This window comes from Clostridium sp. UMB9555A (genome assembly GCF_030222355.1).
Classification (GTDB): domain Bacteria; phylum Bacillota; class Clostridia; order Clostridiales; family Clostridiaceae; genus Sarcina; species Sarcina perfringens.
Map to the genome: position 1 here is coordinate 288,358 of NZ_JASORQ010000001.1, position 57,671 is coordinate 346,028.

Sequence of the window (57,671 nt, forward strand, 5' to 3'; positions counted from 1 at the left end):
TGTAAATGAAGATGAAGAGAGAGACTACGATGTCTTTATATCTGAAAATATGGTTAAGATTTCAGAGGGAGACAATAGTTTTTCTTATGAGTTCAAAGAAGGATACGGATTTAAAACAGAACTTAAAAAGGGAATATTCAAATTTTTATCTGAAACTCTTAAGGATGAATATCCTTGGGGAACATTAGTTGGAATAAGACCAAGTAAAATAGCTTTATCTCTAATAAGAGAAGGAAAATCTGATGAAGAGATAATAAAATATTTTGAAGATAATTATATGGCTAGTTGCGAAAAAGCTAAGCTTTGCATAGAGGTTGCAGAAAGAGAAGAAAGCTTTGTAAATAAAGAGGAAAAAAACATAAGTATATATGTTGGTATGCCTTTTTGCCCTACAAGATGCCTTTATTGTTCCTTTGCAGCAAATCCTATTGCTGGATGTAAGAAAGATGTTAATCCTTATTTAGAAGCTTTAAGCAAAGAAATTTCAGCTATAAGTGATTATGTATCAAAGAAAGACTTAAAGATAGAAACTGTTTATTTTGGTGGAGGTACTCCAACCTCAGTAAATAATGAACAGTTTGAAGTATTAATGAAACATATATATGATAGTTTCGTTAATAATAAAGGAATAAAGGAGTTCACTGTTGAATGTGGAAGACCTGATTCTATAACTGAAGAAAAATTAAAAACTATGAAGAGATATGAAGTATCTAGAATATCTATAAATCCTCAAAGTATGAACGATAAAACCTTGAAATCAATAGGTAGAGGGCATTTAACAGAGGATGTAGTGGATAAATTCAATTTGGCAAGAAGCTTAGACTTTGATAACATAAATATGGATATTATAATAGGTCTTCCAAATGAAGATATTTCAGAAGTTTCTAAAACATGTAAAATGATAAAGGATCTTAATCCAGATAGTTTAACTATTCATGGGATGTCTATTAAAAGAGCATCAAGACTTCATGAAAATTTAGTTTTACATAACACTATAACTATTGCAGAGCAAAAAAATCTTAATAAGATGTATGAGATGAGTAAAGTTTTAGGTAGAGAACTAAATATGCATCCATATTATATGTATAGACAAAAAAATATGGTTGGTAACATGGAGAATGTAGGATATTCAAAAGATAACAAGGAATGTATCTACAATATTCAAATGATTGAAGATAAGCAGACTATAATTGCATTAGGAGCAGATGCAGTTTCTAAGGTAGTATTTTTAGAAGAAGATAAAAATCGTATAGAAAGATTTGCAAATGTTAAAGATGTAAAGGAATATGTAAAAAGAATAGAGGAAATGGTTGAAGGTAAGATAGAATTACTTGATACTTTATATAAATAAAAAATTTAATATTATGTAGGAGGAGTTGTTTATGGCGATACAAGCTCAAAAGGGTACAAAGGATATGTTACCTAATGACGCTTATAAATGGCATTATATAGAAGAAAAGTTAAGAAAAATATCAGCTGAATATGGAATTAGAGAGATCAGAACTCCTATGTTTGAGGCAACTGAACTTTTCAAAAGAGGAGTTGGAGAAACTACTGACGTGGTTCAAAAGGAAATGTATACTTTTGAAGACAAAGGTGGAAGAAGTATAACTCTTAAACCAGAGGGGACAGCTCCAGCTGTTAGAGCATTTATTGAAAATAGTTTATATGCTGATGCTCAGCCAACAAAAATGTTCTATTTTACTCCATGCTTTAGATATGAAAAAATGCAAAAAGGAAGATTAAGAGAATTCCATCAATATGGAATAGAAGTTTTTGGTTCACAAGAAGCTTCTATTGATGCAGAAATCTTATCTTTAGTTATGAGAGCATTAACAGAGGATTTTGGAATAAAAGGATTAAGCTTAAATATAAACAGTTTAGGATGTCCAAAATGTAGAGCAAAATTCAATGAAGCTTTAAAACAATACTTAAAAGAGAACTATGATAATCTTTGTGAAACTTGTAAAACAAGATTTGAAAAGAATCCTATGAGAATCATAGACTGTAAAGAAAAGAGATGTAAGGAAATAGTTAAGGAAGCTCCTTCAATACTAGATTACATCTGCGAAGAGTGTAGTGATCACTTTAGCAAGTTAAAAGCTTACTTAGATGTTATGGGAATAGAATATAACATAGATCCACAAATAGTAAGAGGATTAGATTACTATAGCAAAACTGTTTTTGAAGTTATAAAAAATGGATTAACAGTTTGTGGTGGAGGAAGATATGATTATCTAGTAGAAGAAATAGATGGACCTAAAACTCCAGCTATGGGATTTGCATTAGGTTTAGAAAGACTTCTTTTAGTTCTAGATGAAGAAGGAATAGAAATTCCTGAACCTGTTAGATGTGAGGTTTATATTGGCTCAATGGGAGACAATGCTAAGCTTGAAGCTATGAAATTAGCATTTAATCTTAGAAAAGCTGGTATTAATGCTGAAATAGATCACTTAGGAAAGAGTGTTAAAGCTCAAATGAAGTATGCTAATAAAATAGGAGCTAAATATACTTTTGTTATAGGTGATTCTGAAATAGAAGAAAATAAAATTAAAATTAAGAGAATGAGCGATGGAGAACAATTCGAAGTCAGCTTAGATATAAATGAAATAGTAAATATAGTTAAGTAGTAGACAGGAGGAGAATTAAAATGGGTGAAGCTTTAAATGGATTAAAGCGTAACATAATGTGTGGCGACGCTAGAGAAAGTCACATTGGACAAAAAGTAACCGTAATGGGTTGGGTTCAAAGAAATAGAAATCTTGGAGGTCTTCAATTTATAGACTTAAGAGATAGAGAAGGAATTTTACAGGTTGTATTTAATGATGATTTAGGAGAAGAAATCCTAGAAAAAGCAAAATCAATAAGACCTGAATATTGTATTGCTGTAACAGGTGAAATAGTTAAGAGAGAATCAGTAAATCCAAACATGCCAACAGGTATGGTTGAGTTAAAAGCTGAGGAATTAAAGATTTTATCTGAATCAGATACTCCTCCAATATATATAAAAGAAGATTTAGATGCTGCTGAAAGTATTAGATTAAAGTATAGATACTTAGATTTAAGAAGACCAGATATGCAAAATATCTTCAAAATAAGACATAAGACAACTAAAGCAATAAGAGATTATCTAGATCAAAATGGTTTCTTAGAAATGGAAACACCAATACTTACAAAGTCAACTCCAGAAGGAGCTAGAGATTATCTTGTTCCATCAAGAAACTATCCAGGAATGTTCTATGCATTACCTCAATCACCACAATTATTTAAACAATTATTAATGGTATCAGGTTTTGATAGATACTTCCAAATAGTTAAGTGTTTCAGAGATGAAGACTTAAGAGCTAATAGACAACCAGAGTTTACTCAAGTTGACTTAGAAATGTCATTTGTTGAGCAAGATGACGTTATGGCTTTAAATGAAGGTTTAATAAAGCATGTATTTAAAGAAGTTTTAGGAGTAGATGTAAAAACTCCAATAAAGAGAATGACATTTAAAGATGCTATGGAAAAATACGGTTCAGATAAACCTGACTTAAGATTTGGAATGGAAATCACAAACTTAAGCGATGTTGTTAAAGAATGTGGATTTAAAGTATTTACAGATGCTGTAGCTAATGGAGGTTCTGTTAGAGGTTTATGCTTAGAAGGCGGAGCTTCTATGGGAAGAAAAGATATTGATAGATTAGGAGAATTCGTTAAAACTTTCAAAGCTAAAGGATTAGCATGGATTCAATTAAAAGAAGAAGGTGTTAAATCACCAATAGCTAAATTCTTCCAAGAAGAGGAATTAAACAAAATAATTGAAACTATGGGAGCTAAAACAGGAGATTTAATCCTTATAGTTGCTGATAAAAACTCAGTAGTTTTAAAAGCTTTAGGAGAATTAAGATTAGAGCTTTCAAGAAAATTTGATTTAGTTAAAGATAAGAGTGAGTTCAACTTCACATGGATAACAGAGTTTGATCTTCTTGAGTACGATGAAGAAGAAGGAAGATACTTTGCAGCTCACCATCCATTTACAATGCCAATGGATGAGGATATACAGTATTTAGATACTGATCCAGGAAGAGTTAGAGCTAAGGCTTATGACTTAGTATTAAATGGAGAAGAGTTAGGTGGAGGATCTATCAGAATACATGACACTAAACTTCAAGAAAAAATGTTTGAAGTATTAGGATTTACTCAAGAGTCAGCTTGGGAAAGATTTGGATTCTTATTAGAAGCATTTAAATTTGGACCACCACCACACGGTGGATTAGCTTTCGGTTTAGATAGAATGATAATGTTCTTAGCAGGAACTGAAAATATCAAGGACGTTATAACATTCCCTAAAAACCAAAATGCATTCTGTTATTTAACTGAGGCACCTAATATAGTAGATGAAGAGCAATTAAAAGAATTAGGAATTGAAACAATAAAGAAAGAAGATACGGCAGAATAATTTTTGAGCAATCTAAATTGAGATACTAAAGTAAACTTAATTAGCGTGGGTTTTGTACTCACGCTAATTTTAGTCAGTTTATATAGGTGGTAAGTAAAAAAATCTTATACTTTAAAAAATAAGAGTTTTTATTACTTTACCATTTAAAAAGTAAATCTTAATTATAGATTGCTATTTTATTGACTTTCAATGAGGAATTAAGGTATATTAAGTAATTAATATGAAATAATAATATCAATTAAAAATATTATATATTAGATTACAATGATGGTATGAGGTGTAAATTTTGAATGATAATGAAGCTTTAAGAAAAGATATACTTGTAAGATTAAGAAAAATAGAGGGGCAAGTAAAAGGAATTCAAGGAATGGTAGATAAAGATGTTTGTTGCAGGGATGTATTAACTCAAATATCTGCTATAAGAGCTGCTATAAATAAAGTTGGAGTACTTCTTATAGAAAACTATGCTAGAAACTGTATGGGTATAGGAGAAGAAGATAAAGAGGAATTAGAAGGTTTAGAACAATTAATAAAAACATTAAATAGTTTTGTAAAATAATAGACCACAAAAGTGGTCTATTTTTTTGTATGAAAATCTATATTACTTTTATTTTTTAATTTTTTAAATAATAATATGTTTTTAGGATTTAATGATCCATGAGTATATTGTTTTTTCTTATTGTTTATTAAACGAGTAATTGTAGATACAAATAAAACTCCTAAAGCTAATGCTCCTGAAGATGAAATTGTCATTATGGCTTGGTTCCAAGTTGACATAGCATCACCTTGAATAGCTTCATACATAGTATTATACATACCACCTCCAGGAACTAAAGGTATTAAGGCACAAACCACTATTGTTGTTACTGGAGTTTTTAAAATTCTTGCATATATTTCAGAATATGCGCTAAAGGCAATTGCTGAGAAGAACATTGATAATATAACACTTAATCCACAATATAATCCTATCTTATAAACTAGCCACCCTAAGGCTCCACCTATTCCGGCAAAGAATAAATTCTTTCCATGAATATTAAATAATACTCCAAAAGCTATAGTAGCTATGAAGGTAGCTAGTACTTCTTTAATTAAAACCAATTATATACCACCTCCAAAGTAAATCCAAATACTCATAACCATACCAGTTCCAACAGCTATGGATATAGCCACTAAGAAGGCCTCAGCTGCCCTTATTAGACCTGATATTAAATCTCCAGCAATTGTATCTCTAATAGCATTTGTAATAGATAAACCAGGAACTAATAGCATTATACTACCTATTATCATTGTATCTAGATTACTTCCAACACCTAAACTATAGGCTATTAAGGATAAGAGAGCAGCGATTGCTCCCCCTAAAGTATTTATAAAAAAGGCGTTTATTCCTAATTCACCAGCTTTAAAAGTAGCTAGTTTTACAAACATTCCAACGAAAAATGATACTACGCAATCTTCTATATTACCTCCTAATATAGTGGTAAATCCAGCAGCACCTATAGCTGAAAAGATTAGATTTGTTTTAAAATCATATTTAGGACAATTTTCATTTATATCTATTAATTTTTCTAAAACCTCATCAAGAGAATATTTTTCAGTATAAAGTTTTCTTGAAAGTTCATTAACCAAGTGGATTTTCTGTAAATCAACAGTTCTATTAGTAACTCTTTTTACTAAAGTTGTTGTATAATTATTCTCATCATATACAGAAACCATAATTCCAGTTGGGGTAACAAAACTTTCAGCATATCTAATACCGTAAGCAGCGCAGATTCTACATATAGTTTCCTCAACTCTATAAGTTTCTCCACCACTTTCTAGGATTATTCTACCTGCAAAAGTTGCAATGTGTAATACTTTGTCAAAATCCATATTATTCGCCCCTATGTAAATTTATAACCAATATAGTAATTATAACATATGAAAAGTTAAAATAAGCTACACAAACTCATATTAGTTTAATCAAAATATAAACAAATTATTTTCTGTTGCTAAAAATAATTAATAAATTTATAATAAGTAATATACATTTTACGTTTGGGGTGAATAAAATGAATTTTGACAACTTAAAAAGAGAAGATGAGCAAATTGCACATCTTGTTCAAAAGGAAAAGGAAAGACAAGAAAATAGCATAGAGCTTATAGCTTCAGAAAACTTTGTTAGCAAAGCTGTTATGGAAGCTATGGGGTCATATTTAACGAATAAATATGCCGAGGGTTATCCTTCAAAAAGATATTATGGTGGATGTCACGTAGTAGATGAGGTTGAAGATTTAGCAAGAGAAAGAGTAAAAAAATTATTTGGGGCTGAGCATGCTAATGTACAACCACATTCAGGATCACAAGCTAATATGGCTGTTTATTTTTCAATATTAGAGCCTGGTGATACTGTATTAGGAATGGATTTAAGCCATGGAGGACACTTAACTCATGGTTCACCAGTTAACTTCTCAGGTAGATTATTTAATTTCGTATCATATGGTGTAGATAAAGAGACAGAAACAATAAATTATGAAACTGTAAGAGAATTAGCTCTTAAACATAAACCTAAGTTAATAGTTGCAGGAGCTAGTGCATATTCAAGAATTATAGATTTTAAAACTTTAAGAGATATAGCAGATGAGGTAGGAGCATACTTAATGGTTGATATAGCTCATATTGCAGGGCTTGTAGCTACAGGCTTACATCCATCACCAGTTCCTTATGCTGACTTTGTTACATCAACAACTCATAAAACTTTAAGAGGACCAAGAGGAGGATTAATACTTTGTAAAGAAAAATTTGCAAAAGCATTAGATAAGAATATCTTCCCAGGGATACAAGGTGGTCCTTTAATGCATATAATAGCTGCAAAGGCTGTTTGTTTTAAAGAAGCATTAGAACCAAGTTTTAAAACATATATGGAGCAAGTAGTTAAGAATGCACAGGTTTTAGCAGAAGCTTTAGAATCTTATGGATTTAAATTAGTTTCAAATGGAACTGATAACCACTTAATACTTGTTGATTTAACTAATAAAGATATAACTGGTAAAGATGCAGAAATTCTTTTAGATAGTATAGGAATAACTTTAAACAAGAATACTGTACCAAATGAAACAAGAAGCCCATTTGTTACTAGTGGTGTTAGAATAGGAACTCCTGCTATAACAACTAGAGGATTTAAAGAAGAAGAAATGAAAGAAATAGCTTCTATAATAAATGATGCTATTAAAGAAAAAGATGGAGATTTAGAACCATTAAAAGCAAGAGTTAAAGCTTTATGTGCTAAATATCCTTTATATTAATAATTAAAAAATAGTTTTTAAAGGGAGTATTAAAATTTTGCTTTGGTGAATTTAGTATTCTCTTTAAGAAATACTGAATAAAGAATTAAAGTCATGTTGCAATTTAAATTTGTAACATGGCTTTAATTTTTTAATAATAATAGTATTACAAGAGAATAATTTAAAAAGAGAAAAAATTTTGATATAGTTTATATTGTGAAAATATTCATATTACTAGATGAAAGAGGTGAACTTTCATAGGAATTTACCTATGAAGATTTTTATGAAATTTATAGATTTTCATTGTGATACAGCATCACGTATGCTTCAAGAAAATAAAAAGCTTTTTAAAAATGATTTGAAAGTTGATATAAATAAATTAAGAGAAGGAGAGGCTTTAGCTCAATTTTTTGCTTTGTTTATAAATAAAGAATGTAATTCTGATACTTATTCTTATTGCAAAGAAATGTTACAGAATTTTAAAAGAGAAATAAATGAGAATTCAAGAGATATAGTCTTATGTAGAAATATAAGTGATTTAGAAAAGGCAGAGAAAGAGGGTAAAATAGGAGCCTTTATAACTATTGAAGAAGGTGATGCCATTAAGGGTGATATTGAAAAGTTAAGGGAGTTTAAAGAAGAGGGAGTTTCTTTAATAACTTTAACTTGGAATTATATAAATGACTTGGGATATCCAAATTATGAGTTTAAATATAAGGATAAGGGACTTACTAAAAAAGGTATAGAAGTTGTGGAAGAAATGAATAGTCTAGGAATGTTAATAGATGTTTCTCATCTTTCTGATGGAGGATTCTATGATGTAATAAAATATTCAAAGAGTCCAATTATAGCATCTCATTCTAATAGTAGAATACAGACTAATCATAGTAGAAATTTAACTGACCATATGATTAAAGAGCTAGCTAATAATGGTGGAGTAACAGGAATAAATTTTTGCAATGCTTTCTTAAAAGAAGAGTTGGAAGAGGATTTAAATTTAGCTTCCATAAGAAATATGGTTAGACATATAAAACACATAAGAAATATTGGGGGAATAGATGTTATTTCCTTAGGATCTGATTTTGATGGTATAGAAAATGAGGTTGAAATTAAAGATTCAAGTAATATGGGCTTATTATTAAATGCTTTGGAAAGGGAAGGCTTTAAAGAGGATGAAATAGAGAAAATATATTACAAGAATGCAAAGAGAATAATAAGAGATGTTCTAATATAGTCTTATAACTTAGTTATATAATGATTTATGAAAATAACCTTTAATAAAACTTATAAATATATTGCGAGAATTACTGGATTTCACTAAGAATTTATAGCTATTACTCCAAAGATTTTACTAAAGCTCAGAACTCCCTTCGGTCAAACAGCTTCGCTTATAAACGTAAAATCTTCTACGTAATAGCTTAAATTCTAAAGCTTACCTAGATATTCTCTTCATACTATTTATAAGTTTTAATAAGTTATTTTGATAAAACTTTTAAGAATTTTAATATTGTGCAGAAAAGGATGAAGGATTAATGGAGAAAAAATTATTAGGAAAGATAGTATATATAACAGGAGCTTCAAAGGGAATTGGAAGAGGAATAGCAAAGGAATTTGGAAAGGCTGGAGCTTTTGTTTTAGTTGGATATAATAAGGATTTAGAAGGGGCCAATGAAACCTTAAATATGATTAAGGAACTAGGTGGTTCAGGAGAAATTTTAGGTGGAAATGTGGCCAATAAGGATGAGAGAAATAATATAATAAATTCTATTAAGAATAAATTTGGAAAACTTGATGTATTGGTAAATAATGCTGGAATATCAAAAATAGGATTGTTTATGGATGCTAGTGATGAAGAGATAGATTCTATTATGAATATTAACTTAATAGGTGCTATGAAGCTTACAAGAGATTCTATGGACTTATTAAGAGAAGGAAATAATTCATCAATTATAAATATATCATCCATATGGGGGAATGTAGGGGCTTCTTGCGAAGTTTTATATTCAACTACTAAGGGAGGAATGAATTTATTTACTAAGGCCTTAGCAAAAGAAATAGCTCCTTGGGGAATAAGAGTAAATTGTATAGCTCCAGGTGTAATAAATACAGAGATGAATTCATGGCTTAGTAAGGAAGAAAAAGAAGGGTTAGAGGAAGAAATACCTATGAATAGATTTGGAGAAGTTGAAGAGATTGGAAGAGTGGCAAAATTTTTAGCTTCAGAGGAATCTTCATACCTAACAGGACAAATATTAACTGTAGATGGTGGAATGCTTTAAAAAAACTAAAAGGTTATGTATAAAAATATAATAAAGCTTACAAACAATATGAAGAGAATATCTAGATGAGCTTTAGAATTTAAATTATTATGTAGAAGATATCACGTTAAAAAGCTTAGACTGTTTGAAGCGCAGCAAGTTTCTAAGCTTTAGTGATATCTTCGGAGTAATAATTATAAATTCTTAGCGAAATCTAGTAATTCTCGGAATAGGTTTGTAAGATTTATTAAAAGTTACTTTTATACATGACCTTTAGATTTCTTCTACTTCATCTATTTCTTTAGATTTTTTTAGGGTAAAGTAGAATTTAACCCCATTTTCTGTGTTCATAACTCCGAATTCGCTTTCGTGAGCTTGAAGTAGATTTTTAACTATAGATAATCCAAGACCTGTACTTCTAGCACACCTATTTCTTGAAGTATCACCTCTATAGAATTGATTCCAAATTTTATTTATATCTGAATCAGGAATATGGGCACCGGTGTTTTCAATTGAGAAGTAGATTTTATCTTCCTCAACTGGTTTTATATCTATTATTATTTGGTTGTTAGGTTCAGAATATTTTATAGCATTAGTAACAAAATTAGTTAGTACTTGTTCTATTTTAAAGTCATCCCCTTGAACATATAAATCTTCAGTAAGAGAGTAATTTTTTATTACATTTAAATTATTTTTGTTGATATCAACGGAATTCTTTACTAAAACTTCCTCAGTAAGTTCGGTAAGGGAAAAATCTATTATATGTAAATCAATTTTTCCAGCTTCAAGCTTTGAAAGTTCAAGCATATCCATAACTAATTTGTTCATTTTTTCTGCTTCATCTATGATTATATCTAAGTAGACTCCTTGATCCTTATAATCCACTATGCCGTCTTTTATTCCTTCAGCATATCCAGATATTATACCAATAGGAGTTTTAAGTTCATGGGATGCTCCAGCAATAAAGTCTTTTCTAAGTTTTTCTAATTCTCTTTCCTTTTCTATATCTTCTTCTAACTTTTTATTTTTTATTTTTAAATCATCTAAGGCGTTAGATAGATTTTTAGATAGAAAGTTTAAAGTTTTAGCTAGATTTCCTATTTCATCTTCACGTTCTATATTACACTTTTCAGAGAAATCCATAGCACTCATTTTCTTTGCAGATTTATTTAATTTCACTAGAGGCTTAGAAATTAAGTTTGAAAATACATAAGATAAAATCAATCCAATTACTATGACTATAAGAATTATGTATTTATAAAAATCTTTTATCAATGCGCTTGCTTCTTCAATTGGTTGGAATGATGTTATTGCTATAATAATAGAGTCATTCTTAGAATTAAGAGAAAATGGAACCATATAAACAATATATTTTGTTGAGTATTTTCTGCTCTTAAATTCTGTAGTTACCCCAGAGTTTGAATTTAATAAGGTTTTTGCAAAATCTGGGTCACTATATAATTCATTAAAAATATCGTTTAATAAATCAACAGCTTCTGAGTTTTTATTAGCTGGATCAGGCACGTATTTTGGAGTACTATCTATAGAATAAATTCCTATTTTAGCGTTATTTTCAAGTTCAAAAAGACTTAAAGCTCTATATAAAGAGTCAGTATTTTTTATGTCATAAGAATATAGAGCTCTAAACTTTAAAACTGCATTGCTTAAATCATTACTTTTTCTTTTATAATAAAATTCTTGGAAAAATGTAATTTGGAATATCATTGTAAACAAGGTTAAGAATATTATTATGCCAAAAGTTATTATAAATAATCTTTTTGAAATACTTTTTTTCACTATTTCACCTCGAACTTATAGCCGCTTCCCCTAACAGTAGCTATATAATTAGCTTTATCTAGTAATTTCTCTCTAAGTCTTTTGATATTGGTATCAACTGTTCTTATATCTCCAAAGTAATCATATCCCCAAACATTATCTAGAATTCTATCTCTTGATAAAGCTATTCCTTCATTTGAAGAAAGGTAAATAAGTAAATCATATTCCTTAGGAGATAGCAATAGTTCTTCCCCATTTAGTTTTACTTCATGAGATAATTTATTTATTGTTAATCCATTAAAATCTAAAATATTTTTATCGTTTAATGTCCCTGTTCTTCTTAATAATGCTTTAGCCTTTGCTAATAAAACCTTAGGACTAAAAGGTTTAGTCATATAGTCATCAGCTCCAAGCTCATAACCTAAAAGTTTATCTTCCTCTTGGCTTTTAGCTGTTAATAATATTATAGGAGTATTGGAAACTTCCCTTATATTTCTACAAACAGCAAGTCCATCTAATTTTGGCATCATTATATCTAATATTGCTAAATCAACTATATTTTCAGAAAATATCCTAAGAGCTTCCTCACCATCAGAAGCTTCTAACACATTAAATCCCTCTTTTTTGAAGTAATCTCTTACAAGAAATCTTATGCGTATTTCATCTTCTACAATAAGTACCGTTTTATTCATATAACCACCAACCTTTAAAAAATATTGTTTTAACTTACTTAATATTATACAATGAAAACTAAGGTTTATATAAATAATTTTAGGGGAGTTTTTAATGAAAAGATGGACATTTGATGAAAATACCATAATTTTACCCAATGGGCTAAAAGTTATAACAATAAAAAAAGATACAAGATTAGCATCTATAAATATTGGTGTTAATATAGGATCTTTATATGAAGATGAAAAAGAATTAGGCATGAGCCACTTTGTTGAGCACATGCTTTTTAAAGGAACAAAAAATAGAAGTAATGAACAATTAAATAGAGAATTAGAATTTTTAGGTGGAGATTATAATGCATATACAGATTATATTTCAACAGTATATAGCATTACTTGTCTAGATGAGGAATTTGAAAAGGGAATAGAACTTTTAAGTGATATGGTTTTAAATTCTTCCTTTGATGAAAAAGAAATGAAAAAAGAAAAGGGCGTTGTTTTATCAGAAATAAAAAGTGATAAGGATGATATTGAAGATTTAAGTATTAGCAGAACCCATGAATATGCTTTTCATAAATCAGCACTTAGAAATTCTATTGCAGGAACTGAAGAACATGTTAAGGGATTTAAAAGAAAGCAGGTTTATGATTTTTATAAAAAATATTATACTCCTGACAATTGTGTTATTGTAACTGTAAGTGCCTTTAGTCATGAACAAATGCAAAAAATAATAACAGACTTATTTGGAAAGTGGGAAGGAAAATCTCATAAAAAGGCTAAAATAATAAAAGAAGAAAATAAAGACATAGTAAAAACAACTTACAAATCTCAAATAGAGCAAGGTACTGTTACTTATCTTTATGCCTTTAAAGAGGTTTGTGAAAAAGATAAGCTTCCATTAAAGATATTAAGTTATAAGCTAGCTGAAAGTTCAAACTCAATATTATTTAGAGAGCTTAGGGAAGAACGTGGATTAGCTTATGATGTATATAGTCAAATGGATTTAGACGAAAATGTAAATACAATGAATATTTTTACCTCAGTTAGAGAAGAATCCATAGATGAGGTAATAGAAGTAATAGACAAAGCCATATTAGACATAAAAAATAAGAATATAAACTTTGATGAAGATATGCTTTGTATGATGAAAAAGACTCATAAGACAGGAGTGGTTTCTACCTTAGAAGATTGTAGCAGTTTATGTAGTTATGTATTAGTTCAAAGCTTAGCAGGAAAAGATATAACTGAGTTTATAAATAGCATGGAAGAACTAGAAACTTTAACTGGTGAGGACATCTATAGGGTTTGTAATAAATATTTGAATAAGCCTACTATACACATATTAAAACCAATGGAGTAGATAAAATGGGAAAAATAACGAGTATAGAAGTTCAAAAGAGAAATGTAAATAGAGTAAATGTTTATGTAGATGAAGTTTTTACCTTTGCTTGTGATGCTGAACTTATATATAAGCAAGGAATACAAAAGGATTCTATAATAGATGTTGAAGCAATCAAGGAAATTGTAAAAGAAGATGAATTTATAAAATGTAAAAATTCTGCATTAAGAACAGTTGAGAAAACCTATAAAACAGAAAAGGAATTAAGAGATAAACTTGCTGAAAAAGGTTTTGAAGAGGATACAATTAAAAGAGCCATAGAATTTTTAAAGGAATACAATCTTTTAAATGATGAAAAATATGCAGAGATGTATATAAAGGATAGGCTTAGAAGTCAGGGAAGAAATAAAATAAAATATGCTCTTATAAGAAAGGGCGTTAGTGAAGATATACTTTTAGATAAATTATCTAATATTGACTCGGAAGATGAAAATGATACTGCTTTTAAATTAGCAGAAAAGAAATATAATATACTAAAGAAAAAAGAAAGTGATAAATATAAATTATCTCAAAAATTATTTAGATTTCTTTTATCTAAAGGATATGATTATGAATGCTGTAATAGCATAGTTAGAAGATTAACAAATAATGAATATATGGAGTAGATAAAATGAATTTTAACTTAGTAGATATAATTATAGTTTGTTCTTTTATACTACCATTAGTAGTTGCTTACAAAAGAAAGTTTAATATTATTAGAATAAAAAATAGCATAGAGGAGTTAGGAGGATATATATCATTTTTTCTTGCTTTATACTTAAGTTTTATAGCCATAAAAAAGATAGATATAATAGAGAGGATGTTTTCAATTGTAGTTGTTGAATTTAATAACATTATATCTAACTTTAATGTTTCACCACAGGTTATAATAATATTTATAGTATTAGCTCTTACACTTGTAATTTATTTTATAGTAAAAATTATACTTAAAATATTTAGTTTTATTATTATAAATCCCATACTTAGATGGTTAAAGAAAGCAGAGTCTAGAAGGGGCAAGGGATTTGGTAAAGTTGCAGCTTTAATAATAAATATACCAAAATCTCTTTTTTATATGGCAGTAATTGCTTTAGTCATAGTTATTCTAGGAAGCAATGGTTTCTTAGGAGAGAAGATGGAAGGAATGACTTTAGCTTCAAAGGCTTATGAGGTTATAAATAGTAATAAGTACTATGCTGCTTTAAATAAAGAATATGAAGCTTTTCACAATGAATATAAAGATGTTATTAGTAAAAACATAGATTCTGCAGTTGAAAGCAATAAAGAGCCAAAGAGTGAAAATGTGGTTGAAAGTAATAAAAATGTTATAAATCTTTATAATGGTGTAACTTTAGAACAAGGTATAAAATCAAATGAAGCTATTAATAAAAAAGCTAAGGAACTTACTAAAAATGCAAAAAGTAGTAGAGAAAAAGCTAAAAGAATATATACTTGGATAAGTGAAAATATTAATTATGATGATAATAAAGCTGAAAATATAAGCGAGAAAACTTCTGAGTATAAGTCTGGAGCTATTGAAGCCTTTGAAACTAGAAAAGGAATATGCTTTGATTATTCTTGTCTTTATGTTGCTATGGCAAGAGAAGCGGGGCTTAAAGTTAGAATTGTAACTGGAGAAGGATTCAATGGAAAGGAATGGGGACCACATTCTTGGAATGAGGTTTATTTACCAGAAAAAAATCAGTGGATAACTGTTGATCCTACCTTTGGTAAAGCTGGAAACTATTTTGATAGCAAAAAAAATAGTGAATCACACAGAGATGGAAAAATAGTTGGTGAATGGTAAGATAATAATTCATATGAAATACAATAAAACTTACAAATATATTTTGGAGAAAATAAAATTTCTTCTAATACTATTTGTAAGTTTTATTTTGGTTTTAGGGAAAATTAGTTTTTTATATATTTCTTTTAATGAAATTTTGATTGCGTAATTTTAATTATAAATTAGAGTAGGTATTGAGAGTTAAGTAGGGCTATATGTATTATGCTTTATTTTGAGATTTTTGATAAAATTAAACTTATAGCTTTTTCACAATCAATATCTGCATTATCTAATGCCCAAGCTAAGTTAAAATATCTCAAAGCCTTAGAATTATTATTTATCATTGAATAACAATAGGCTAAGTTAAAAAAATATTTTGAGTCTTGGTATAGCTCTAAAGCTTTAGTTATCATTTCAATAGCTTTTTCATATTGCTTTAGTTTTATGTAGCAAACACCAGCATTATAGTAACTGTGGCATTTACACTCATCATTATCTAAAGCCTTTTTATAGTAATTTATAGCATCAGAATAATTTCTAGTATTGTATAATTCATTACCTTTAGAAAAGTTACTCATTTTTGACCTCCTAAATAATATCTATTTTAATTATTAACTTATTTTGGGATTATATTCATAGGTTGAGAATATTATATAATTTGATTAAATCATAAATTATAGAATCATATTTAAAGACTAAAAATATTATAAATTTATATCATATTTGATTAGAGTTACTTGACATAGGTTAAAATAATGGTATAAGATATATCTATAATTTAAATGATGATACAAACAGTGATAAAGAGGAGTAAAGATAGGAAGAACTTTAAGAGAGGAAATCCTTGGGTGTAAGATTTCTAAGTTTGATATCTTGAAGGTAGCTTTTGAGTTTCTTTGGTGAAATTATTAAAGTAATCAAAGACGGCAATTTCAGTCGTTAATTTTAGAGAGCCCTTGTTATGAGGGAAAAAAGGTGGTACCGCGAGTTTTCGTCCTTTTATGGATGAGGGCTTTTTTTATTGCCTAAAATTACTTTTAAATAAAGAATGTTTTAAATCAGTCTTTGTTTTTATATAGAACATAAATATAAAGAGTTAGCTAAAATAAATATTCATTTAAAATATATAATAAATAAAAAAATAATTGTTAAAAGGCATTTCAAGATAGTTTTTGGAATGTTTTATATAAATACATAAAATTGTGTTTAAGTTTTAAGGAGGTAAGTCTAATGGATAATAAGAATATTTCTACAACGTATAATCCTAAAGAGTTTGAAGAAAGACTTTATAGCAATTGGCAAGAAAAGAAGTATTTTACTCCTGTAATAGATAAGAGTAAAAAACCTTACACTATAATAATGCCACCACCAAACATAACTGGTAAATTACACTTAGGTCATGCACTTGATAATACACTTCAAGATATGCTTATAAGATTTAAGAGAATGCAAGGATATTGCACTTTATGGTTACCAGGACAAGACCATGCTAGTATAGCAACTGAGGTTAAAGTTGAAAATGAACTTTTAAAAGAAGGTCTTTATAAGAAAGAAATGGGAAGAGAAGCTTTCTTAGAAAAAGTTTGGGAATGGACAGATGAATATAGAGAAAGAATAAGAGAGCAACTTAAGAAAATGGGATGCTCAGCTGACTTTACAAGAGAAGCTTTCACAATGGATGAAAACTTAAGTAAGGCAGTAAGACACGTATTCGTTAAATTATATAAAGAAGGTTTAATATACCAAGGAAACAGAATAACTAACTGGTGTCCTAAATGTCAAACTGCTTTATCAGATGCTGAGATAGAGTATGAAGAAAAAGAGGGAAACTTCTGGCACATTAAATACCCAGTAGTTGGTTCAGATGAATTCTTAGAAATAGCTACAACTAGACCTGAAACTTTACTTGGAGATAGTGCCGTAGCAGTTAACCCAAGTGATGAAAGATATGCTCACTTAGTAGGTAAAATGTTAAAATTACCTTTAACTGATAGAGAAATACCTGTAATCGCTGATGACTATGTTGACGTAGAATTTGGAACAGGAGCAGTTAAAATAACTCCAGCTCACGATCCTAATGACTTTGAAGTTGGTAAGAGACATAACTTACCACAAATAAGAGTTATGGATGATAGCGGTGTAATAAATCACTTAGGTGGAAAATATAAAGGCTTAGATAGATATGAGGCTAGAAAACAAATGGTTGCTGACTTAGAAGAGTTAGGATTATTAGTTAAAATAAAACCTCATACTCACAATGTTGGTACTCATGATAGATGTGGTACAGTTGTAGAGCCAATCATATCAAAACAATGGTATGTAAAAATGCAATCATTAGCAGATCCTGCTATAGAGGTTGTTAGAAACAAAGGAACTAAATTCGTTCCTGAAAGATTTGAAAAGACTTACTTCAACTGGATGGAAAACATTCAAGATTGGTGTATTTCAAGACAATTATGGTGGGGACACAGAATACCAGTATTCTACTGCCAAGATTGTGGAGAAATCATGGTTGAATTAGAGGATCCAACTAAGTGCTGTAAGTGTGGATCAGAGAACATAGAACAAGATAAAGACGTTCTAGATACTTGGTTTAGTTCAGCTCTATGGCCTTTCTCAACTTTAGGATGGCCAGATAGAACTGATGATTTAGAGTTCTTCTATCCAACATCAACATTAGTTACAGGATACGATATAATATTCTTCTGGGTTGCTAGAATGATATTCTCAGGTATCCACAACATGGGAGAAACTCCATTTGATACAGTATTAATTCACGGTATCATAAGAGATGCTCAAGGAAGAAAAATGAGTAAGTCTTTAGGAAATGGTGTTGATCCATTAGAAGTTATAGATGAATATGGTGCTGATGCATTAAGATTCATGTTAGTAACAGGAAATGCTCCAGGAAATGATATAAGATACATTCCTGAAAGAGTTGAAGCTGCAAGAAACTTTGCTAATAAGATTTGGAATGCTTCAAGATTCGTTATGATGAACTTAGATAGAGAGCTTATGGATAAATACAAAGACTGCAAAGAGTATAGCTTAGCAGATCAATGGATATTATCAAGAATGAACTCATTAATCAAAGAAGTTACAGAAAACATGGAAAAATATGAGTTAGGAATAGCCCTTCAAAAAGTACATGATTTCTTATGGACAGAGTTCTGTGATTACTATATAGAATTAGTTAAACCAGTATTGTATGGTGATGATGAAAAAGCTAAGGGAGTAGTATTTAACGTACTTTACACTGTATTAAATACAGGATTAAAATTATTACACCCAGTAATGCCTTTCATAACTGAGGAAATATATACTCACTTAAGCACAGAAACTGAGTCAATTACAATAGCTACTTGGCCAACATATGATGAAGCTTTAAATAACGAAAAAGCTGAGAAGGACATGACATTCATAATGGAAGCTATAAGATCATTAAGAAACTTAAGAGCTGAAATGAATGTACCACCTTCAAGAAAAGCTAAGGTTATGGCTTATGCTTCAGAGGAGGCTAAAGATGCATTCATAAATGGTGGAGCTTACTTAGAAAAGCTTGCATCTGCATCAGAAGTTACTTTCTTAGATAATAAGGATAACTTAGATAATAACTTAGTATCAGTAGTTGTTAAGGGTGGAGAATTATTCTTACCATTACTTGACTTAGTTGATAGAGAAAAAGAGTTAGAAAGATTAAATAAAGAGAAAACTAAACTTGAGGGAGAAATCTTAAGAGTTGAGAAGAAACTTTCTAATGAAAGATTCGTAAGCAAAGCACCAGAGGCTGTTGTTAATGAAGAAAGAGCAAAAGGTGTTAAATACAAAGAAATGTTAGAGGCTGTTCTAGAAAGAATAGAAGCTTTACAATAATATAACAAGAAAACTTTAGTGTATCTAAAGTGCTAAAAAACTTATAAATATATTCCGAGAATTACTGTGTTTCGCTAAGAATTTATAGCAGTCATTCCGAGAACTTTGCTAAGGATTGAAAACTAGCTTCGCGTCGGACATTCAATCTTCTTAACGCAAAGTTCTCTACATGATTGCTTAAATTCTAAAGCTTACACAGATATTCTCTTCATACTATTTATAAGTTTTATTATTTAAGCACTTTGTGATACACTTTCTTTATATATTTTAAGGAGGGCTATAGGAATGATGAATTATGATGAAGCTATGGAGTATATTGTTACTGCATCAAGGTTTGGAATGAATTTAGGATTAGATAGAATAGAAAAGGTTTTGGAGTTTTTAGGGAATCCGCATAAGGATACTAAGTTTATACATATTGGGGGAACAAATGGCAAGGGGTCAACTACTGCTATGATAAGTTCAGTTTTAAAGGAAGCTGGCTTTAAGGTTGGAATGTACACATCACCTTATTTAGAGGAATTTGAAGAGAGAATACAGATTAATGGGGAGAATATAGATAAAGATGATTTAGCAATTCTTATGGGAGATGTTAAAAAGGCTATAGATAAAGTTATGGAGCTTGGCTATGAAAGTCCAACTCAGTTTGAAATAATAACTGCTTTAATGTTTTATTATTTTTCAAAAAAGAAAGTTGATTATGCTGTCTTAGAAGTTGGTTTAGGGGGAAGATTAGATGCAACTAATGTGGTCATTCCTGAGATAGTTGTACTTACTTCAATAAGCCTAGATCATATGAATATTTTAGGAAATACCATAGAGGAAATTGCAAAGGAAAAGTGTGGAATAATAAAGGGTGGCGTACCTGTAATATCTTATCCACAAGAAGAAAAGGCCTTAGAAGTAATAAAAGAGAGATGTGATGAATTAGGTTGTAATTTAGAGGTTGTTAATACTGAAGACATAAGAAATATAATTATAGATAAAGAAAAACATGTTCAGAAAATAGAAGTTTCACTAGAAGATGAAATTTTAGAAATAGATTTAGGTTTACTTGGAGATCATCAAGTAAAGAATTTCTTAGTGGCATTAAAAACCTTAATTAAATTAAGAAATAATGGAGTAAATATAAGCAATGAATCTATTAAGGAAGGATTTAAAAAAGTAAGATGGATTGGAAGAATGGAAGTATTAAATGAAAATCCCTTAGTTGTTATAGATGGAGCTCACAATATTGATGGAATAAGAAATTTAAGAAATAGTATAGATAAATATTTTAATTTTAAAAATATAACATCAATATTAGGGGTTCTAGGTGATAAACAAGTAGATGAAATGGTGGAAGAAATAACTAGAGGTGTAGATAAGGTAGTTATAGTTGAACCTCATAGTGATAGAGCTGAGGATATTGAAGATTTATATATTAAAGTAAAAAAATATGTAAAAGAAGTTTTTAAATTTAAGGACTATAAAGAGGCCTATAATAAGGCATATTCTCTTACTAATGATGATGATTTATTATTAATTTGTGGTTCTCTATACATGGTTGGAGATATGAGAAAGGCCATAAGAAATAATGAGAATACATACTTAAGAAGTATAAAGTATTAGGCTTAAGTAGATAAATTGTATTTAACTGGATAAATGAGAAAATTAAAATTTGAACTATTGTTAACAAAAGGTATATAATTTATTCATAAAATATTATGGATGTGATTAATATGGATAAGGATAAAGAGATAAGTGGATTAAATAATTTAGAGTTTAAAATAATAGTACAAGGAATATTAGTAGGCATAATTGTTGGAATTGTAATAATGATTTATAAGACCATAATAGGATTTGGAATGGAAGGCTTTAACAAGGTATATTCATATACAAGAGAAAATCCAAAGCTTATAATTCCTTTATTTTTAGTTCTTATATTTTTAGGGTTTATAGTTGGCCTTATAGTTAAAAAGAATCCTATGATAGGTGGAAGTGGTATTCCACAGGTTGAAGGGGAGTTAAGTGGAAAAATAAGTGTAAACTGGCTAAGAGTATTTAGAGATAAGTTTATTGGCGGAATAATATGTATGGCATCTGGTCTTTCATTAGGTAAAGAAGGGCCTTCAGTTCAAATTGGAGCTTCAATAGGAGAAGGATTTGCTAAAATATTTAAAAGAAGTGACTTTGAAAAGAGATTATTAATAACAGGGGGAGCAAGTTCAGGTCTTGCTGTAATATTTAATGCCCCTTTATCAGGAGCTATATTTGCTCTTGAAGAAGTACATAGAAGTTTTTCACTGCCAGTTATGTTAGCTGCACTATCAGCTTCTCTTACAGGAGTTTTTGTGGATAATCTTATTTTAGGAAATGATTTTTGCATAAAAATACCACCTACAAATTCATTGCCAATACAATATTATTGGACATTATTAATATTAGGAGCCATATTAGGAGTAACAGGATGGATTTTTAATAAAGGCCTTTCAAAAACACAGGATTTTTATGTGAAGACTTTAAAAAAAATTCCTATTCAATTTAAAACAATAATACCTTTTGTTATGGTTGGAATTTTAGCATTAACAATTCCAGAAGCAATTGATGGGGGAGACTCTTTAATTGAAAGTGTAATAGGAAATAATGTTGCAATAAAACTTTTAATAGTAATTTTAGTAATAAAATTTATATTTACATTCTTTAGTTATTCCTCAGGAGTGCCAGGAGGAATATTCTTTCCTTTATTAGCTATAGGTGCTTTAGTAGGAGCAATATTTGGATTACTTTTAAATAAATATTTAGGAATAAGTGATTCCTTAATAGTCAACTTTATAGTGCTAGCTATGGCAGCACAATTTGCATCAATAGTTAAGGCTCCTATTACTGGATTAATGCTTATAACTGAGATGACAGGAACTTTTAAACACTTATTACCAGTGGCTATAACAGTTACTGTGGCATACTTAGTTTCTGATATGCTTAATAATAAGCCTATTTATGAAAGTTTATTAGAGAAATTATTAGAAAGAATGAATATTAAGTTTAATACTGGTATAAAGAAAAAAGAAATTTTTGATTTTGAAGTAAAGATTGGTTCTCAATTAGATGGAAAACTTATAAAAGATGTGAAATGGCCTGAGGGTAGTTTAATAATAACTATTTTTAGAGGTGCAGAGGAAATAATACCAAATGGAGAGGTTAAAATTCAATCTGGAGATGTGTTAGAAGTAATCTTTAACAAAGAAAAACAAGCTCAGTACTATGATGAAATATCAAAAAAAACATATTGTGAAATTTAATTAATAAAAACATATTAAATTAAAAGCTAATAAAAAACTTACAAACAATTCTTAAAGAAATAGAGTAACTCTTTAAGTAAATTTGTAAGTTTTTTATTTTTATAAAAGTTTTTTTATCTAGTTAATTTTTCTATTACTTCTTTGTACTTTGGATATTTTTCAAGCAAATCTTCTCTTTCAAATAACTCAAAATCTTTAAAGTCAAAGCCAGGTGCTACCATACAACCAACTAGAGAGAAGCCTTCATTATTCATAGCAGAACCAAATATATAATCCTTAGGAACTAAAACTTGAGGAGTTTCTCCTTTTTCTATATTTAATCCTAGTTGTTTTTCTATAAGTTCACCATCAGGGCTTATCATATAAATAGTTAAGGATTCTCCGGCATGGAAATACCACATTTCATCAGATTTTAATCTATGAAAATTTGAAACTTCTCCAGTTCTTAATAAGAAATATATGCTAGTCCAAAGTAAACGCTCTTCATTTATATGTAAAGTATTTGGAGCAAGCTTGCTAGGAGAAACAAAGGATTCTTTAAAATATCCACCTTCAGGATGTGCTGTCATATTTAATGATTTTATAAAATAGTCAGCTGAATTATTCATATTAAAAACCACCTTTCAAATAATTGTTCTAAACATGTTTAATCATAAATCATAAGTGTTATAATTACAAATATAAATTAAAAATATGCATATAATAACATGAGAAAGGGGGACGGTAATTGTGAGTGAAGAATTAAATTTTTATACTAGAGGAGAGGAAATTGCTAATGCCATAACCCACGGAATTGGAGTGGTGTTAGCTATAGCAGGAGCTGTTTTACTTATAGTTTTCGCATCTTTAAGTGGAGATGTTTATAAGATAATAAGTTTCACTATATTTGGAATAACTTTATTTTTACTATATTTAGGATCAACATTATACCATAGTATTCCTAATAAAAAAGTAAAGAGGTTTTTAAGGATAATTGACCACTCATCAATTTATCTTTTAATAGCAGGAACTTATACACCTTATGTATTAGTTTGTCTAAGAGATAATAAAAAAGCTATGGCAATATTTATTATGATTTGGGTATTAACTATCTTAGGAATAGTATTTAAATTTATTTGTATAAATAAGTTTGAAAATCTATCAACCTTATTATATATATTTATGGGGTGGGCGGTTATCTTTGTAGTTAAGGATGTATGGCAAAGAGTACCTCATATGGCTGTCTTTTGGCTTCTTATAGGTGGATTGTTTTATACATTAGGATGTATATTTTTTGTTTTAGATAGAATGCCATACAATCATGCTATTTGGCATTTATTTGTAATGGGAGGAAGCATAAGTCACTTTTTTTCTGTAATATTATATTTATAATAACAATTAATAAGCTATATAGAATCTAAGTTATTAGTTCTATATAGCTATTTATTAATTTCCTTCAGTATTATTTTGATTATTACTATTTTCAGAAGAAGCATTTCCATCAGTAGACGGAGTGTTAGAGGATTCTCCATTTCCACTAGAACCATTATTTTCAGATGGTTGCTCTGTTGGAGTTTCTTGAGGAGTATTTGGCTTATCTGAAGTATTAGGTTTTTCTGTAGAATTATTGTCAGTAGAATTACTTCCGTTAGTTGGTTTATTAGAAGGATTTTCATTGTTTCCTTGGCTAGAAGGTTTTTCTACTTTATTATTGCTAGAATTATTATTACTACTAGTACTATTATTACTAGAATTATTTTTAGGATTTTCAAAGTTTCCATTAGTATTTATACTAGGTACATATTCATAATCAGGATGAGTAGTATCATCTTTAATATCATAGTCATTAAAGTATTGTTCTATTATAGAGTCAAAATTACTAGTATCAGGCTCATAATTTTTATTGTCATTAAATATGAACTCTTGAAGAGCCTTTGAAGTTTCTACCTTATCTATAACAAATACCCAACCTTTATTATCAATAATTCCACCTTTTGAAATACTATCTATAGGGACTCTAAATTGTTCTATTTCAAAGTTACAATTTTTACCCACATTTAAAGCTGTAAATCCATAGTCCATAGCATTTCCTAAGGAAATATTAGTTTTTACATATGGGAATAATTCATTAAGCAGGGAAACAAGTTTAACTGTTGACATATCTTTAACTTTTTCTAAAGCAATTTGAAGAACAGCTCTCTGTCTTTCAGTTCTTTCATATTCACCATTACCAACTTTTCTAATTCTAGCATAAGATAATGCTTGATAACCATTAAGATTATAAGTTCCGGGTGCAGGAAGTAAATCTTTTTCAGAACCGCCACCATCTAAAATATATTTATTAAGTTCATCAAGTTCGTAGTCTTTAATTGTTACTTCAATTCCGTTTATAGCATCTATAACCTTAACAAAAGCATTAAAATCTACGATTACATAGTTATGTAATTTTATTCCAAAATTATTTTGGATAGTTTCAATTGTTTTAGTAGGGCCACCATAAGCAAAGGCATGGTTTAATTTTTCTTCTCCATGACCATCTATTTTTACTAACATATCTCTCATTAAGGAAGTTACTTTTAACTTTTTATTTATATTATCTATTGTTAAGATCATTATGGAATCTGATCTAGATACATCTTCTCCAGGTCTAGCATCGCTACTAAGCAAAAGAATATTTGTTATTCCTGGAACCTCTTTAAACTTAATATCTTCATCTACAGTATTAACTTTAGCAGGATTCGTATTTCCTTCGTAGGAGTGATTGTAAAATCTAAAAATAAAAAAGCCTACTACAGAAGCAATTAATATAAGGATAGCTAATAAAGAAAATATAGTTATTTTTTGTTTTTTACTAAAATTAAAGTGTTTCTTTTTATCCATAAGTACTCCTTTTTATGATTTATTTAAACGTTTTAATAGATATGTAAAAGTTAATTATCTAATAATAACATAATATTTATTCTAGAACATCATATTTAAATGATTATTAACAATTAGTTAAATAATAAATATAAAAAAATAAAGAGGATATTTTATAATATCCTCTTTATATTATTCACTCAAATTCTGTTTTTTATTTTCTAATCTGTATTCAATGAACTTTTCTGTATATATTTTTATTAAGGCTATTATAGGAACACTTAAGAACATTCCTAAAACACCAAATATTCCTCCGCCAACTGTAACAGCGAATATTATGAATAATGGAGAAACACCTACTTGATCTCCTAATATTTTTGGACCTAAGTACCAACCATCAAATTGTTGAAGGATAAATATGAATAAAAGAACCCATATTGCCATAGATGGTTGAACAATAAGTGTCAATAAAAATGCAGGAATCATTCCTATAAATGGACCGAAATATGGAATCATATTTGTTAATCCAACTATGAAAGAAATAAGCACCGCATATTGAGTACCCATTAATAATAAACCTATGTAACAAAGCACTCCTATTATAAGTGAATCTATAATTTTACCTATTATAAATCTACTAAAGATATTATGAGCTTCTGCCATGAAACTAATAAAAAGTTCTGAAGATTTTTCAGATGGCATAACTGCAATTATAATTTTTTTACACCCTTCAATTAAAGTTTCCTTATCCATTAACATGTATATGGAAATAATAAATCCAAATACAAATTTAACAACAGATGAAGTTATTTTTATAGTTTGAGTTAACAAGCTACCTACTATATTAGATAGTAAGGTTGATGTCTTAGAAATAAATTCCGTAGCAGAAGTATTTAAATGATTTAAATCTAAAGGAACATTCATGCTTGCTAAGGTGTTATTGATCCAACTTTCAGCAGAGGATGCATATTCACTAAGATTACTAAATAATTCTGACAAACTATCAAATATTGTAGGAACAATAATTGCAATTAATATGTAAACACATATTATAACTAAAATATAGCTTATCATTAAGGAAAAAGCTCTCTTAAGTTTAAACTTCTTTTCTATAAGCATCATGAGAGGATTTATTAAATAAGCTATACCAAAAGCCCAAAAAAATGGTGTTAAAACTGATAAAAATGGTCTAATACCTTCACTTAAAATACTCCTAATATTAAAAATTAACATGATTGAAACTGTTGATATCAATATTAGTGGAAGCCAATTAAAGTGAAAATTATGTTTTTTAAACAATTATGTTTTCCCCCTAAATTATATAAATTTTATAACGATTTTTGCTAATAATAATAGCAGGATTATTAATCTTCTATAAGAGCATGAATTATTTTGTTATATATATCGGAAGAATTGTTTTCCCATTTGTTGCAAATAGCTTTTGCTTCAGTTTTGGAAGGAACGCTTACATTTAAATCAATTAGAATAGTATTATTTTCTATTGCTTTAAGATTTACTATGAAAGAACTATCTTCTCCAACAGTATAATCAGCAGATATACTTAATTCTTTTTTTATTTTTTCTACATGCTTGCGTACATATTCATCTATAAGTTTTAATTTGTTTGGAGATATTCTATCTTTAAAGAAGAATAGTACCTTATCTCCCTTTTCCGTAAGTACTATGATTTCTTTATCATCATCTTGAGTTTTATATTCTAAGAACTCAGAAGAAATTAATTCAGATACATATTGTTGTAACATAAAATAATTTATAAAACTATTTTCTAAAACTATATCTGTTAATTGTGTGTTAGATATAGGATATTTTATTGACTTTATTATATATAAAAGAAGTAATTTATTCTCAGCTAATTCTAATGTGCTATCATACATTTATGTTTTCCTCCATAACTGTTTTGAAATAATAATCCTATTATACCATATATGTTTTAAGATAATAAAGTTATTTGATTAATATTAAATATTAAGGAGTGAATACTTTGAAAGAAAATAATAATTTTTTTATTTGTAAAAACTTTATTACTACCATTACTTTAGTTGTTATTATTGCCATATTTACATTGCCTATTAATGTTTTTGCAAAAGATAATAAGCCAATTCATTGTGTGGATAGAGAGGATAAAAAAATTTCTCTTACCTTTGATGTGAATTGGGCAGAAAATGATTATTTATATGAAATTTTGGATTTACTAGATGAAAATAATATAAAAGCTACATTTTTTATAATGGGTAAGTGGGTAATATATCCTGAAGGTAATAGAGAAAAGTTAGTAGAAATTCATAAGAGAGGACACGAAATAGGAAATCATAGTTATGTACATCCTGATTTTAAGAATATAGGAAAAGAGAGAATAATTGAAGAGGTTAAAAAGACAGAAGAAATAATAGAAAAGGAAGTTGGAGTAAAGACTAATTTATTTAGATTTCCTAGTGGTTCATATAGCCAAGAAAGTTTAAGTGTTATTCATGGATTACAATATAAAAGTATCCAATGGGATGTTGATAGTGTTGATTGGAAAGGAGAGAGCAAAGAGAGGGAATATAAAAAGGTAATTGACAATGTAAAGAGTGGTTCAATACTTTTATATCATAATAATGGTAAATATACTGTAGAGAATCTTAAGGAAATAATTCCAAAACTAAAATTAGAAGGATATGAATTTGTTAAAATAAGCGACATAATATATGAAAATAGTTACGAAATAGATGACAATGGAAAACAATTGTTAATTAAAACGAAACAAAATAATAGTTGAAATCGTTGAACAAAATGTATTATAATGGAAATAGTTATTGGATATACAGATAAATATAAAAAACATATTAAACTTATATGATTAAACACTAATGGGGAGAGGGGTTTAGGTTAAAATGGATAATTTAATGTTAAACAACAAAATTTATTTAGAAGGAACTGTAGTTTCAGAATTAGAGTTCAGTCACGAAATGTATGGAGAGGGTTTCTATACATTTAACTTAGAGGTTATGAGATTAAGTGATTCAAAGGACTTATTAAATATTACTGTATCAGAAAGATTAATAACGACTATGGATTTAAAAATTGGAACTGAAATAGTAGTTGAAGGACAACTAAGAAGTTACAACAAATTCATAGATGGAAATAATAAGCTTATCTTAACAGTTTTTGCAAGAAATATAGAATACTGTGAAGAAAGAAGTAAAAATCCTAATGAGATTTTCTTAGATGGATTTATTTGTAAGGAGCCAGTTTATAGAACAACTCCATTTGGAAGAGAAATTGCTGACTTATTATTAGCTGTAAATAGATCTTATAATAAATCAGATTATATCCCAACTATAGCATGGGGAAGAAACTCAAGATTCTGCAAAACATTAGAAGTAGGGGACAATATAAGAATTTGGGGAAGACTTCAAAGTAGAGAATATCAAAAGAAAATATCTGAAACTGAAGTTGTTAAGAAAATAGCATATGAGGTTTCAATTTCTAAAATGGAAAAAGTAGCTGTTGAATCAGAACAAAATGAATCAGGTGAAGAAATTTCTTAATAATCTTAATAAAAAAGGCCATGGGAATAAATTCTCATGGCTATTTTTATTATTTTCTTAAATCATCTAATATTTCTGTTTTATCTTTAGTCTTTTCATCAACAGATTTAATTATTTTAGCAGGAGTTCCAGCCACAACTACACCAGCTGGTACATCTTCAACTACAACTGATCCAGCAGCTACAACTGATCCCTTTCCTATTTTAACGCCTTCAAGGATAACTGCATTAGCTCCTATTAAAACATCGTCTTCTATTATACATGGAGTTTTGCTAGGTGGTTCTAAAACTCCAGCAACAACAGCTCCAGCACCTAAATGAACTCTTTTTCCAAGTTTTCCTCTAGCACCTATTACAGCGTTCATATCTACCATTGTACTTTCGCCTATTTCAGCTCCTATGTTTATGACAGCACCCATCATTATAACAGCGTTATCTCCGATTGATACTCTGTCTCTTATTATTGCGCCAGGTTCGATTCTAGCGTTTATGTTTAAAAGGTCTAACATTGGAATAGCTGAGTTTCTTCTATCATTTTCAAGTCTAAAGCTTACTATTTTATCTTTATTTTCTGTTAAGAAAGTAGCAACTTCATCACTTTCTCCAAATAATACATAGAAATCATTATTTCCATAACATTCTATTGAACCTAATTCTACACCTTCTAAGTTACCTTTAAGATAAACTTTAACAGGAGTTGATTTTTTTACTTCCTTTATGAATCTAGCAATTTCATATGGATCTGTAAAGTTATAACTCATATTAAATTACATCCTTTCTATTTATAATGCATTTTGTCTATATATTTATTAAAATATAACATACAATATAAATTATTATAAACAAAAATGATTATCAATAAAAGAGAAAAACGTAAAATTTATATTATTTAATAAATAGATTGTTTAAAAAATCAAATATATTATAAAATATAATTTAAAGGAGTGATAAAATATGGCAAGACTTAAAGAAGGATATGTTCAAGTATATACTGGAAATGGAAAAGGAAAAACTACAGCAGCAATGGGATTAGCCTTTAGAGCTGCAGGTGATGGAATGGAAGTAAAGGTGGTTCAATTCCTTAAATCATGGAAAACAGGTGAATTAGAATCTGCTAAGAGATTTGATAATTTAGAGATATTAAGATTTGAAAAAGTTAAAGGCTTTACTTGGGAATTAAATGAGGAGCAATTAGCTCAGTTAAAATCAGAGGTTAGAGTAGGCTTTGATTTTGTAAAAGGACTAGTTGAAACTAGAGGATGTGATATATTAATTTTAGATGAGGTAATGGCTTCAATTTCTGGAGGATTTATAGGCGAAGATGAAATTGTAGAATTAATTGAAAAGAAACCTAAAGATATGGAATTAATTCTTACTGGTAGAAATGTACCAGAAAAAATAATGGAAAAAGCTGATTTAATAACAGAGATGAGAGAAATTAAACATTATTATAAAAAAGGAGTTCCAGCTAGAGAGGGGATAGAATTTTAATGAATAAAAATGTTATTGGGGTAGAAATATCAGGAATAAGAAAATTCTATAATGAAGTAGTAAAATTCCCAGAAGCTATATCATTAACTTTAGGACAGCCAGATTTTCCTGTTCCAGAAAAGGTTAAAGAAGCTATGATAAGGGCTATTGAAGAAGGAAAAACAACATATACAGCCAATGCTGGTATAGTTGAATTAAGGGAAGAAATATCAAGTTTACTAAATAATAATTTTGACATTAATTTTAGTAAGGATGAAATAATTATAGCTGTAGGTGGAAGTGAAGGGCTATATGCAGCTATGACAGCTCTTTTAAATCCAGGAGAGAAGGTTTTAGTTCCATCAATTGCATATCCAGCTTATGAAAGCATAAGCAAAATAATAGGATGTGAAGTTATAAATTACGATTTAAATGAAGATTTTTCAGTTAACATAGAAAGTTTAAAAGAAGGAATAAAACAAGGAGGAAAACTTATAGTTCTTTCTTATCCATGTAATCCTACAGGGGCATTACTTAGTAAAAAAAGTAGAGATGAGTTAGTAGAGATTATAAAAGAAAATGATATATTAGTATTAACTGATGAAATTTATTCATCTCTTTGTTTTGAAGAGGAGTATTATTCTGTAGCTCAATGCAAGGATATAAAAGAAAAAATAATATATGTAAGTGGATTCTCTAAGATGTTTTCAATGACAGGGCTTAGAATTGGATATGTAGCTTGTCCTAAGAAAATATATGATCAAATTATAAAGGTTCATCAATATAATTCTTCATGTGCAACATCTATTTCTCAATGGGGAGCCTTAGAAGGATTAAAATCTTGTATGAATGATGTTGAAAATATGAAGGAATCTTTTAAAGAAAGAATGAATTTTACTTATAAAAGATTAATAGATATGGGATTAGAAGTGGAAAAACCTAAAGGAGCTTTTTATATTTACCCTAATATAAGTAAGTTTGGATTAACATCAGAAGAATTTTGTCATAGATTACTTAAAGAAGGCAAAGTTGCCTGTGTACCAGGAGATGCCTTTGGAAAAGGTGGAGAAGGGTATATTAGAATATCTTACTGTTATAGCAAAGATGAACTTGAAAGAGCTTTAGATAAATTAGAGGCTTTTGTAAAAACTTTAAAAAAGTAAACTATGTCTTAAATAAAAGATAATTTAAAAAGGCAAAAATAAAATAAGTTATATAAAATTAAAAATAAAACTTATAAATAGTATTAAGAGAAGAAAATAATTCTCAAAATATATTTATAAGTTTTATTATTTTACTTTGTTTTAAATATTTTTATTTCTTAGGAACAATTTAAATTGAAAGGTTCTAAAAGAGTATATAATCTTTTAAATCTTCTTTCAGATCTTTAAATTCATACATAGAAATTAATGATACTTTAAAACAAAGAGTGTTTCAGTATTTTATAAAGGTTTTATTAGAAGTTTAGTTGTAAAACATCATCCATTGAGTATTTTCCAGCTTTAGTTTTATCAGCCATGTATTCACATGCTTTTAAAGCACCTATAGCAAAAACATCTCTTGAAATAGCTTTGTGATTTATTTCTATAACTTCACCATCACCAGCAAAAATAACTTCGTGGTCTCCTATTATTCCGCCACCTCTTACTGTATTTACACAGATTTCATTTTTTTCTCTTTTAGCAATTCCTTCTCTTCCATAAAGTAATTTTGTTTCTTCCTTAAGAGAATCTTGAATAGTATGAGCTAATAAAAGGGCAGTTCCACTTGGAGCATCAACTTTTTGATTGTGATGTCTTTCTACAAGTTCTATATCAAAGTTCTCATAAAGAACAGGAGCTACTTTCTTTAATAAATTATTTACTAAATTAATACCTATGCTCATGTTAGCAGATCTAAATAGAGGGATTTCTTTTGAAGATTCTTCTATAAATTTTAAGTCTTCATCAGTGTATCCTGTTGAACATAGTATAAGTGGTTTTTTAGTTTTCTTTGAAAATTCTACTAAGCTTTTTAAAGCATCAGCTCTTGAAAAATCTAATAATACATCATAGGAAATATTGCAATCTTCTGGTTTTGCAAAGATTGGGTAAGATCTTTGAGCCTTAGTGTTATTATCTATACCAGCAACTATTTCAACATTAGGAAATTTTGTTTCAGCTAAGTTTGAAATTACGCTACCCATTTTTCCTGAACAACCATTTAATATAACTTTAACCATAATTGGTACCTCCGATATTAGTTTTAAATAAGCATAACCACCTAAAGGCGATTATGCTTATTATATAATAGATTATTTTATTAAACCATTAGCTTTTAAGTTTTCTTCTAATATTACTAAATTAGAATCTTCCATTTCACATAATGGTAATCTTAATGGTCCACAGTTAAAATTCATTAAATTCATAGCTGTTTTAACTGGGATTGGATTTGTTTCTATAAATAAAGAATTTGCTAATGAAAGATATTTAAGTTGAAGGTTACGTGATTCAATAACTTCTCCTAAGAAATATTTTTCACATATATTGTGAGTTTCTTCAGGAAGAATATTTGCTAAAACTGAAACCACACCAGCTCCACCTAAAGATAAAATTGGAACTATTTGATCATCATTACCTGAATAGATAGCAATTCTATCACCACATAATTCAGCCATTTTAGCTACTTGTGAAAGATCTCCGCTAGCTTCTTTTATAGCAACTACATTATTTAAATCTGCAAGTTTATCAAGCATTAATGGAGTTATATTCATTCCAGTTCTTGATGGAACATTATAAAGCATAATAGGAATATTTATTGCATCATTTATAGCACTAAAATGAGCATATAATCCTTTTTGAGAAGTTTTATTATAATATGGAGTTATTATTAATACCATATCAGCGCCAACCTCTTCAGCATATTTACTTAATTCTATTGAAGCCTTAGTATTATTTGTTCCAGTTCCAGCTATTACAGGAACTCTTTTATTTACAACTTCCACAGAGAATTTTATAACTTCTTTTTTTTCTTCTAAAGTCATAGTAGAACCTTCTCCTGTAGTTCCACAAACTAAAATAGCGTCAGTATGATTTTTAATATGCCATTCTAATAATTTTCTTAGCTCTTCATAATTAACGCCATCTTCAGTAAATGGTGTTATTAAAGCTACACAAGACCCTTTAAACATACGTATTACCTCCAAAAAAATAAATTATTTTTCGTTTATAAGTATTTCAGCAATTTGAATTGCATTAAGAGCTGCCCCTTTTCTTATATTATCAGCCACAACCCAAAGGTTAAGACCATTATCTAAGCTGAAATCACGTCTTATTCTTCCAACAAAGACATCATCTTTTCCACTAAGTTCAAGTGGAGTAGGGTATTTTAAGTTTTCTACATCATCATGAACTATTATTCCTTTAGAACTATTAAATAAATCTATAACATTTTCAAGTTGAAATTCAGAATTAAGCTCTACATTTATACTTTCACTATGAGCATTTAAAACTGGTACTCTAACTGTAGTAGCAGTTATTCTTAAATTATCATCATGAAGTATTTTCTTTGTTTCTTCAATCATTTTAATTTCTTCTTTTGTGTATCCATTATCTAAGAATACATCTATATGAGGAATTACATTACCTAATATAGGATATGGGAATTTCTTTGTAGTTCCTTCTTGTAAATCTAATATACCTTGAATTCCAGCTCCTGAAACTGCTTGGTAAGTTGAGTAAACTATTCTTTTTATACCATATTTATCATATAGTGGCTTTAAAGCTACCATAGCTTGAATTGTAGAACAGTTTGGATTAGCAATAATACCTTTATGCCATTTTACATCCTCTGGATTTACTTCTGGCACTACTAAAGGAACTTCTTTATCCATTCTCCAAGCACTACTGTTATCTATAACCACTGCTCCATGTTTTGCGAAAATAGGAGCAAATTCTAAGCTTACACTTCCGCCTGCTGAGAATAATGCAAAATCTATTTTCTTGTTTTCAATATTAGCTTCGCATAATTCTTCAACTAATACATCTTCACCTTTAAATTTTAAAGTTTTTCCTGCTGATCTTTTTGATGCAAATAAATATAATTCTTTAACGGGGAAATTTCTTTCTTCTAGGATTTCAAGGAATTTTCTTCCAACATTTCCTGTTGCCCCAACTATTGCTACATTGTACACAATATCCCTCCTAAATATAATCTTAATATATTCTATTTCTATATATTAAATATAGTTCAATGATAAACACTTTATCAAGTATATTTTATGATTAATTTGAAGGATTTGAGTAAGTTAACTTTCATATTTGACTAAATATGAATATTTAAGCTTATAGGGGGAATAATAGTTTTAAAAATAAATTTAAGGTAGGGGAAGAATATGAGCAAGACACCATTAAAAAAAATTATAAAAGGAAAAATTAAATCTAATAAGGAATTAACACCAGCAGAAAAATTAAGAGAAAAGATGAAATATGAAATAGCTGGGGAATTAGGATTAAGTGATAAGGTTGATAAATTTGGATGGGGGGGATTAACTGCTGAGGAAACAGGAAGAATTGGTGGGTTAATGACTAAGAGAAAAAAAGAACTTAAATTACCTAGCAATGATGAAATATTAGGTAGGAAAAAACCTCACGTTGACGAAAAGTAAAAAAAGTATATAATTTTTAGGTAGAATAATATATGGGGGATTTAAATTATTATGAAGAGTTATAAGATGATGGCAAAAGTGTATGATGAACTTATATATGAAGATGTAAACTATGAGAACATAGCAGAATACGCCTTATCAAAATGTGATAAGTATAATATTAATAAAGAAATGTATTTAGATTTAGCATGTGGAACAGGAAATGTTGGTGTTCATGTAGGAAAATCCTTCAAAGAAAATTATTTTGTTGATCTTTCACAGGATATGCTTATAGAGGCAGATAAAAAGCTTAGAGAACATAGAGTTAGAGGTAAGATAGTTTGCCAAGACATGTGTGAGTTAGAGTTAAATAGAAAGTTTGATTTAATAACATGTGTTTTAGATTCAACAAATTATATTTTAGATGATGAAAGTGTAGAAAATTATTTAAGAGGGGTATATAATCATTTAAAAGAGGATGGTTTATTTGTATTTGATATAAATTCATACTATAAAATAGCAGAAGTATTAGGCAACAATGTTTACACATATGATAGTGAAGAATTATTTTATGCTTGGGAAAATATTTTTGAAGATGAAATAGTAGAGATGAATTTAAATTTCTTTGTGAAAGATGGAGAAAAGTATGAAAGATTCACAGAGGTTCATGAAGAAAGAGCTTATAAGGAAAGTGAAATAGAATATATTCTTGATGTAATAGGTTTTAAAATAGTAGAAAAGCATAATGGTTATACAGAGGATGAAGTAACACCAGATACTGAAAGAATAGTTTATATAGTAAAAAAATAACGGAGGGATTAAATTATGAGTGATAAATTAATAAGAGCCATAGCTAAAGATGGCATGATAAGAATATTTGCAACAGAAACTACAGAGTTAGTTAATGAGGCTTCAAAAATACATGATTGTACACCTACAGCAGCTGCTGCCTTAGGAAGAATGTTAACAGCAGGTACTATGATGGGAGCAATGCTAAAATCAGATAAAGAAGTTGTAACTTTACAAATCAATGGTGGAGGAATGGCTAAAGGGGTTACTGTAACTGCTTACTCAGACTGTAGTGTTAAAGGATACATAGGAAATCCACATGTTGATTTACCTTTAAACACAGAGAATGGTAAATTAAATGTTGGTGAAGCTATTGGTAAAAATGGTGGATTAACAGTAATTAAAGATTTAGGATTAAAAGATCCATATGTAGGACAAGTTCCTATATATAGTGGAGAAATAGCTGAGGATTTAGCATATTATTTTACAGCTTCAGAGCAAATACCTTCAGCAGTTGCCCTAGGAGTATTAGTAGATAGAGATCATTCAATAAAAAAAGCTGGTGGATTTATAATTCAATTATTACCAGGAGCTGATGAACTTTTAGGTGACTTACTAACATATAGATTAGATGAGATTCCTTCATTAACTACAATGTTATCAGAAGGAAAAACAATAGAAGAAGTTATAGAATTCATTTTTGATGGAATGGATTTAAAAATATTAGAAGAAGAAACTCCAAAATATAAATGTGATTGTTCAAGAGAAAAAGTAGAGAGAGCATTATTAAGCATAGGATATAAAGATTTAAAAGAACTATATGATGAAGGTAAAGAAGAGGAATTAAAATGTCACTTCTGTAATAAAGCATATAAGTTTACAAAAGAAGATATAGGAAAATTATTAGAAGAAAAAGAAAAATCTATTGCTGATGAAGTTTCAGAAGAAATGAAAAAAGCAGAAGAGAAAGAAAAAGAAGAAAAAAATAAAAAATAAGTTGACAAATTAATTTTAAGTTAATATAATAATAAATGTCTTGAAGAGCTCAAGACATTTGGCTCGATAGCTCAGTCGGTAGAGCAGAGGACTGAAAATCCTCGTGTCGCTGGTTCGATTCCTGCTCGAGCCACCATTATTGCGGGAGTGACTCAATGGTAGAGTGTCACCTTGCCAAGGTGAAAGTTGCGAGTTCGAGTCTCGTCTTCCGCTCCAAATGCGGGTGTAGTTCAATGGTAGAACACCAGCCTTCCAAGCTGGATACCCGGGTTCGATTCCCGGTACCCGCTCCATTATATGGCGCTATAGCCAAGTGGTAAGGCAGAGGTCTGCAAAACCTTTATTCCCCGGTTCAAATCCGGGTGGCGCCTCCATAAAAAACATCTATAAGATTTCTTATAGATGTTTTTTTATGCTCTTTTAAAATAGTGTTCATTTATTAATATATAGATATAAATATTATTTTAAAAATACAGTCTTTTTAAATTAAAGATTTTATTAGCTTTTCACCAAAGTTAGAGAAATTAATTTCTTTAAATACTTTTCTTAATGTAATATGGTAGAGTTCTTCATTAGCTACAGAAGAATCCTTTATGAAAAGTTTGATTATTTGAGTGTCTCTATATTTAAACCAAGTTAAAACGGCAATTACATCTTTATTTATAGGTTTTTCAGAAATATTAAGAGTATTATCCTCTTTATATATAATTAAATCTTTATGAGATACTGAAAAAAATTCATTAGAAGGACAAGTATATTGAATTAACTTTACATTATCAATAGCTATTAGCAAATCTAAATTTTCTTTATCTCCCAAATCAGTAGTAATTTCTTTTTGTAGTTTGACAACTTTTTTCATAATAAAAATACCCCCTACAGACAAAATTATAAATTAATAGTAAAGGTTTACAAAAGATGGAATAAAGTATCAATAAAGTGCCTCTAAAAGCATATAATATATTAAATTACAACTTACAATATAATATGTTTTATATTACAAGAAAAGTACATTAATATTTTGAGAATTTAGTATTAGGATAAATAATTATTTTAATACTAGAATAATTATTTTGCTGTATGTTAAAAATTGAAATACATAATGTATTAATTATATTTTAGGTAGATATAATATATAAATAAACTTAGTAGGGGGAGTAAGGATGTTTTTAGCTATTGTAATTGTTTTAGCTTTATTTTTAACTTATTTAATTTTAAAGAATAATAAAGAAAATAAGAAAAATAAATCAAAGATAAATAGAGGTTGGAAGGTAACTCCATATTTAAGTTTAAGAATAAGTTCCTTTGAAAGTAGAATTGATTTAGAAAAGATGAGGTTAAAGGAATTAATAAAAAACACTATAAGGTTAATAGATGAGAGAGTTATTTTTATAGATTGTAATAGTGAAGGATTTTATATAAAAAGTAAAAGTGAATTAATATATATAGAATTTTTAGTAGGGGACAAAAAGGTAGAAAAAAATAAAGAAAGTGTTTCTTTAAAAAATAATGAGATAATAAAGCTAGAATTATATAATACAATAAGAAAGACTATTGGAAAATATATATGTTTTTGGGAAGAAGAATTTATAAACCCACTAGAAAGTGAATTTAATATAAGATTTTCAAGTGGACATATAATTATGAGAATTAGCAAAGAAGATAAAATAATCTTTAATAAAGATGAGGAAAATAATACTTTAAAAAATGAATCTTAAGTTTAAAGAGAAATTAATTAGATTTTTAGGATAGATATAAAGGAAACTTTATATTTATCCTTTTTATGTGTAAAATTAAATTAGAATAGTTAAAAATATAGTTATATTTTAATTTGCATTAATTTAAAGCCTAATTAAAAGTTGAAATATGAGAGGAGTATTAAGATGAAAATAAAGGATATAAAAAAATTAACTGATTGCAAGTTTTTAAACTTATATAAATTAGATATTGAGAATAAGGTTGGAAATTCTAAGGAATACTTTATAGCAAGTAGAAGAACAGAAAAAGATTTAAGCTGCGTTGTAAATAAGCATGATAAGGCAGATGGAGTTATGATAATTCCAATAACAGAAAATGATGAGTTTGTTTTGCTAAAGCAATTTAGACCGGCTATAAATGATTATATATATGAATTCCCAGCTGGACTTATAGACAATGGAGAAGATGCAATAAAGGCTGCTACAAGAGAGCTTTTTGAAGAAACTGGACTTTTAGCTAGTGAAAGTGAATATTTAATAAAGCCTAGCTATACTTCAGTAGGTATGTCTGATGAGTCTGTAGCTGTGGTTAAAATGAAGGTTTATGGAAATATTTCAACAGAAAATTTAGAAGAAAATGAAGAAATAGAAGTTATTAAAGTGCCTAGAAAAGAGGCTAAAAACTTTGTTAAAGAAAATAATGTATCAATAAAAACTGCATTGGTTTTAAGCTTTATGTAGATTATAAATAAATTAAAGGAGCTTTATGAAACTTTGAGATAAAATTTATAAATGTATTAAGAGTTTTTCTTTATACTATTTATAAACTTTATTATTTATTTTCATAATGCTCCTTTTAAAATATATTATTATATTAAAATTTCTTTTGGTTCTTTAGCTAAGTTATGAACTACACTTTCTGGAATTTCTCCTTTGTGAAGTTTTAAGGCATTTAATGCAGCGCCTTTAATTGGTGGAAGTATAGGTGCTGTTAGATTAAAAGCAGTATAATTATCCTGAAGATAATTTCTTAGTGGGTCTAAGATAAATTCTTTTGAGTTAAATACACTACCAGAGTAAGAAATATTTAATACTCCTGTAAACTCAAGTTGATTAGTTAATCCATTTACCATTAGAAGACATTCTTTAGCAGCTTGTCTATATATATCTAAAGCATATTTATCTCCTTTAAGAGCAGCTTTGTAAACTAACATTGCAAGATTAGCAACTTTAGTTCTATCTTGTTTATATTCATCCTTTATAAGGAATATTAAATCAAAATCATTTTCTAGTTTTAATTCATTTTTAAATATATCATAAAGGGCAGTTCTTTCTAATCTATGATCAGATTGTTTTCCAAAGATTTCAACCCCTTTTTTAGCAATCCAATATCCAGAACCTTCATCACCACATATATATCCCCAGCCACTAGTTCTTGCTGTTTTTAAATCATTAGTTATACCAGATGCAATAGCTCCTGTTCCTAGAATTATACATATTCCAGGTTTACCAGCTAAGGAGCCAGCTAAGGCAACTTCTACATCGTTTCCACAAGAAAATTTATTTTCTCCTAAGATTTCAACTATTATAGAGTTCATTTTTAATTTTTCACTTTCATTTTCACCATAAGCAGGTAAACCTAAAAATGAGTAACTAAGATCATCTCTGCATATATTAATTTCACTACAAATCTTATCAATACCTTCTTGAATACCTTTTCTAAAACCATCAAAACCTACTTGATGTATATGACATGTACCACTAGTATAAGTTGATAAAACCTCTCCTAAATGGTTTATAAGCATAAATGATGTTTTTGTTCCACCTGCATCAATACCTAAATAAAACATACTTTTCCCCCTCTTAATACATAGTTGTAATTACCACTTGGTTTTATTTTACTATATTATTAAATGTATAATCAATGGGAATGGAAAAGTATGAATTAAATTAAATAATAATTCAGTAAATATTAAATTTATCCACTTATTATCTGAAAAATATATATTTAAGTTGTAACAATAAAGGTGATAAATATAAAAAATAATATTTATATGCTATTTTATCAACATTTATTACTATATTGAGTAAAATATAGTGATTGTTAAATAGTTAATATACTACCTCTATCTATTAATTTTCCATTAGAAAGATAAATTGGTTCAACATCATATTTTAATAAAAAGTTTTTAATATGATTTCCATAGGGATGATTTTCTAAGTTGCCAAAGAAAGCCATTTGATTTTTTGAAATTAATCCGCAGGTTCCACCTATAAATCCATAATCTAAACCAGGAAGAGAAATATCACCACTAGGAATTAATAATATATCAAAACCATGAGGCTTTAAGGCTTTATAAATTCCTTTATCAGAAGTTATTAAGGCTTTTTCAGAAACTACAGCAATAGAACACTTAGAATATCCTTGTTTTATGTTTATTAAGTTCTTTTCCTTTACTGATTCAATTAGCTTAGGATCAGTAAATTTTAGATTGTGTATAAAATCATTTTTTAAGTTTACAGCATTTAAAATTACATTTCCAGGATACTTATCTTCTAAGTTATAAGAGCTTTTTATAATATTTAATTCTTTTGGTATAGAGTTAAATAATTCTTCAGAGGAATCTTTAGCTAATAAAAGAGTATTTTCATTAATTATATTTATTTGTATATCTGGATGACCATCTATAGCATTATATAATTTAGTATGTTTTGGTACCTTAATTATATTAATATTTAAATCCTTTAGTTTTTTTTCTTCAAATTCTGAAATTCTATAATCAACAAAACAAGTTCTCATAATAATCTCCTCATTCAAAATTTTATAATTTCATTTTACTAAAAAATTAAAGAAATTGTCGATTAATGAATTTATATTTTTGAATATTACATGTGAATTAATACATACTAAAAGTAGAGAAAGGAGTGAGAAAAATGCTTCTAATGACATTATGTTGTGAGGACGAAAAAAAATTAATAGAGGACATACAGAGTATAAAAAGTGTTTTAAAGAGTAAAGGAATTGTAATTGGTGTGTCAGAAAGTATCTCATGTGGAACTCACTTCGTTAAAATATACTATGGAAATAGTGACTTTGATGAAAAGATAAGAGAGACCATAATGTTATATATAAGTAATGTTATTTATAATGTAATAATAGAACACTATAGAGAAAAAGAAATGCTTCATTATATGAATGAAAATTATTTCTTTTTAAAACATGATGAAATATTAGAAATTGATTTAACTATAAATAAAATATTAAAAGGGGAGCAAAAGATTTGTTCTGATAAAGATTTTTATTGTTTAAATAAGGTAAATGACATTATAGAGAATATAAAAGAATTCATATTAGAAAATGATTATATAAACATAGAAGGATTTATAACCTTTAGAATGAAACCTTTGTTAAAGGATATAGAATGTATTATAGATAAAGTAGTAGAAGATTATATGATTGAAAAGGAATATAATGAATTCATAAAACTATTAAAGTATTTTGTAGATATACAAGAGTGTAAATTGGAAGAAGTAAATATAGTAGTTCAAAGAAATGGATCATATGAGGTTAAAGATTCTAAGGGACTTGATATCTTTAAGGATTTTTTAAATGAAATTACTGATATTGCTGAAGAAGGAATAATAAATATAGAAGATATTATTATTAGTGGTTTAATAACCAATGCACCTAAAAAAATAAAAATATATAATGAAGAACATTGTATTAATAAAGAATTTATTCAAACTATAAAAAGTGTCTTTGGTGAAAGAGTAGAAGCCCATAGAAGTTACAATGATATTCTAAAGAAATAAGTTTTTAAAATTAAAAATATTTATCATAATAAATTTTAAATTTATAAGTTTTAAAGATATAAAACTATTATTTTATTTAAAAGAAATTGATGAATTGTGTTGACAATAAAAAAGAATAATGATAAGATAACTGATGTCAAGAAGAAACAGCCGTTTCTCACCTTACAGCTATTAATGCTAGTTTGGTCATGAATTTTATTACATTTGATTTTGGTAATAGAGGACGGCTTAAAACCGTCCTTTTTTATTTATATATTTGTGTTGGCTAAATTCTATCGGAGGTGAACAAGATTAGTAAAAATTTTGCAATCAATCAAGAAATAAGAGAAAAAGAGGTTAGATTAATTTCTAGCACAGGAGAGCAACTTGGTGTTGTATCTGGAAGAGATGCACAAAAAATGGCAGATGAGGCTGAGTTAGACTTAGTTATGATTTCGCCAAATGCTAAACCACCAGTTTGCAAAATAATGGATTACGGTAAATTTATTTACGAGCAATCTAAAAAAGAAAAAGAAGCAAAAAAGAAGCAAAAGGTTATCAGTGTTAAGGAGATAAGAGTTAGCCCAACTATAGAAAAGCATGACTTAGAAATAAAAGCTAAGAATGCTAAAAAATTCTTAGAAGCTGGAGATAAAGTCAAGATAACTGTAAGATTTAGAGGAAGAGAAGCTGAGCATTCACATGTTGGTGTTAAGATATTAGATAGTTTCTTAGCTCAATTAGAGGAAGTATGTTCAGTAGAAAAACCTGCTAAATTAGAAGGTAGAAACATGATAATGATTTTAGCTCCTAAAAAAGCGTAACTTGAGAGGAGGATACTTACAATGCCAAAAATGAAAACTCATAGAGGTGCAGCAAAAAGATTCAAAAAAACAGGAACTGGAAAGTTAAAGAGAGCTCACGCTTTCACTAGCCATATCTTAACAAAGAAAAGTGCTAAGAGAAAAAGAAATTTAAGAAAAACTGGTTATGTTTCAACTGCACAAGAAAAAGCAATGAAGAAATTATTACCATATCTATAAGATAAAACACGGAGTAGGAGGTCTAGAAAATGGCAAGAGTTAAGAGAGCGGTAAATGCTCGTAAAAATCATAAAAAAGTTTTAAAACTTGCAAAAGGATACTATGGTGGAAAAAGCAAGTTATTCAAAACTGCTAACGAATCAGTAATAAGAGCATTAAGAAATGCTTACGTTGGAAGAAGATTAAAGAAGAGAGACTACAGAAGATTATGGATAGCTAGAATAAACGCAGCTACAAGAATGAACGGTCTTTCATATTCAAGATTCATGAACGGAATGAAATTAGCTGGTGTTGATATAAACAGAAAAATGCTTTCAGAGATAGCTATAAATGATCCAAAAGCATTTGCTGATTTAGTTGAATTAGCTAAAAAGCACTTAAACGCTTAATATCAGATGCGAGTTTATCTCGCATTTTTTTTATATTTTATTTATATTTTATAAGTTTAATTTTATTCAGACTTTTATCTGAATAAAATTAAACTTATTTGCAATTACAATTAAATAAAATTACTTTTAAATTCTAAAAATAAGACAACTTTACATATATAAATTAAAAATAAGATATAATAAAATTAAAGGAAAAATATAATATTAGTTTAAGTTGGGGGTTTAATTATGTACATTAAACTGACAAAAAAGATAAAATTTAGTGCCGTTCAGATTTTAGCTTTAGGTTTTTCTATGGTTATTTTATTAGGTGCTATAATATTAAGTCTTCCAATATCATCTAAAAGTGGTGAGTTTACTCCTTTTTTAGATAGTTTATTTACTTCAACTTCAGCTGTATGTGTTACGGGACTTATAACATTAAATACAGCGGCACATTGGAACTATTTTGGGAAAACTGTCATAATAATCTTAATACAAATAGGTGGATTGGGATTCATGTCCTTTACAACTTTATTTGCCTTAATGGTTAAGAAAAAAATAACATTAAGGGAAAGACTTCTTATACAAGAAGCTATGAATACCTTTGGAATACAGGGGTTAGTTAGAATGATTAGATATATCTTAGCATTTACATTTTCAGTAGAAATGTTAGGTGCACTATTATTATCTACTCAATTTATACCCAAGTTTGGATTCTTAAAAGGAATATACTATAGTATTTGGCATTCTATATCAGCTTTTTGTAATGCAGGGTTTGATTTATTTGGAGATAATCTAGTTGGATATGCTAACAATAAAACCGTAATATTAACAATTGCAGCCTTAATAGTAATTGGTGGTTTAGGATTTACTGTTTGGTCAGAATTATATAATTATAAGGGGTATAAGAAATTATCTTTACACTCTAAAGTTGTAATAATGATAACAGCTATCCTTTTAATTGGAGGCGCTATCCTTATGTTCATATTTGAATATAATAATCCTAATACTCTTAAGTATATGAGTTTTGGAGATAAATTAACTAATGCATTCTTTGCTTCAGCAACCACAAGGACTGCTGGATTTAACTCTGTTTCTACTGCGGATATGACTTTAGCTGGAAAATTCTTAACTATATTATTAATGTTTGTAGGTGGATCACCAGGGTCAACAGCAGGGGGAATTAAAACTGCTACCTTTGGTATAGTAGTACTTACTCTGATCTCTATAATAAGAGGAAGAGAAGATACTGAAGTATTTAAAAAGAGAATTTCAAAAGAATTAGTGTATAAGGCTTTTGCTGTTTTATTTATAGGTTTTGGTATAGTGGTACTTGGAACATTAATTTTAGCAGTAACGGAACCTGGATTTTCATTAGAATATATTCTATATGAAGTTACATCAGCTTTTGCTACAGTTGGATTAACTCTTGGATTAACTCCATATCTTTCAGTAATAGGAAAAATAATAATAATAATAACTATGTATTTAGGAAGAGTGGGCCCTATGACTGTTGTTCTAGCTTTAGCTAATAGAAAGAAACCAAGTGCATACAAATACCCAGAAGATAAAATATTAATAGGATAAATAAGTTAGGAGTGTAAGGCTTATGTCAAGTAAACAATTCGTTATTATAGGATTAGGAAGATTTGGATCATCAGTAGCTAAAACTTTATATGCTTTAGGTCATGATGTTTTAGCAATTGATTCTAATGAGGATTTAGTTCAAGAAATATCAGATAGTGTAACTCATGCAGTTCAAATGGATGCAACAGATGAAAATGCTTTAAGAACTTTAGGATTAAGAAATTTTGATGTGGCTGTAGTTACAATAGGAGCTAACATACAAGCAAGTGTTATGGCAACATTACTTGTAAAAGATATGGGAATAAAATATATAATAGCTAAGGGAAATAGTGATTTACATGCTAAAGTTTTATATAAAATAGGAGCAGACAGAGTAATCTTACCTGAGAAGGATATGGGAGTTAGAGTAGCTCATAACTTAGTTTCTTCAAGCATCTTAGATTATATAGAATTATCACCAGATTATTCTATAATTGAAATAGAAAGTCCAAAAGAGTGGTATGGAAAGTCTATGAAAGAATTAAGCTTAAGAAGTAAATACGGAATAAACGTAATGGCTATTAAGAGAAACAATGAAGTTAATATATCTCCAGATGCAGATGATGTTATTAATAAGGATGACATAGTAGTTGCTATAGGTTCTGCAGAGGATTTAACAAAATTAGAAGGAAAGATATTTAGACATTAATATCTTCTAGAAAGGATTATTTGCTTTGTTAGAAATCGAAAGTAAAAATAACAACTTATTTAAAGAGATAAAAAAGTTGAAAGAAAAAAAGCATAGAATAAAGAGTAATAAGTATCTTATTGAAGGTTTAAGATTTGTAGAGGAAGCTATAAAAAGTAAGGTATCAATAGATTCAATAATTTTTACAGAAAGTTTTAAGGAGAAAAATCCTGACTTATTCTTAAAAATTAATGAAAATATAAAGCTTATACAAATGAATGAAGCTCTTTTAAAACAACTTTGTTCAACGGAAAATCCACAAGGAATTGTTGGGGTTATAAATATGCAAAACAAGGAATTAAAAAGTGGAGAGCTAGTTGTTTTAGTAGATAAGGTTCAAGATCCAGGAAATATGGGAACAATAATAAGAACAGCTCATGCAGCAGGTGCAGCAGGAATAGTAATGACTAAAGGTACTGTTGACATATATAACGATAAGACTCTAAGATCAACAATGGGTTCAATATTTTATATTCCAATTGTTGAGGATGATTCTTTAGATTTTGTAAAATCATTAAAGAAGGAAGGGTATAAACTTGTAGTAAGTTCTCTTCAAGGAAAAAATAATTTCTTTGAAGAAAATCTTCAAGGAAAAGTTATGATAGCTGTTGGTAATGAGGGAAATGGTGTCAGTGAGGAAGTATATGATATTGCAGACATAAAAGTTAAAATTCCTATGCCTGGTGAAGCTGAATCTTTAAATGTAGCTGTAGCTACTTCTATAATGATATATGAAAAGATAAGACAATCATTTAAATAAATCAGGAGGTTGTATCAAATAAAGTTTTATTATTAACTTTTGATACAATCTCTTGATTTTTTTAAAGTAAGATATTATTAAGGGGAAAAAATAATAAATACCTTGATTATAAATACTATTATATGTATAATATACTTTGAATTGAATAGATAAAAACATTGATAGAGAGAGTAGATATAGCAATTTCTTATCAGGGAAAAAATGCCATGGACTGAAAGCATTTTTAGAAACCTATATTGAAGTTCACTCTGGAGTTCTAACTGTGAAATATAAAGTAGTAGTTAGCGGCATAGTCGTTATTTGAAATTAAGTGAGTACTAATTTTTTTAGTACTAATTAGGGTGGTACCACGGATATGAATACCCCGTCCCTTGTTTTAGAGGGATGGGGTTTATTTTATTTTAATAGAAATGTGTCAATAATGAAAATATACCATTAAAATTAAATCTAAGATTAAATAATGACTAAAAAATAGATATTAGGGTTCTAAGAGCTTTAAGATAAAATCTAATATATTAATTATATATCAGGAAAGGAGAATGAAAATGCAAGATAAGTTAAATCAAATTAAAGAATTAGCTTTAGTAGAAATTAAAGAAGCTAAAGATAGTACTACTATTGATACAATAAGAGTTAAATATCTTGGTAAAAAGGGAGAGCTTACAACTATATTAAGAGGAATGGGATCTCTATCTAAAGAGGAGAGACCAATAGTTGGTAAGTTAGCTAATGAGGTAAGAGAGGTTTTAGAAGCTGAATTAGAGGCTATAACAAAGGCTGTTAAAGAAGCTGAAAAACAAGAAAAGCTTAAAAATGAAGTAATAGATATTTCAATGCCTGGTAAAAAACAAACAATAGGAAAGAAACATCCATTAGAGCAAACTTTAGATGAAATGAAAAAAATATTTGTTTCAATGGGATTTGCTATAGAAGATGGTCCAGAGGTTGAGAAAGATTACTATAACTTTGAAGCCTTAAATATTCCTAAGAACCATCCAGCTAGAAGTGAGCAAGATACATTCTACATAAATGATAATGTAGTTTTAAGAACTCAAACTTCTCCAGTTCAAGCTAGAGTAATGGAAAAACAACAACCACCAATAAAAATGATCTCACCTGGTAAGGTATTTAGATCAGATGCTGTTGATGCTACACATTCACCAATATTCTACCAAATGGAAGGTCTTGTTATAGATAAAGATATAACTTTTGCAGATCTTAAAGGAACTTTAGAATTATTTGCTAAGAAAATGTTTGGTGATAAAGTAAAAACTAAGTTTAGACCACATCATTTCCCATTCACTGAGCCATCAGCTGAAATGGATGCTACATGCTTTGTATGTAACGGAAAAGGATGTAAAGTATGTAAGGGAGAAGGTTGGATAGAAATACTAGGTTGTGGTATGGTTCACCCTCAAGTTTTAAGAAACTGTGGAATAGACCCAGAAGTTTATAGTGGATTTGCTTTCGGCTTTGGTGTAGACAGAATGGTTATGCTTAAGTATGGAATAGATGACATAAGATTATTATACGAAAGTGATATGAGATTCTTAAATCAATTCTAGTTTTAAAATAGGAGGTAAAAAAGATGAAAGTACCATTTAATTGGCTTAAAGATTACGTTGATATAGATATGACAGCAGAAGAGTTAGGTGATGCTTTAACTTTATCAGGATCAAAAGTAGAAGAGGTCGTAACTGCTGGTGCAGAAATAGAAAATATAGTTACTTGTCAAATAGATAAAATAGAACAACATCCTGATGCTGAAAAGCTTAAAATTTGTCAAGTAAACATAGGATCAGAAATGATTCAAATAGTAACAGCTGCAGATAATATGAAAGAACATGATAAAGTTCCAGTAGCTTTACATGGTGCAATATTAGCTGATGGAAGCAAAATCAAAAAAGGTAAATTAAGAGGAGAAGTTTCAAACGGAATGTTCTGTTCAGAAGAAGAATTAGGAATTGCTGACGGAAAAGAAGTTATTGGACTTATGATTTTACCAGAGGATGCTCCAATTGGGGTTTGTATAAAAGAATATTTAGGTCTTAATAAACAAGTTTTAGACTTTGAAATAACTTCAAACAGACCTGATTGTTTAAGTGTTTTAGGTATGGCTAGAGAGACAGCAGCTACAACAAGAAAAACTTACAGAATGCCAAGTACTAAGTTTGAAGTTAAATGTGATAAAAACATAAATGATGAAATAAAAGTTTCAGTTAATGATAAGCTTTGTAATAGATATATGGCTAGAGGAGTTAAAAATGTAAAGGTAGCTCCATCACCAACTTGGATGCAAGAAAGATTATTAGATGCTGGGGTTAGACCTATAAATAACATAGTTGATATTACTAACTTTGTTATGTTAGAGCTTGGTCAACCAATGCATGCCTTTGATAGAAGAGAATTAAAATCTTCTAACATAGTAGTTGAGAGAGCTAAAGATGGAGATAAATTCGTAACTTTAGATGAAATAGAAAGAGAATTAAATTCAGATGTTCTTTGCATAAAAGATGGAGAAGAAATAGTTGCTTTAGCTGGTATAATGGGTGGATTAAACTCAGGGGTTAAAGATGATACAACAGAGATTGTATTTGAATCAGCTAACTTTGATGGAACTAACATAAGAGTTAATTCTAAAAATTTAGGCTTAAGAACTGAAAGTTCATCAAGATTTGAAAAAGACATAGATCCAAACTTAGCAGCTTTAGCTTTAGACAGAGCATGTGCTTTAGTTGAAGAACTAGGCTGTGGAGAGATTATGGAAGGCACTATAGATGTCTATAATAATGTTAAAGAAGAAAAGACTCTAGAAGTAAGTGTTAGCTGGATAAACAAATTCTTAGGAACTTCATTAGAAGCTGAAGAAATGAAGAGATGTTTAGATAGCTTAGATTTAAAAACTACTATAAATGGAGATACATTAGAAATATTAGTACCTACATTTAGAATAGATGTTGATATAAGAGAAGATGTAGCAGAAGAAGTTGCAAGAATTTATGGATATAATAATATTCCAGCTACTTTAATATCAACTAGTACAGAAAAAGAAGCTAAGGACAAGAAACAATTATTAGATGAAAAAGTTATAGATACAATGTTAGCGTCAGGCTTAAATCAATCTATAAGTTACTCATTTGTAAGTCCAAAGGTATTTGATAAAATCTGTGTACCAGAAGATAGTAGCCTTAGAAATGTTGTTAAAATAAAGAATCCACTAGGAGAAGATTATAGTGTTATGAGAACTTCAACACTTCCTTCAATGATGGAATCTTTAGCAAGAAACTATTCAAGAAGCAATGAGATAGTTAGATTATTTGAAATAGGTAAAACTTATATTCCAAATTCAGATGAAAATGAATTGCCAACTGAAAGAAATATATTAACAATTGGTATTTATGGACAATGTGATTACTTCGATTTAAAAGGAATAGTTGAAAACTTATTAGATTCATTAGGTCTTAAGAGTGCATCATTCAAGAGAATGAGTGAAAACCCAAGTTATCACCCAGGAAAAACTGCTGAGTTAATATTAGGTAGAACTTCATTAGGGGTTTTAGGAGAAATTCACCCAGATGTTAATGAAAACTACGGAGTAGATGTTCCTTGCTATGTAGCTGAATTAGACTTAGATGCTATGTATAACTTCTCAAAAACAGAGAAAGCTTACAAACCATTACCTAAGTATCCAGCAATAACAAGAGATATAGCTTTACTTGTTGATGATGCAGTTCTAGTTCAAGAAATAGAAGATGCAATAAGAAAAGCTGGTGGTCAAGTAGTTGAAAAAGTTGAATTATTTGACGTTTATAAAGGTGCTCAAATACCAGAAGGTAAGAAGAGTATTGCATATGCTATAGCTTACAGAGATCCAAGCAAAACTTTAAAAGATAAAGATATAAATAAAGTTCATGATAAGATACTAAGAGCTTTAGAATATAAGCTAGGAGCTCAATTAAGAGAGCAATAATAGTTTTAAATATGTTATGTATATGTTAAAATGTACATAACATATTTTTTATTATGGAAGTAAGAGGTGTTTAAGGAAGTATGGCGACTGTTACGGTAACAATAAATGGAGTTGAATATAATTTAAAAGGCCATGAAGACGGAGAATATTTAAAAAAAGTAGCTGAATACGTAGAAGAAAAAACACAAGAGATGGCAACAAAAAATAATAAATTAAGTGCACTTGGAGTTTTATCTTTATCTGCATTAAACATAGCTGATGAATTATTTAAAGGAAACGATGAATATAATCAACTTATAGATTATTATGAAAAAGTAAAATCTGAATTAGAAAAGTCCAAAAAAGAAATAGAAGATCTTAAAGAACTAGAAGGAGAAAGTGTTTCTTTAAAGGAAAAATTAGATAAGATTACTTCAGAGAAAGAAGCCTTAGAAAAGAGTTTTAATGAATTAAAAGATAAAAAAGAAGAGATTGAGAAAAGCAGAGAAGAACTTAATAATAAATTTAATAAGCTAAATAATGAAAATTCTAATTTAAAGGAAGAGCTTAAGAATACAAAGAATAGAATGAATAATTCTAATGAGGAAATAGCTAATTTAAAGAAAGAAATTGAAAGATTAAAAAATGAAAATAATAGTTTAAAATCAGCTAAGGATAAAAACTCACATGAAGTTGAAAAATTAAGTAAAGAACTTAAAGAGGTTAAATCAAATAATGCTGAGTTAAACAAAACTATAGAAATCTCAAGAAATAAAGAGAAAAACTTAAGTAATGAGATTAATAATTTAAAAAGCAAAAATAATAATGTGGAAAAAGAGCTTAGAGATCTTAAGGAAAAAAATAATAGCTTAAGCAGTATAGTTACTGAAGCTAAGAAAAACTTAGAACTATTAAATAAAGAGATTAATAGCTTAAAGGAAAGAAATAAGACTCAAAGAGAAGAAAATGAAAAGTTAACTTTAGAAGGAGAAAATCTAAAGATTAATTGCAAAGAAATAGAAGAAAAACTTGAAGGTTTAAATAAAGAAAATGGACAACTTAAAGAAACTTCAGAGCTTTTAAATAAAGAAAAAATTTGGATCAAAGATCAAAATAGTGGTTTAAAGAAGCAAATTTTAGAGTTAGAAGCAAATCTTCAATTAGCTTTAGAAGAAAAAGATGCTTTAGGTAAGAAGATTTCAGAGGATATGGAAGTTGAAATGAAAGCCTTAAAGGAAGAAGCTGAAGAAGTTAAGGCTGAAATGGAGATTTTAGAAGAGGAAGCTAAAAAGTTAAAAAGAGAAAAAGAACTTTTAATGGAGAATAATAAAGAGTTAAGACGTAACTGGCAAACAGCTAAGTATAAACTTTTAGATTTAGAGCAAAAATACTTAGATTCTCAAGTTAAGCTTGCCACTTCACAAAAATCAAATAATGTTCTTTTAAAGAAAAAATAAAAGTGTATTTAGAGACTGTAAGAGATTTATGTGAAAATAAATTTTCTTACAGTCTTTTATAGTTTTAAATAAATTTATTATTTATATTAAGTAGTATATAAAACTTAATATATCTTAAAATTCTTATAAGCTTAGGATAAAACTTAATTTAAAAGTAAGTTTTAATTACTAAATTGGGAAATAAAAAAACTCCTTAAAAATAGTGTGTCTTTATATAACTTACTATTTATATAAAGATATAGTGAAAAATTAACTTTGATTTTAAATTTTATTTTTATGTGAATTAAAAAATAAAATTATTTTTATAGGGGATATGAACATGGAATTAATTTTCTTTCTTTAAAGTAACAAGGAGCTAATTTTGTTTCTTCTAAGAATTTATAAAGTTTTTCGAAATTTCTACCTATATGTTCTATTTTATGAGAATCTGAGCCAAGGGTTATATACTTACCTCCAAGTTCTCTATAGTATGAATAGATTTCTACCATGTTTTTAAAGGAAGTTTCATCATTTAAACGAGTAGTATTAAGTTCAAGAACTTTATTTTTAGCTATTAGTGTTTTAAAAATAGCTTGGAATTTAGGTTTAAAATCCTTAAGAGTCATTTCCTTATCATCATAAGTACTGTATCTACAAGGATAATCTATATGTCCTAAGGTATCAAAAATATCATAAAATTCTATGCATTTAAGCATATTATCAAGATATTCACCATAAACAAATTCTTTAGGTCTAGTATCTTGTTTTAGAAATCTAGAAAGAGTAACACCATTTATAGAATGAATAGAACCTATTATCATATCAAATTTATCTTTGTATTTTTCATAAAAGGCAAAGTTTTCATCTATATTGTTCATTGCAAGTCCAAGTTCTACACCTTGTTGCATATTTTTCCCTCTATATTTACTGTATTCATTTAAATAACCTTCAATATCAAGTTCAGCAAATTGAGGATGAGTTTTTAAATTATAATCTAAATGCTCTGTAGTTATTATTCCTAGATTATTTTTTTTAGCTTTCTCTAATATATCCTTAATTTTTAACTCTGAGTCAGCTGAAAATTCTGTATGTATGTGACAATCATAAAGCATTTTTTAACCTCCGCATAAATATTAGTATAATTTAATTTTATCATAACTTAGAAAAATATTAAGGAAAGCAAATTACTTTAAGGTTTATTTAGTTATTATATTTAAGACTATTATAGAAATATTCTTGAATTTAACTTAGAAGTAAAAATAAATACTATAGTAGAATTAAGATTCTTCATTAATTTTACCTATGAATAAAACAACAAATATCTATTATAAATTTTTAGAGGAAATTTTATTAAATAAATTATTAATATATAAATTTTTGTTTTATAAGTGCTTAAATGAAAAGACAAATAATGAAATGTAGAATTGTACTGTGTAATTGTGTATAATACAAAGTATTGAGTAAATTAACTAAGGAAAGACCTAGTTGAATTTTAGGAGAGATGAATTTTATGGAAAAAATAGAGTTACTAGCACCGGCAGGAAGTATGGAAAGTTTAATTGCTGCCATAAACAGAGGTGCTGATGCTATATATTTAGGAGGAAGCAAGTTTTCAGCAAGAGCTTATGCTTCTAACTTTGATAATGAAACAATGGAAAAGGCTGTGGACTATGCTCATACCTATGGAGTTAAGGTTTATGTTACAGTAAATACTTTAATTAAGGAAAATGAGTTTCAAGAAGCAGTAGATTATATAGGCGTTTTATATAAAATAGGAGTTGATGCTTTAATAATCCAAGATGTAGGATTAGCTAAAAGAATAAGAGAGGTATATCCAGATTTTGAATTACACGCTTCAACTCAAATGAGCATACATAATGGAGAAGGAGCCCTTTTCTTTAGAGAAAATGGATTTTTTAGAATTGTTTTATCAAGAGAACTTACTTTAGATGAAATTAAATATATTTCAAAGGACTTAGGAATAGAAACTGAGATATTTGTTCATGGAGCCTTATGTGTTTGCTATTCAGGACAATGTTTAATGAGTAGCTTAATAGGAGGAAGAAGTGGTAATAGAGGAAGATGTGCTCAAAGTTGTAGACTTCCATATACATTAATTAGAGAAAAAGATAAGAAAGAGACTAAAGGGTTCCTTTTAAGTCCTAAGGATATTTGTACTATTGAAAATGTAGAGGACTTAATAAAGACAGGAACTAGCTCATTAAAGGTTGAAGGAAGAATGAAGAGACCTGAGTATGTTGCTGGAGTTATAGAATCTTATAGAGAAGCTATAGATAATTCTTATAGAAATATTAAAAAATCTCAAGAGGGAAATAAGCTTAAACTTAAAAAGTTATTTAATAGAGAAGGTTTTTCTACAGCATATATGTATAAAAATGTTGGGAAAGATATGATGGCCTTTAAAACTCCAAGAAATACAGGAGTTTTACTTGGAGAAGTTCTAAAAAATGGAGAAGTGCTTTTATTAGATGATCTTTCATTAAAAGATGGAATAAGAACTAATGATGATGGGTTTACTGTAAGTAAAATACTTATGGGAAATAGAGAAGTTACTGAAGCTAAAAAGGGAGATAAGGTAAAAATATTCCCTAAAAAATATAAAGCTAATGATAAGCTGTATAAAACTTCAGATACTAAGCTTTTAAATGAATTAAAGACCTCTTATGAAAATCCATATGAGAGAAAGATAAACTTAAAGGCTTATATGAAATTTAAGGTTAATGAACCTATGGAACTTACTGTGGAGTACAATGGAAATTATTTTACAAAGACTGGCGATATGGTTCAAGTTGCAGTAAATAGACCTATGGATAAGGAAAAAGTTGAAAAAAACTTAAAGAAATCAGGAGATATTCCTTATGAAATAAGTGAAATAGAATACGTAACTTTTGAAGATGGTTTTGCAGCAGTTTCTTCTATAAATAATTTAAGAAGAGAAGTTTTAGAAGAGATAAGAAATTCTGAAATTAAAAAATACAAAAGAGTTATAGAAAAACAAAATAATATAGAACTTAATGAAAAGAATGGTGAAATGCCAGAGGTTTTAGTTGTTGTAAATACTAAGGAACAATTAAGAGCTTCAATAGATTGCGGAATTAAAGATATTGCTTTAGATATTTTTGGGAAAAATCAAGGGCAACTTAATAAGAATGCCATAAAAGAATTCAAAGATGAAGGAATTAATCTTTATATAAAAGCACCTACAATAATAAAAGAAGAGTTTGAAACAATAAGTAATATGATAGAAGAGAATCTTAACTTAATAAAAGGTTTAGTTACAGCTAATACTGGAATAATAAATAGATTTAAGGATAAAACAAATATTATAGGTGATTATAAACTTAATATATTTAATTCTTATGGTATGAAGTTTTATAATGAACATATGATGGGAAGCTGTTTAAGTTTAGAATTAAATAAAAAAGAGTTAAATAAAATGCTTAAAAAGTATTCTAAGGGAGCTCAAATATTTGTTTATGGAAGACCAGAGGTTATGGTTAGTGAATACTGTCCAATAGGAAGTACCTTTGGTGGAAAATGTACTTCAAAAAATTGTGATAATCAATGTGTAAGTAGTACATTTACTTTAAGAGATAGAATGAATCAAGATTTTGTTATAAGAACTGATATATTCTGTAGATCACACATATACAATACAGTACCTGTTAACTTAATTCAGGAAATTGATGAAATAAAATCTTTAGGAGTAAATTCTTTTAGATTAGACTTTGTAGATGAAAATTATGAAGAGGTTAGACAGGTTATTGAAGCTCTAAATAAGGAAGAAGCTTTAAGATTAAAGGATTATACTAAAGGTCACTTTAAAAGAGGCGTTGAGTAAAGGGGATTAAAGTATGAACGATAGAGTTTTAAGAGTTTTAGAATTTAATAAAATTAAGGAATTGGTTAAAGGATATGCCATTACAAAATCAGCTAAAGAGATGGTTTTAGACCTTAAACCATATGATTCAGTTTATGATGTAAAAGAACATTTAGAAGAAACAAAAGAAGCTTTAGATATTTTAATGAGAAAAGGAAATCCTCCTTTTGAAGGGCTTTATGATGTTAAGGAAGCTATAACAAGAGCTGAAAAAGGTGGAGTTTTAAGTATAGAAGGCTTACTTAGAATAGGAAACATGTTATCTGTAACAAGAAAACTTTCTGATTTTTTAGCTAGAAAAGAAGAGGAAGAAGAGCATAGAATACTAGAAGGAATGAGAGAAGGACTTATAGTACTTAGAGGTGTAGAAAGTGCTATATCAAAGGCTATAGTAAGTGAAGATGAAATTGCAGATTCTGCAAGTGATAAACTTTATAGTATAAGAAGAATCTTAAAAGAAAAAAATTCATCTATAAGAGATAAAGTTAATTCCATAGTAAGAAGTAATGCTCAATATCTTCAAGATTCCTTATACACAGTTAGAGGAGATAGATATGTTATTCCTGTAAAAGCTGAATATAAATCTCAAGTTCCAGGACTTGTTCATGATCAAAGTTCAACAGGGGCTACACTTTTTATAGAACCAACGGCTTTAGTAAACTTAAATAATGAAATAAAAGAACTTATGCTAAAGGAAAGAGCTGAGATTGAGAGAATATTAGCAGAATTATCAGCCTTAGTATATAAAAATATTGATGTTATAAAAGTTAACTTTAATATAATAGTTGAATTAGACTTTATATTTGCAAAGGCTAAATACGGTAGTGATTTAGGTGGAACAATGCCTATAGTAAATGAAGAAGGAGTAATAGATTTAATGGATGCTAGGCATCCACTAATTCCTAAAGACAAAGTTGTTTCTTCTGATATTTATTTAGGAAGAGAATTTTCAACATTACTTATAACAGGGCCAAATACTGGTGGTAAAACTGTAACCTTAAAGACTACAGGGCTTATTGAACTTATGGGATTAAGTGGACTTTTAATACCAGCAAGTGAAAATTCAAGCATAAGCTTCTTTGAAGAGATATTTGCAGATATAGGAGATGAGCAAAGTATAGAGCAAAGTTTATCAACTTTCTCTTCTCATATGACTAATATAGTTAGAATAATGGAGAAAGCAAATAATAAAAGTTTCGTACTTTTTGATGAACTTGGAGCTGGAACAGACCCTACAGAGGGAGCTGCACTTGCCATTTCAATATTAGAAAACTTAAGAGCAAGAGGATGTAGAATAATGTCTACAACTCACTATAGTGAATTAAAAGGATATGCATTAAAAACTGAAAATGTTGAGAATGCTTCTGTTGAGTTTAATGTTGAAACCTTAAGACCAACTTATAGACTTTTAATAGGA

General features: G+C 28.5%; 52 protein-coding genes, 4 tRNA genes and 3 other annotated features (2 of these 59 only partly in view). Of the genes, 39 read left to right on the plus strand and 17 right to left on the minus strand.

From position 1 onward, the window contains the following. The 4 genes from QP548_RS01275 to QP548_RS01290 all read left to right on the plus strand — a co-directional run. Nucleotides 1–1,351: the 3' portion of a coproporphyrinogen III oxidase gene (locus tag QP548_RS01275; protein WP_061428921.1), read on the plus strand. 92 nt of this gene lie to the left of the window's left edge; the window shows 1,351 of its 1,443 coding nt (coding positions 93–1,443); its start codon lies beyond the left edge, outside the window; its stop codon occupies nucleotides 1,349–1,351. Between the two features lie 31 nt (nucleotides 1,352–1,382). Then, nucleotides 1,383–2,630, plus strand: a complete 1,248-nt coding sequence (gene hisS / locus QP548_RS01280; RefSeq protein WP_061428920.1) for a histidine--tRNA ligase — start codon at nucleotides 1,383–1,385, stop codon at nucleotides 2,628–2,630. A gap of 20 nt (nucleotides 2,631–2,650) precedes the next feature. Further along, the gene (gene aspS, locus QP548_RS01285) at nucleotides 2,651–4,444 is read left to right on the plus strand and encodes an aspartate--tRNA ligase (protein ID WP_061428919.1); all 1,794 of its coding nucleotides are present in this window, start codon (nucleotides 2,651–2,653) and stop codon (nucleotides 4,442–4,444) included. A gap of 286 nt (nucleotides 4,445–4,730) precedes the next feature. Beyond that, nucleotides 4,731–5,003, plus strand: a complete 273-nt coding sequence (locus QP548_RS01290; RefSeq protein ID WP_061428918.1) for a metal-sensitive transcriptional regulator — start codon at nucleotides 4,731–4,733, stop codon at nucleotides 5,001–5,003. A gap of 17 nt (nucleotides 5,004–5,020) precedes the next feature. Here the strand turns inward: QP548_RS01290 and QP548_RS01295 are convergent, their stop codons facing one another. Both QP548_RS01295 and QP548_RS01300 read right to left on the minus strand, forming a co-directional pair. Continuing rightward, a complete protein-coding gene (locus tag QP548_RS01295; RefSeq protein WP_060795968.1) occupies nucleotides 5,021–5,542 on the minus strand; it encodes a threonine/serine exporter family protein in 522 nt (173 codons plus the stop codon). After that, the gene (locus QP548_RS01300) at nucleotides 5,543–6,313 is read right to left on the minus strand and encodes a threonine/serine exporter family protein (protein ID WP_061428917.1); all 771 of its coding nucleotides are present in this window, start codon (nucleotides 6,311–6,313) and stop codon (nucleotides 5,543–5,545) included. Between the two features lie 179 nt (nucleotides 6,314–6,492). On the opposite strand from QP548_RS01300, the gene glyA reads away from it, so the two are divergent. The 3 genes from glyA (at nucleotide 6,493) to ymfI (ending at nucleotide 9,983) form a co-directional block, all read left to right on the plus strand. After that, nucleotides 6,493–7,725: a serine hydroxymethyltransferase gene (glyA, locus tag QP548_RS01305; RefSeq protein ID WP_061428916.1), complete on the plus strand. Its 1,233-nt coding sequence runs from the start codon at nucleotides 6,493–6,495 to the stop codon at nucleotides 7,723–7,725. A 250-nt stretch (nucleotides 7,726–7,975) separates the two neighbouring features. Further along, nucleotides 7,976–8,938, plus strand: coding sequence for a dipeptidase (locus QP548_RS01310; RefSeq protein ID WP_081109963.1), 963 nt, complete (start codon nucleotides 7,976–7,978; stop codon nucleotides 8,936–8,938). Nucleotides 8,939–9,236: 298 nt separating this feature from the next. After that, the gene (ymfI, locus tag QP548_RS01315) at nucleotides 9,237–9,983 is read left to right on the plus strand and encodes an elongation factor P 5-aminopentanone reductase (RefSeq protein ID WP_061428915.1); all 747 of its coding nucleotides are present in this window, start codon (nucleotides 9,237–9,239) and stop codon (nucleotides 9,981–9,983) included. Between the two features lie 252 nt (nucleotides 9,984–10,235). Here ymfI and QP548_RS01320 read toward each other — a convergent pair whose 3' ends face one another. Both QP548_RS01320 and QP548_RS01325 read right to left on the minus strand, forming a co-directional pair. Further along, nucleotides 10,236–11,759 (minus strand): HAMP domain-containing sensor histidine kinase, encoded by a 1,524-nt coding sequence (locus tag QP548_RS01320; protein ID WP_061428914.1) that lies wholly within the window; start codon nucleotides 11,757–11,759, stop codon nucleotides 10,236–10,238. Continuing rightward, on the minus strand, nucleotides 11,759–12,430 hold the full coding sequence (locus QP548_RS01325; RefSeq protein ID WP_003454882.1) for a response regulator transcription factor: 672 nt from the start codon (nucleotides 12,428–12,430) through the stop codon (nucleotides 11,759–11,761). The genes QP548_RS01320 and QP548_RS01325 overlap by 1 nt, the downstream gene beginning before the upstream one ends. 94 nt (nucleotides 12,431–12,524) lie before the next feature. Here QP548_RS01325 and QP548_RS01330 point away from each other — a divergent pair, with 94 nt between their 5' ends. Genes QP548_RS01330 through QP548_RS01340 form a run of 3 tightly spaced genes read left to right on the plus strand, consistent with a single transcriptional unit; the run spans nucleotide 12,525 to nucleotide 15,594 of the window. Next, nucleotides 12,525–13,769 (plus strand): M16 family metallopeptidase, encoded by a 1,245-nt coding sequence (locus QP548_RS01330; RefSeq protein WP_061428913.1) that lies wholly within the window; start codon nucleotides 12,525–12,527, stop codon nucleotides 13,767–13,769. A gap of 5 nt (nucleotides 13,770–13,774) precedes the next feature. Beyond that, nucleotides 13,775–14,413: a recombination regulator RecX gene (recX, locus tag QP548_RS01335; RefSeq protein ID WP_061428912.1), complete on the plus strand. Its 639-nt coding sequence runs from the start codon at nucleotides 13,775–13,777 to the stop codon at nucleotides 14,411–14,413. 5 nt (nucleotides 14,414–14,418) lie between these two features. Beyond that, nucleotides 14,419–15,594, plus strand: a complete 1,176-nt coding sequence (locus QP548_RS01340; protein ID WP_061428911.1) for a transglutaminase-like domain-containing protein — start codon at nucleotides 14,419–14,421, stop codon at nucleotides 15,592–15,594. Between the two features lie 206 nt (nucleotides 15,595–15,800). Here QP548_RS01340 and QP548_RS01345 read toward each other — a convergent pair whose 3' ends face one another. Beyond that, complete coding sequence (locus QP548_RS01345; protein WP_003455034.1) at nucleotides 15,801–16,151, minus strand: tetratricopeptide repeat protein; 351 nt, start codon at nucleotides 16,149–16,151, stop codon at nucleotides 15,801–15,803. A 210-nt stretch (nucleotides 16,152–16,361) separates the two neighbouring features. Further along, nucleotides 16,362–16,575: a binding site (T-box leader), on the plus strand. A 228-nt stretch (nucleotides 16,576–16,803) separates the two neighbouring features. On the opposite strand from QP548_RS01345, the gene QP548_RS01350 reads away from it, so the two are divergent. The 3 genes from QP548_RS01350 (at nucleotide 16,804) to QP548_RS01360 (ending at nucleotide 22,727) form a co-directional block, all read left to right on the plus strand. Further along, entirely contained in the window at nucleotides 16,804–19,446 is a 2,643-nt protein-coding gene (locus QP548_RS01350) for a valine--tRNA ligase (protein WP_061428910.1), read from the plus strand. A gap of 288 nt (nucleotides 19,447–19,734) precedes the next feature. Next, entirely contained in the window at nucleotides 19,735–21,057 is a 1,323-nt protein-coding gene (locus QP548_RS01355; RefSeq protein ID WP_061429455.1) for a bifunctional folylpolyglutamate synthase/dihydrofolate synthase, read from the plus strand. A 110-nt stretch (nucleotides 21,058–21,167) separates the two neighbouring features. Then, nucleotides 21,168–22,727 (plus strand): ClC family H(+)/Cl(-) exchange transporter, encoded by a 1,560-nt coding sequence (locus QP548_RS01360; protein ID WP_061428909.1) that lies wholly within the window; start codon nucleotides 21,168–21,170, stop codon nucleotides 22,725–22,727. Nucleotides 22,728–22,840: 113 nt separating this feature from the next. Here QP548_RS01360 and QP548_RS01365 read toward each other — a convergent pair whose 3' ends face one another. After that, a complete protein-coding gene (locus QP548_RS01365) occupies nucleotides 22,841–23,335 on the minus strand; it encodes a cupin domain-containing protein (protein ID WP_061428908.1) in 495 nt (164 codons plus the stop codon). A gap of 121 nt (nucleotides 23,336–23,456) precedes the next feature. Here QP548_RS01365 and trhA point away from each other — a divergent pair, with 121 nt between their 5' ends. Then, nucleotides 23,457–24,098, plus strand: coding sequence for a PAQR family membrane homeostasis protein TrhA (trhA, locus tag QP548_RS01370; protein WP_061428907.1), 642 nt, complete (start codon nucleotides 23,457–23,459; stop codon nucleotides 24,096–24,098). A 54-nt stretch (nucleotides 24,099–24,152) separates the two neighbouring features. Here the strand turns inward: trhA and QP548_RS01375 are convergent, their stop codons facing one another. The 3 genes from QP548_RS01375 to QP548_RS01385 form a co-directional block, all read right to left on the minus strand. Continuing rightward, nucleotides 24,153–25,586, minus strand: coding sequence for an LCP family protein (locus tag QP548_RS01375; RefSeq protein WP_061428906.1), 1,434 nt, complete (start codon nucleotides 25,584–25,586; stop codon nucleotides 24,153–24,155). A 171-nt stretch (nucleotides 25,587–25,757) separates the two neighbouring features. Continuing rightward, nucleotides 25,758–26,864 carry an AI-2E family transporter gene (locus tag QP548_RS01380; protein ID WP_061428905.1) on the minus strand — a complete coding sequence of 369 codons (1,107 nt, stop codon included), beginning with the start codon at nucleotides 26,862–26,864 and terminating at the stop codon, nucleotides 25,758–25,760. A 65-nt stretch (nucleotides 26,865–26,929) separates the two neighbouring features. Continuing rightward, complete coding sequence (locus QP548_RS01385; protein WP_003451559.1) at nucleotides 26,930–27,460, minus strand: DUF4364 family protein; 531 nt, start codon at nucleotides 27,458–27,460, stop codon at nucleotides 26,930–26,932. Nucleotides 27,461–27,567: 107 nt separating this feature from the next. On the opposite strand from QP548_RS01385, the gene pdaB reads away from it, so the two are divergent. Together pdaB and QP548_RS01395 are read left to right on the plus strand one after the other, a co-directional pair. Next, a complete protein-coding gene (gene pdaB / locus QP548_RS01390) occupies nucleotides 27,568–28,344 on the plus strand; it encodes a polysaccharide deacetylase family sporulation protein PdaB (protein WP_061428904.1) in 777 nt (258 codons plus the stop codon). A 115-nt stretch (nucleotides 28,345–28,459) separates the two neighbouring features. Continuing rightward, nucleotides 28,460–29,116: a single-stranded DNA-binding protein gene (locus tag QP548_RS01395; RefSeq protein WP_061428903.1), complete on the plus strand. Its 657-nt coding sequence runs from the start codon at nucleotides 28,460–28,462 to the stop codon at nucleotides 29,114–29,116. A gap of 49 nt (nucleotides 29,117–29,165) precedes the next feature. Here the strand turns inward: QP548_RS01395 and dapD are convergent, their stop codons facing one another. Beyond that, on the minus strand, nucleotides 29,166–29,876 hold the full coding sequence (gene dapD / locus QP548_RS01400) for a 2,3,4,5-tetrahydropyridine-2,6-dicarboxylate N-acetyltransferase (RefSeq protein WP_003454957.1): 711 nt from the start codon (nucleotides 29,874–29,876) through the stop codon (nucleotides 29,166–29,168). Between the two features lie 193 nt (nucleotides 29,877–30,069). Between dapD and QP548_RS01405 the strand changes: the two genes are divergently transcribed. Together QP548_RS01405 and QP548_RS01410 are read left to right on the plus strand one after the other, a co-directional pair. Then, the gene (locus QP548_RS01405) at nucleotides 30,070–30,606 is read left to right on the plus strand and encodes a cob(I)yrinic acid a,c-diamide adenosyltransferase (protein WP_061428902.1); all 537 of its coding nucleotides are present in this window, start codon (nucleotides 30,070–30,072) and stop codon (nucleotides 30,604–30,606) included. Then, nucleotides 30,606–31,748: a pyridoxal phosphate-dependent aminotransferase gene (locus QP548_RS01410; protein ID WP_061428901.1), complete on the plus strand. Its 1,143-nt coding sequence runs from the start codon at nucleotides 30,606–30,608 to the stop codon at nucleotides 31,746–31,748. Before QP548_RS01405 ends, QP548_RS01410 begins: the two co-directional genes overlap by 1 nt. 293 nt (nucleotides 31,749–32,041) lie before the next feature. Here QP548_RS01410 and dapB read toward each other — a convergent pair whose 3' ends face one another. The 3 genes from dapB to QP548_RS01425 form a co-directional block, all read right to left on the minus strand. Beyond that, nucleotides 32,042–32,806, minus strand: a complete 765-nt coding sequence (gene dapB, locus QP548_RS01415) for a 4-hydroxy-tetrahydrodipicolinate reductase (protein WP_061428900.1) — start codon at nucleotides 32,804–32,806, stop codon at nucleotides 32,042–32,044. Nucleotides 32,807–32,878: 72 nt separating this feature from the next. Beyond that, entirely contained in the window at nucleotides 32,879–33,754 is an 876-nt protein-coding gene (gene dapA / locus QP548_RS01420) for a 4-hydroxy-tetrahydrodipicolinate synthase (protein WP_003451233.1), read from the minus strand. A gap of 24 nt (nucleotides 33,755–33,778) precedes the next feature. Then, nucleotides 33,779–34,756, minus strand: coding sequence for an aspartate-semialdehyde dehydrogenase (locus QP548_RS01425; protein ID WP_061428899.1), 978 nt, complete (start codon nucleotides 34,754–34,756; stop codon nucleotides 33,779–33,781). Nucleotides 34,757–34,957: 201 nt separating this feature from the next. Here QP548_RS01425 and QP548_RS01430 point away from each other — a divergent pair, with 201 nt between their 5' ends. The 7 genes from QP548_RS01430 to QP548_RS01460 all read left to right on the plus strand — a co-directional run bounded on the left by QP548_RS01430 (nucleotide 34,958) and on the right by QP548_RS01460 (nucleotide 37,368). Next, complete coding sequence (locus QP548_RS01430) at nucleotides 34,958–35,230, plus strand: alpha/beta-type small acid-soluble spore protein (protein WP_003451493.1); 273 nt, start codon at nucleotides 34,958–34,960, stop codon at nucleotides 35,228–35,230. A gap of 51 nt (nucleotides 35,231–35,281) precedes the next feature. Continuing rightward, complete coding sequence (locus tag QP548_RS01435) at nucleotides 35,282–36,019, plus strand: class I SAM-dependent DNA methyltransferase (RefSeq protein ID WP_061428898.1); 738 nt, start codon at nucleotides 35,282–35,284, stop codon at nucleotides 36,017–36,019. Between the two features lie 15 nt (nucleotides 36,020–36,034). Next, entirely contained in the window at nucleotides 36,035–36,994 is a 960-nt protein-coding gene (gene hslO / locus QP548_RS01440; RefSeq protein ID WP_003451067.1) for an Hsp33 family molecular chaperone HslO, read from the plus strand. 60 nt (nucleotides 36,995–37,054) lie between these two features. Continuing rightward, nucleotides 37,055–37,130: transfer RNA gene (locus QP548_RS01445), tRNA-Phe, on the plus strand. A gap of 5 nt (nucleotides 37,131–37,135) precedes the next feature. Then, nucleotides 37,136–37,210, plus strand: a tRNA-Gly gene (locus QP548_RS01450). Nucleotides 37,211–37,213: 3 nt separating this feature from the next. Beyond that, nucleotides 37,214–37,287, plus strand: a tRNA-Gly gene (locus QP548_RS01455). 6 nt (nucleotides 37,288–37,293) lie between these two features. Then, a tRNA-Cys gene (locus tag QP548_RS01460) sits at nucleotides 37,294–37,368 on the plus strand. 107 nt (nucleotides 37,369–37,475) lie between these two features. On the opposite strand, the gene QP548_RS01465 is transcribed toward QP548_RS01460, so the two are convergent. Continuing rightward, nucleotides 37,476–37,853: a hypothetical protein gene (locus QP548_RS01465; RefSeq protein ID WP_061428897.1), complete on the minus strand. Its 378-nt coding sequence runs from the start codon at nucleotides 37,851–37,853 to the stop codon at nucleotides 37,476–37,478. A gap of 301 nt (nucleotides 37,854–38,154) precedes the next feature. Here QP548_RS01465 and QP548_RS01470 point away from each other — a divergent pair, with 301 nt between their 5' ends. After that, nucleotides 38,155–38,709 (plus strand): hypothetical protein, encoded by a 555-nt coding sequence (locus QP548_RS01470; protein WP_061428896.1) that lies wholly within the window; start codon nucleotides 38,155–38,157, stop codon nucleotides 38,707–38,709. 165 nt (nucleotides 38,710–38,874) lie between these two features. Then, a complete protein-coding gene (locus QP548_RS01475) occupies nucleotides 38,875–39,429 on the plus strand; it encodes an NUDIX hydrolase (RefSeq protein WP_003454819.1) in 555 nt (184 codons plus the stop codon). 128 nt (nucleotides 39,430–39,557) lie between these two features. Here QP548_RS01475 and QP548_RS01480 read toward each other — a convergent pair whose 3' ends face one another. Both QP548_RS01480 and QP548_RS01485 read right to left on the minus strand, forming a co-directional pair. Further along, complete coding sequence (locus QP548_RS01480; RefSeq protein ID WP_061428895.1) at nucleotides 39,558–40,538, minus strand: N-acetylglucosamine kinase; 981 nt, start codon at nucleotides 40,536–40,538, stop codon at nucleotides 39,558–39,560. A gap of 254 nt (nucleotides 40,539–40,792) precedes the next feature. Next, nucleotides 40,793–41,488 (minus strand): DUF6873 family GME fold protein, encoded by a 696-nt coding sequence (locus QP548_RS01485; RefSeq protein ID WP_061428894.1) that lies wholly within the window; start codon nucleotides 41,486–41,488, stop codon nucleotides 40,793–40,795. 134 nt (nucleotides 41,489–41,622) lie between these two features. On the opposite strand from QP548_RS01485, the gene ytxC reads away from it, so the two are divergent. From ytxC to zapA, 10 genes are all read left to right on the plus strand, one after another. Next, nucleotides 41,623–42,501, plus strand: coding sequence for a putative sporulation protein YtxC (ytxC, locus tag QP548_RS01490; RefSeq protein WP_061428893.1), 879 nt, complete (start codon nucleotides 41,623–41,625; stop codon nucleotides 42,499–42,501). A gap of 132 nt (nucleotides 42,502–42,633) precedes the next feature. Beyond that, nucleotides 42,634–42,753, plus strand: a sequence feature (ribosomal protein L20 leader region). A gap of 29 nt (nucleotides 42,754–42,782) precedes the next feature. After that, nucleotides 42,783–43,304 carry a translation initiation factor IF-3 gene (infC, locus tag QP548_RS01495; protein WP_011590984.1) on the plus strand — a complete coding sequence of 174 codons (522 nt, stop codon included), beginning with the start codon at nucleotides 42,783–42,785 and terminating at the stop codon, nucleotides 43,302–43,304. A gap of 21 nt (nucleotides 43,305–43,325) precedes the next feature. After that, a complete protein-coding gene (gene rpmI / locus QP548_RS01500; RefSeq protein ID WP_003451643.1) occupies nucleotides 43,326–43,523 on the plus strand; it encodes a 50S ribosomal protein L35 in 198 nt (65 codons plus the stop codon). A gap of 29 nt (nucleotides 43,524–43,552) precedes the next feature. After that, a complete protein-coding gene (gene rplT / locus QP548_RS01505; RefSeq protein WP_003451332.1) occupies nucleotides 43,553–43,912 on the plus strand; it encodes a 50S ribosomal protein L20 in 360 nt (119 codons plus the stop codon). A 228-nt stretch (nucleotides 43,913–44,140) separates the two neighbouring features. Beyond that, on the plus strand, nucleotides 44,141–45,481 hold the full coding sequence (locus QP548_RS01510) for a TrkH family potassium uptake protein (RefSeq protein ID WP_003451277.1): 1,341 nt from the start codon (nucleotides 44,141–44,143) through the stop codon (nucleotides 45,479–45,481). Between the two features lie 22 nt (nucleotides 45,482–45,503). Then, nucleotides 45,504–46,169, plus strand: a complete 666-nt coding sequence (locus tag QP548_RS01515) for a potassium channel family protein (protein ID WP_003451483.1) — start codon at nucleotides 45,504–45,506, stop codon at nucleotides 46,167–46,169. A gap of 25 nt (nucleotides 46,170–46,194) precedes the next feature. Beyond that, complete coding sequence (locus QP548_RS01520) at nucleotides 46,195–46,968, plus strand: TrmH family RNA methyltransferase (protein WP_061428892.1); 774 nt, start codon at nucleotides 46,195–46,197, stop codon at nucleotides 46,966–46,968. 149 nt (nucleotides 46,969–47,117) lie between these two features. Beyond that, nucleotides 47,118–47,343 (plus strand) — a binding site (T-box leader). A gap of 170 nt (nucleotides 47,344–47,513) precedes the next feature. Then, nucleotides 47,514–48,533 (plus strand): phenylalanine--tRNA ligase subunit alpha, encoded by a 1,020-nt coding sequence (gene pheS, locus QP548_RS01525; protein WP_003478405.1) that lies wholly within the window; start codon nucleotides 47,514–47,516, stop codon nucleotides 48,531–48,533. A 23-nt stretch (nucleotides 48,534–48,556) separates the two neighbouring features. Further along, the gene (gene pheT, locus QP548_RS01530; protein WP_011590982.1) at nucleotides 48,557–50,938 is read left to right on the plus strand and encodes a phenylalanine--tRNA ligase subunit beta; all 2,382 of its coding nucleotides are present in this window, start codon (nucleotides 48,557–48,559) and stop codon (nucleotides 50,936–50,938) included. An 80-nt stretch (nucleotides 50,939–51,018) separates the two neighbouring features. Continuing rightward, complete coding sequence (gene zapA / locus QP548_RS01535; RefSeq protein WP_061428891.1) at nucleotides 51,019–52,374, plus strand: cell division protein ZapA; 1,356 nt, start codon at nucleotides 51,019–51,021, stop codon at nucleotides 52,372–52,374. A gap of 302 nt (nucleotides 52,375–52,676) precedes the next feature. Here zapA and QP548_RS01540 read toward each other — a convergent pair whose 3' ends face one another. After that, nucleotides 52,677–53,465, minus strand: coding sequence for a histidinol phosphate phosphatase (locus QP548_RS01540; protein WP_061428890.1), 789 nt, complete (start codon nucleotides 53,463–53,465; stop codon nucleotides 52,677–52,679). Between the two features lie 398 nt (nucleotides 53,466–53,863). Between QP548_RS01540 and QP548_RS01545 the strand changes: the two genes are divergently transcribed. Both QP548_RS01545 and QP548_RS01550 read left to right on the plus strand, forming a co-directional pair. Then, entirely contained in the window at nucleotides 53,864–56,215 is a 2,352-nt protein-coding gene (locus tag QP548_RS01545; RefSeq protein WP_061428889.1) for a U32 family peptidase, read from the plus strand. 13 nt (nucleotides 56,216–56,228) lie between these two features. Then, on the plus strand, nucleotides 56,229–57,671 hold the 5' portion of the coding sequence (locus QP548_RS01550) for an endonuclease MutS2 (RefSeq protein ID WP_061428888.1). It continues 918 nt past the right edge of the window; the window shows 1,443 of its 2,361 coding nt (coding positions 1–1,443); it begins with the start codon at nucleotides 56,229–56,231; its stop codon lies beyond the right edge, outside the window.

Coding starts and splice junctions, on each gene's coding strand:
- hisS (WP_061428920.1), top strand. CDS start 1,383: ATGGCGATACAAGCTCAAAAGGGTACAAAGGATATGTTACCTAATGAC.
- aspS (WP_061428919.1), top strand. CDS start 2,651: ATGGGTGAAGCTTTAAATGGATTAAAGCGTAACATAATGTGTGGCGAC.
- QP548_RS01300 (WP_061428917.1), bottom strand. CDS start 6,313: ATGGATTTTGACAAAGTATTACACATTGCAACTTTTGCAGGTAGAATA.
- glyA (WP_061428916.1), top strand. CDS start 6,493: ATGAATTTTGACAACTTAAAAAGAGAAGATGAGCAAATTGCACATCTT.
- QP548_RS01310 (WP_081109963.1), top strand. CDS start 7,976: ATGAAGATTTTTATGAAATTTATAGATTTTCATTGTGATACAGCATCA.
- ymfI (WP_061428915.1), top strand. CDS start 9,237: ATGGAGAAAAAATTATTAGGAAAGATAGTATATATAACAGGAGCTTCA.
- QP548_RS01325 (WP_003454882.1), bottom strand. CDS start 12,430: ATGAATAAAACGGTACTTATTGTAGAAGATGAAATACGCATAAGATTT.
- QP548_RS01330 (WP_061428913.1), top strand. CDS start 12,525: ATGAAAAGATGGACATTTGATGAAAATACCATAATTTTACCCAATGGG.
- recX (WP_061428912.1), top strand. CDS start 13,775: ATGGGAAAAATAACGAGTATAGAAGTTCAAAAGAGAAATGTAAATAGA.
- QP548_RS01340 (WP_061428911.1), top strand. CDS start 14,419: ATGAATTTTAACTTAGTAGATATAATTATAGTTTGTTCTTTTATACTA.
- QP548_RS01345 (WP_003455034.1), bottom strand. CDS start 16,151: ATGAGTAACTTTTCTAAAGGTAATGAATTATACAATACTAGAAATTAT.
- QP548_RS01350 (WP_061428910.1), top strand. CDS start 16,804: ATGGATAATAAGAATATTTCTACAACGTATAATCCTAAAGAGTTTGAA.
- QP548_RS01355 (WP_061429455.1), top strand. CDS start 19,735: ATGAATTATGATGAAGCTATGGAGTATATTGTTACTGCATCAAGGTTT.
- QP548_RS01360 (WP_061428909.1), top strand. CDS start 21,168: ATGGATAAGGATAAAGAGATAAGTGGATTAAATAATTTAGAGTTTAAA.
- QP548_RS01365 (WP_061428908.1), bottom strand. CDS start 23,335: ATGAATAATTCAGCTGACTATTTTATAAAATCATTAAATATGACAGCA.
- QP548_RS01375 (WP_061428906.1), bottom strand. CDS start 25,586: ATGGATAAAAAGAAACACTTTAATTTTAGTAAAAAACAAAAAATAACT.
- QP548_RS01385 (WP_003451559.1), bottom strand. CDS start 27,460: ATGTATGATAGCACATTAGAATTAGCTGAGAATAAATTACTTCTTTTA.
- QP548_RS01395 (WP_061428903.1), top strand. CDS start 28,460: ATGGATAATTTAATGTTAAACAACAAAATTTATTTAGAAGGAACTGTA.
- dapD (WP_003454957.1), bottom strand. CDS start 29,876: ATGAGTTATAACTTTACAGATCCATATGAAATTGCTAGATTCATAAAG.
- QP548_RS01405 (WP_061428902.1), top strand. CDS start 30,070: ATGGCAAGACTTAAAGAAGGATATGTTCAAGTATATACTGGAAATGGA.
- QP548_RS01410 (WP_061428901.1), top strand. CDS start 30,606: ATGAATAAAAATGTTATTGGGGTAGAAATATCAGGAATAAGAAAATTC.
- dapB (WP_061428900.1), bottom strand. CDS start 32,806: ATGGTTAAAGTTATATTAAATGGTTGTTCAGGAAAAATGGGTAGCGTA.
- dapA (WP_003451233.1), bottom strand. CDS start 33,754: ATGTTTAAAGGGTCTTGTGTAGCTTTAATAACACCATTTACTGAAGAT.
- QP548_RS01430 (WP_003451493.1), top strand. CDS start 34,958: ATGAGCAAGACACCATTAAAAAAAATTATAAAAGGAAAAATTAAATCT.
- QP548_RS01435 (WP_061428898.1), top strand. CDS start 35,282: ATGAAGAGTTATAAGATGATGGCAAAAGTGTATGATGAACTTATATAT.
- hslO (WP_003451067.1), top strand. CDS start 36,035: ATGAGTGATAAATTAATAAGAGCCATAGCTAAAGATGGCATGATAAGA.
- QP548_RS01465 (WP_061428897.1), bottom strand. CDS start 37,853: ATGAAAAAAGTTGTCAAACTACAAAAAGAAATTACTACTGATTTGGGA.
- QP548_RS01470 (WP_061428896.1), top strand. CDS start 38,155: ATGTTTTTAGCTATTGTAATTGTTTTAGCTTTATTTTTAACTTATTTA.
- QP548_RS01475 (WP_003454819.1), top strand. CDS start 38,875: ATGAAAATAAAGGATATAAAAAAATTAACTGATTGCAAGTTTTTAAAC.
- QP548_RS01480 (WP_061428895.1), bottom strand. CDS start 40,538: ATGTTTTATTTAGGTATTGATGCAGGTGGAACAAAAACATCATTTATG.
- QP548_RS01485 (WP_061428894.1), bottom strand. CDS start 41,488: ATGAGAACTTGTTTTGTTGATTATAGAATTTCAGAATTTGAAGAAAAA.
- ytxC (WP_061428893.1), top strand. CDS start 41,623: ATGCTTCTAATGACATTATGTTGTGAGGACGAAAAAAAATTAATAGAG.
- rpmI (WP_003451643.1), top strand. CDS start 43,326: ATGCCAAAAATGAAAACTCATAGAGGTGCAGCAAAAAGATTCAAAAAA.
- rplT (WP_003451332.1), top strand. CDS start 43,553: ATGGCAAGAGTTAAGAGAGCGGTAAATGCTCGTAAAAATCATAAAAAA.
- QP548_RS01510 (WP_003451277.1), top strand. CDS start 44,141: ATGTACATTAAACTGACAAAAAAGATAAAATTTAGTGCCGTTCAGATT.
- QP548_RS01515 (WP_003451483.1), top strand. CDS start 45,504: ATGTCAAGTAAACAATTCGTTATTATAGGATTAGGAAGATTTGGATCA.
- pheS (WP_003478405.1), top strand. CDS start 47,514: ATGCAAGATAAGTTAAATCAAATTAAAGAATTAGCTTTAGTAGAAATT.
- pheT (WP_011590982.1), top strand. CDS start 48,557: ATGAAAGTACCATTTAATTGGCTTAAAGATTACGTTGATATAGATATG.
- zapA (WP_061428891.1), top strand. CDS start 51,019: ATGGCGACTGTTACGGTAACAATAAATGGAGTTGAATATAATTTAAAA.
- QP548_RS01540 (WP_061428890.1), bottom strand. CDS start 53,465: ATGCTTTATGATTGTCACATACATACAGAATTTTCAGCTGACTCAGAG.
- QP548_RS01545 (WP_061428889.1), top strand. CDS start 53,864: ATGGAAAAAATAGAGTTACTAGCACCGGCAGGAAGTATGGAAAGTTTA.